A 57,671-nucleotide genomic window follows, 5' to 3' on the forward strand; every position below is an offset into this window, starting at 1 on the left:
GCCATAATCGATCTATATTCGGAAGGTCATCCAGGGATACAAGAATATCTTTCGAAAGACCGATGTCAACAAAAACACCAAGTTTCCTTTTCACATTGACAACTTCCGCCCAGCCATACTGATCAATCTGAATTTCGGGTATCTTCATTGTCGCTGTTAGCCTTGCTTGTTTGTCATGGTAGATGAACACAGTTACTTCATCGCCAATCTCAAGTTCCGTTCCTTCATTCATTTCATTATGATGAAGTAAGACATCTTCTGAACCATCCGTTAAAAACCATCCGAAATCAGCCTTACGTTCCACTTCTAACTCTACAGCCATGCCGGCCTGAATTTTTTGCATGAATAAAAATCCTCCTGTAACTTACCTTTACCTACAATTGTACCCAATTATTTATTTTTCCAACATATTTGAATTTATCATTTTTTTGATGTTCTGTATACCTATTACGGTTTTTTATTTTTTAACCCTTGTTTTCTCCATGAAATGCCTGCGGGATTAGTATCTGCCCTTGTTTACCGTTACTTAACAAGGTATACATGATCACTTTGGATAATTGGCTCGGTTTATAAGGTTTAACTAAATAATCCTTAGCTCCCAAGGAAATCCCCTTCTCCCTTTCCAAGTGCAGTCGAAACAAAAACGGGACTCATTCAAATCAGAGGATCCTTTTAATTCCCTTAGGATCGCCCAGCCGTCCATCTCCCCCTCTTCAAGAAGGATATCCAGCACAATGGCATCCGGAGGTGAAGATTTTAGCTTTTGAAAAGCATTTCTACATCAAGTCAATCAAATAGCTTTTCGGTGATGGCCATAAGTCCACATAATTGCAGCATTCCAGCCGACCCTTTGACTGAATGCAGAAATCGGAATATCTCTTGAGCCGGAATGGTCTGCCCTACATCCAGCTCCTGCCAATCAGAAAGTTTATTTTTTATATTCCCAAATAAGCTGTTTTTGTATTTTTCCACATTTACAAGATTCACTTCATATCACTTAACCCTCCCAACCCAAAGGTCCCTATGATTATCCTTTAACTACATAAATCTGTTTAATGCATTTTTAATTTGTCTAAAGTGTATACTTTCAGGAGTATTTTACTTCAAAAGGGCAGTCTATAAATAGTTATTGCCATCTTGCACAATTTATTTAGAATTTGTCATATAGTTTTGCTTTTATCCCTGACTAATCTTCTAAAACCCGCGATTTTAAACTCTAGTATTTCGGTGATATAATTTAATGATCAACTGAAAGGAAAAAGAAATCATTCATGACAAAAAAATTATATTACACGTCCACCAAGACCTCCCAATGGGATACCGAAATTCGGGAGACCATTGTAGAAAATGGCTTTTACTATATCACTCTTGAAGAAACCGCTTTTTATCCCGAAGGCGGCGGTCAGCCAGCAGATACTGGTAAAATAGAAGGAATCACCGTTCTTGACGTTATAAAAGACAATGATGGAAAGATTCTTCATAAGATGGAGAGACGGCCAGATTCAGAGATCGTCCACTGTGAACTTGATTGGCCCCGCCGCTTCGATCATATGCAACAGCATAGCGGCCAGCATCTACTCTCGGCTGTCTGCAGGGAACTGTTTGACTCTAATACGGTCAGCTTTCACCTTGGAAAGGAATATTTAACGATCGATATAATGGCAGGATTTCAATGGACTGAGGTACATACCGCTGCTGCTGAAAAGCTAGTTAATCAATATATCATCGAGAATCGCGAATTACTTATCTATTACGTGACAAACGAGAAACTACAGACACTTCCTGTCGTCAAAATGCCTAAAGTGTCTGAAAATATCCGTATTGTTGAGATAGAAGGAATTGAATATAACCCTTGCGGTGGAACTCATGTAGAGCGTACCGGTGAGATTGGGTTAATAAAAATTTTCAAAGCGGAGAAGCAGAAAGAGCTTACCCGTCTCTACTTTAAGTGCGGCTTTAGGGCATTGAATGATTATTCCGAAAGTCTAGGAATTCTTTCTGCATTATCGACTAAATTCAATACCGGACGTACAGAGATCCTGAATAGGGTGGAGAAACTTGAAAATGACTATAAGCAGCTGCTATCGGCAAATGAAAATTTAAAACTTGAAAATGCAAATTTTCTTGCTGACTCCCTGCTTGCAGAAAATGGAGGGGGATTCATCTCTCATATTTTCGAAGATAGCTCAATGAAAGAACTGCTTTACCTTGCAGGTACGATTGTAAAAAAAGAAAAGGTTACCGTATTATTAGCATCACGTAAGGAGCAAAAGGTCATCCTCTCGCACAGCGGGGACAATCCCTTTAATTGCGGACAATATTTCAAAGCGGAACTGGGCTCCTATAATGGAAAAGGCGGAGGGAACGGACGTACTGCACAAGCAGGCTTTGCATCACAAAATGACTTAATTGCATTTTATCAATACTCAGTTGAAAAATTAGGTCAAAATCCTCGTGCATAAAACCGATCCGTAATGGATGGCATTCGTGATGATCATGGAAATCATTACTTTCTCAAAATCAGAAAAGAGAGGACAGATTACGTCCTCTCTCTTTTTATTCTTCTATTTTCAATTTCCCTAACCCGTGTTCTTCAATATGAAGGTGATATTTTTCCTCGAGCTCCATGATACGTTTAAACGCTTCCTCCTGATTGTATTCATGGTTTTCCGACTCCAAGGCGAACTCTTTCCTAGCCAAATGGTAGGCAAGCTTATCCCTGAACACTCCATCTTCATACTCATTTATGACTGTATGAAGTTGATCCTCCAATTCCCTGCTCAGATCATACATTTCGTAATCCTTTATAAACTGTACTCCTTCCATGCCGAAATCTTTCGCAAAGGAATTGATATACTGTTCCATTTCACTGAATTCTTTATTATCTTCAGTATCGGAAGCAACCCAATATCCGTACTGAACCATTTTGAATAATGTTTCATACTGTTTCTTGGTAAAATTGATTTTCATTGACGATACTCCTTTTCCGGTTTCCTTACAACAAAAAGAATAAACCGCAATGGAATAAAAGTCCAATGCGGTTTATTCTCAATCCAATATTTCGGTTACAGAAAAATATGCTGCTTTTTCCGTATCTACGACATAATGGCAATCGCCTTTAACTAAATTATAATAACGGTGCTTTTGAATATTTGAAATCATTTGAGTTGAATCATCACCTTCAACCTCATGCTCTAGTTCTTTGCCGCCCGGAAAATAAAAACCAACTTTCAATTTCATCTTTCTCATCCTTCCCTTCATCTGGTTGATCACTCTTTTATTTCTTATCCTTTCAAAAGCAGTTATAAACATAAATAAAATGCTTATTCACTTTTTCCATGATATTCTAGGGGGAAATATGAAAATCTGAAGGTGTTTTTTATGAAGATAAGGAAAGCCATAGAAGAAGATGTAGATGGAATAGCAATTGTACATATAAACAGCTGGAAAACAACTTATAAAGGAATCCTTCCGGATCAATATTTGTCTTCCATGAATCTGGAAGCCAAAAAGAAAAACTGGCTAAGGAATTTAAAAATGCTGCATAATGCTACCTTTGTTGCGGAAAACGCCAATGGGGAAATCATCGGTTTCGCTGCCGGTGGACCAGAACAAACGAATGATCCGCATTTTCAAGGTGAAGTATATGCCATTTATTTTTTAAAAGAATATCAACAACAGGGACTTGGACGAAAAATGATAAAAGCGGTCATACATGAGCTTATGAAAATGGAACATAAGAATTTAATAATCTGGGCATTAAAGGATAACCCATCATGCGGTTTTTACAAAGCACTTGGAGGTCAAGTGATAGCTGAAAAAACCGTTAAAATGGCAGGCGTCGAGCTTATCGAAGTCGGTTTCGGATGGGAAGATATTCAGGATATCCTTTTGCATCTATGAGCATTTCACGAGGAGGTGGTGGCATTCCACCCTCCCCCTTTCATGTCTCAATAAGGAAAGCATTTTTCTCTTTACCTAAAAAATATAGCCTGTGCAATGGCCTTGTCATTGTTACGTACAGCAATTTGATATCAAGTTCGTTTTCGTGGCAATACGCTTCTTCGAGGGATATTGCAAATACGACATCGAATTCGAGACCTTTGGCTTGATAGGAAGGAACAATCAATGTTTTATCTTTAGGGATGTTTCCCGCTTCATCTATTAAATGAAAGCCTTGATGGAATTCACTTAGTTTCTCATTTGCCAGCTTGCAATCTTTCATCGTTTTGGCAATAACGGCAAACGTTTTAAAACCTTCTCCTTTAAGGGTTGCGATCAGCTCGATCAGTTCTTCTTCCCAACCTTCCTTTTCAATGTAAATGAATTCTGGATCCTTGCCATGCCGGACCACGGGTTCAACTTCCGGGAAATCGTATGTTAACAACTGAAGTATTTCATTAGCTTGTTTCATAATTTCAACAGTTGTTCTGTAGCTTTTTTGTAATTCAGTATACGTCGCCCGAGGGAAAATACGACTGTGAACCTCTTCCCATGTTTGAAGTCCGCGGTATGAATGGATGCCTTGTGCAAGGTCGCCTACAAGTGTGAACATATCGGTATCTACTGCCGTCTTTAGGGCCTGTAACTGCATGAAGCTATAATCCTGTGCCTCATCAATGACAACATTTTTTGCTTTGTTTTCTTTATCGACACCGAAAAGCCGCTCCTGAAGATATAATAGTGCTCCTAAGTCCTCTATCTCATAACTATTAGCAGAAAATAATTTATGATTGTACTCACATAAAACCCTGGCATCTTCAACAGTAAGCTTACCGTTGCTGTATGAGGCGAGGCGCTCTGGATCTTGGTATAATTCCTGATAGTACTCCAGGAGATCTTTACTTTTGAATTGCTTAAAATACGCTTTTACAGAAGAACGGATCGCCTTTTGGATCTGTCCTATCCTTTCCTCTTTTTTATCGAGGCATTTTGTAACAAATTCCTTGCGTATGACTGGATCGATATTCTTATAGAGCGCCTTCTCGATTTTGGCATCATAAAGATCAACAACACGTTCAAGCATTGTTTTCTTTTTTAATTTCACTTCATTTTGTAAAATGGCCTTCAGTTTGTCCAGCCTGCTGTATAACGGTAAATACCAATAATCCTCTTCCAATAATCTAATGAACTTCTTAGCGGAATAGAGGCGATATTTATCACAATAAAAATCAGCATCCGGATGAAACCCACTGAAAATATCCTTTATATATTCGTCCAATATATATTTAAAGGCAGGGGATCCTTTCAGACCTGATATCCAGACGGCTGAATTAATTTCTTCATCATCTTTTTCCAGCAATCGCGTTAATTTATCATCATTTATAAGCTTCACTTGCTTTCCTATCGCTGCCTGAACATATTCGGAAAACGTGAATTGTTTTACCTTTTCGACACCCAATTCAGGTAAAGCTTCAGATATGTAATCAATGAATACCCGGCTCGGAGCAAGAATCATTAATTGTCGCGGATCGAACAAGTCTTTATAGTGGTAAATGAAATAAGAGATCCTATGTAAAGCGATTGTGGTTTTACCGCTGCCCGCTGCGCCCTGGACAATGATAGGTTTATTCAAATCTGCCCGAATGATTTTATTCTGTTCTTCCTGGATCGTGGTGATGATATCCGTCAATCGATTGCTGGAACTCTTGGAAAGGGATTCCTGCAACAATTCATCCGTTGTTGTCAAATCAATGTCCCTTATCTCCTCCAAGACACCTTCTTCTATCATTAGCTGTCTTTTTAAAGTGATGTTCCCGCTGAATGTCTCCCCTTCCGCTTCATATTCTATTTCACCAATCCGTCCCTCATAATACAGATTTGCAATCGGTGAACGCCAATCGACGATGATCTGTTCCTGGCTTTCCCTCTGATAAAGAGATGCTTTTCCGAAATAAAGGACTTCGCCTCTCTCCCCATCATTCCTTTCAAAATCCACTCTTGCAAAGTAAGGTTTTTTACTTGCTTTGCGTAAACTTTCAAGTTCGGTTTTGGACATCTCAAAAAAGTTGGCCGTCGTCAGCAGCTGTGAATATAACGCTGATTCAGACCAATCGGCATCGCCAAAGGCTTCTTGCATATTCCGCTGAAATTGATCTTTGCTTGTTTCAGATGTTTTGATGACTACATCGATATAACGTTTTGTAAAATCCAGCCGCTGTCGTTCCTGTTCAAAATCAGGGTGATTACCCAATGAAATCACTCCCCTTCCTTGTATATTGATCAAACTTATTAAAATGCCGATGCTAAGACGAAATGGACATTTATACTATCAGAAAAGCCAATCGTTGACAAATCTGGAGACAGAATTATATAGTTGTAATGTACCTTCCCTGATATTTCATATAATTCGAAGAATACACGATATATTCCAGATTGGATTTAGCTTTGGTATGTTGACTTATGCTGAGACCTTCATGGATATGCCTTTCTTCTGTAATTGTCATCAACTCTTAACATAAATAATGCAACTTTAATGTTTTATCGGAAACTGACATTATATACTTAAATGACATTACATAACTTTTTTAAGAAAGCGGGTCCTGTCATGGAAATAAATCAAAAACAACCAATGCTATCCCCTAAATTAATCCATGAACTTGAAATCTTATCATCCAAAACACAAATGCCTATTTCTGAATTACTGGAAATATCCGTAATTTCACTGCTGGAAAAAGTGAATGATACAAAAGAACTTAATGTTGGACTTAATAATAAAGAAATGATTTTAAGAAATAAAATCATCATCAATCAAAATAAAGAGGTTTTGAATAACAAAAGCACTTGACCATTAAGGTTAAGTGCTCAGAATGTAGACAAACTCAATGAAAATTGAGTTTGTCTACATTTTTTTCTTGTACAAATTCGGACGTGATTTCCACTTCAGGCACTCGCTTTCCGCGGGCGGTCCGGGAGCCTCCTCGGCATGGCCTGCGGGGTCTCCCTTGGCCACGTTTTTCCCGCAGGAGTCTCGTACCTTACGTTCCAATCAACTGGAACGTTTTTTAAAATAAAAACTGCAGACTGGTCTATTCCGAATCAAGTTTATTTTATCCTTTGAATTTTTCTCCTGTGCTCCTTATTGGATGGAAGAAATTTGCGACACTCCTGCCGAATAACTAGCTAGCCGAGACCCCACAGACGCTTGCGTCGAGGAGGCTTGGCAGGCAGTCGGCGGAAAGGGAGCGGGATTCTGAGATCAACTCGAACGTTTTTGAGGGTTAGTAAATCTGATCGTTGATTTCCACTCCAGGCACTCGCTCCAATCAACTAGGTTTAAAAACTTGGATAGAACAGATTTTCTATCGAATAACAGCCGCTGATAGAAAGTTAATAAGTGCTGAACACGTATTCGTCGGTTCCACACATGGGAAAGCCAATGCGAATAAGCGCAAATTTGAAAAGAAAATTGTACGCAAAGAAACATGAGCATATCAAGGACGTCTTCAAAATGAAATAAATCAAGATCGTAAGCACTTGACCATTAAGGTTAAGTGCTCTTTAGCTTCCTAACTGCCACTGTATTACTGCTATAGATATTCTATCGTGGTTTCCAATGTAATATTTATACCTAAATACCGTACAATAAAGTATTCGGCTAAATTTCCTCCATATTTAAAAAATCATATCGGTTTGAATCTGTATTTTCGCAAAAGAAAAAGCAGCTATTAAACTGCTTATCCGTTATTCATGGTTCATTTGATGTCACGTATGTACCTGCTATGAAATCATGTATCGATCTATGGTCTTTCCTTATGCCAACCATGAATGCACTGACAATAAACCCTATCCCTAATGTAATGGCATATACCAAAGCAGCAACTAAATACCTCAATAGCATAGTGCCTATGCCTAATTTTTTGCCGTCCATCCTTACTATGCGTATTCCCATAATCCTTTTACCAACTGTATAGCCATACCATAGTATCGGGACAATCACCATGTAAAGAAAGTTAAAAAGAGTTGAAAAATTTTCGTTTTCCCAATCACCGGTAATCACCCCGAAAATTATCGCTAATGGTGCTGATACTATTATGCCGTCCAAAACACCTGCAAAAAGACGTTTCCAAAAACCTACTGAATCACTCATATATGTTCCTCCCATTGTATTAGTTACAGTTACCTATATTACCAATTATAAAGTTGTTGTGTAATGAGACTTTATACCCATAATCATATTCAATAAAAAAATAGTACTTACATTTATAGGTTGCAATTTATAAACAAAATTAAATCCTTGTGTAATTTTTGCTTATAAACGTTTGTTTTTACTAATCTGCCTTTAATTTTCCTAAGAAATAAGATACAATTTAAATGATGCACAGTTTAAAACATACAAGATTGTAAACTGCTGTTTGTATGAATCAGCGTAAAACTAATGAAACAAAGTGTTGAACACGTTGAAACAAAAGTATTTTGGAGGAATGTAAATAAATGATTACAGTAAATAATGTTGGTTTACGTTATGGCGATCGTAAACTGTTTGAAGATGTTAATATAAAATTCACTCCTGGTAACTGCTATGGCCTGATTGGTGCGAATGGTGCCGGTAAATCCACTTTCTTAAAAATCCTTTCAGGTGAAATTGAAGCACAATCCGGTGATGTCCATATGGGGCCAGGCGAACGCCTTGCCGTTCTAAAACAGGATCACTTCGCTTATGAAGAGGAAGAAGTCCTTAAAGTCGTCATTATGGGACATGAAAGATTATATGAAGTCATGCAAGAAAAAGATGCCATCTATATGAAGGAAAACTTCACCGACGAAGACGGAATGAAAGCGGCCGAGCTTGAAGGGGAATTTGCCGAATTAAACGGATGGGAAGCTGAACCCGAAGCTTCAATCCTCTTAAAAGGCCTTGGGATTACAGAAGACCTGCATACGAAGAAAATGGCTGAATTGAACGGTGGCGACAAAGTTAAAGTATTGCTTGCCCAGGCACTATTCGGTAAACCGGATGTTCTATTACTGGATGAGCCTACCAACCACTTGGACTTAAAAGCGATCAAATGGCTGGAAGAATTCCTAATCAACTTTGAAAACACTGTTATCGTAGTTTCCCATGACCGTTACTTCCTTAACAAGGTTTGTACACATATCGCGGATCTTGATTTCGGTAAAATCAAAGTTTATATCGGTAACTATGACTTCTGGTATGAATCAAGCCAGCTTGCCCTTAAACTGACTCAAGATGCCAATAAGAAAAAAGAAGAAAAAATCAAAGAGCTTCAAAATTTCATCGCGCGTTTCAGTGCCAATGCATCCAAATCGAGCCAGGCTACATCCCGTAAGAAATTATTGGATAAAATCAGCTTGGATGACATCGAGCCTTCTTCACGCCGCTATCCATATGTCGGCTTTACTCCTGAACGTGAAATCGGGAACGACCTGCTTCGTGTAGATGGAATCTCGAAAACGATCGATGGCGTAAAAATATTGGATAATGTCAGCTTCACGATGAATAAAGGCGATAAAATTGCATTTGTCGGTAAAGATGAGATTGCTAAAACAACAATGTTCAAAATCTTGGCAGGTGAAATCGAACCGGATGGCGGCTCATTCAAATGGGGCGTTACAACCTCTCAGGCTTACTTCCCTAAAGATAATGCTGAATTCTTTGAAGGTGTCGATTTAAATCTTGTCGATTGGCTCCGTCAATATTCTCCTAATGACCAGAGCGAAAGCTTCCTGCGCGGTTTCTTGGGCAGGATGTTATTCTCTGGCGATGAAGTCACGAAAAAGGCAAGTGTACTTTCAGGGGGCGAAAAAGTCCGCTGTATGCTTTCCAAAATGATGTTAAGCGGTTCGAACGTCCTGATGCTTGATGAACCTACCAACCATCTGGACTTAGAGTCGATTACAGCATTAAACAACGGTTTAATCAGCTTTAAAGGATCTATGATCTTCTCTTCTCATGATCATCAGTTCATCCAAACTATTGCTAACCGGATCATTGAACTTACTCCAAAAGGTACAGTCGATAAGCAAATGAGTTATGATGAGTACCTTGAAAATGGCGAATTGCAAAAACAAGTCGCTGAAATGTACAAATAATACTTTTATGAAAGCACATCCTTATTGGATGTGCTTTTTTCGTTCGCTTTTCCTTCTGCCTGCATTTATTCCATACCTTTAATGTATTGAAGGCATAAAAAACACGCTGCAATAAATATAATAATATTCCCTGAAAGATGAGCCCTGAATAATTTCATGGATAAAAAGGTATATTGGTAAGGAAGGAGTGAGTTAGAATTGGATGGTCATACAGTGAAAAATATTTTTGATGATACAGGATATCTTTTTTTATATGATAAATTCAGTTATCATTTTTATATATCCGGATTGTTCGATGTAGTGGAACAAGAAAAAGTAATCTCGGATTTTTTAAATTCTTATAGCTTCGATGATAAAAACCCTCTCTTTTTTGACGACTTTTCCTACTACTTTAATTGCTTTCATTATTCACACCAGAAACAAAGGATGATGAATTACTTGAAAACCGAGTATGACGAACATATTTGTTAAGTAGTATAAAAGGCCAGATAAACTGTCAAAACTATTCAAAAAAAGGTAAGAGTATAATCGTCCCTTACCTGAGACTATAGGCAAACTTGATTAAAATTGAGTTTGCCTACAGTTTTTTTATGGTTGTACGATTTAGATGTTGATTTCCGCTCCAGGCACTCGCTTTCCGCGGGCGGTCCGGGAAGCCTCCTCGGCGCCTTTGCGCCTGCGGGGTCTCCCCTGGACGCGTTTTCCCCGCAGGAGTCTCGCACCTTTCTCTCCAATCAACTTTGGTTTAACTTTTAGATAATAGTAGTCTACAAACCGTAGCTCCCTTGTCTATATGATTGGACCAACAGTTTTTTGCCTATACAATTGGGGTGTTGATTTCCGAACCCACTTTGTCTACATACTGGGGTAAGTGCCCCTTAAATTCCCCCCTGTTATTCTTCCTTTCTTGCTGCCATATTCATGTTCGCTTCGGCTCGCTTGATTCGCGATTTTTTCTCTGCATCGACGAGCTATATCACCCTCCCTCACCTGCGTAATCCTTGGCTTTCCAAGCGACTCATGATATCCATTTTTATCCCAAACGTCTTTATTGGTGGACGTTACGATAATGAGTCCCACTTTAGCTAAGTCGTTCGAGGCTGCCCACTGTAACTCCTAGGGAAACTTTTCACTGTTTTTATAAATTTCCTCGACTGTCTTATGTGAGAATTAAAGAATATATATGGTATATGATTATCCATTAATCCCAAGTGCTTCTGGGAGAAATTAAACCTAAAATTGTATCTTTTCCGTAAGGTGTTTTTGGTGTTAAGAACTAAGGTTCTGTTCAGAAAACCTAAGTTTCTTAACACATTTTAGCTGAAGGATTTATGAGGATTTTCCTCATCTGTTTATGTTCAATAACTCATACATTTATATATGATCAGTTAATATAACAAAGATAAGTTTCAGTACATATAAGACAGTCTTAGCTTATAGAAATCGGGCTTTTTTATGTCGAAATTGCTAAATGTTGGTGGGGCCCCTTTTAGTAAATTTTCATATTTGAAGAGTTATTTCTTATAAAAGAATATATGTGTACTCATATGAAAGGTATCTGCCAAGATGAGATTCAATTAATCGGATCAAAATGTGTAACCTTCATATTCTTAAAGATCGCTTTGCCGCCCTCAGAGAAGAGAGTAATTCCCTTATCTTCGGCATGAGGGAATATTAAGTTTGAATAAGCAACCTTTCCATCATCCACAAAAACTTCAATACTCGTTTTATCGACGAGAATCTTTAAATGTACCTTCTTCTTACTGACATCAAATGGTGCAGTACTTTCAACCAACAGATTCGTTTCGTCAGGTTGATCTGTGAATACCCGATTGACATAAGAGTAATTTCCTTCTGCAGAGATGCCTACGTCAACGTGGCGTTTTTGATCATCTGACTCCCTGAGCCTAAATCCTGCATTCTTAAAATCCGACCATGTGAGATCCGCCTCTATTTGATAGGCATCTCCTTTAAAATCAAGTGTTTCCGAGCCATCCACTTCGATTTTATTAAAAGAATTCGTTGAGCTTGTCAATTCTTTTAATGCTTCTGAAGGCTGTGAAGAAAGATAATACTTATTCTCCCCTTCACGCTTTAGTTCAATTTGACGGACGATCGAATCCATTCCGTTAAACCCTTCTTTTAATGTCGGAGTATTGTTGGCGTAGGCCCAGTTATTCATCCAAGCGAGGGCATAGCGTTTGTCTAATTTGTCACTTGCCTTGCCATCTTCAAACGTTACTCCGCCATACCAATCGAAACCGTAGTCTAGCCATTGCGGTTCATTGTTATCTGGAAGAAATTCCGTTCCATTAAACGTTCCTGTCCAGTATGCATAGGTGTTGGGTTTCCCTGCTTCTTTTCCGTTTGCACTGACGCCCAGCACCCACTTTACTGTCCCGTCTTCAGCGCGGATCTGGTAAAGGTCAGGGCACTCTAAAACTCCAATGTTCTTAGTGGAAAAACTGCTCGTATAGCGCCAATCTTTCAGGTTATAAGACTCATAAAAACCTATTTTCGATCCTTCGGCCATGGTCATGACCCATTTTTGATTCGTGTTATCCCAGATGATTTTTGGATCTCTAAAATCCTTCGTTCCTGGATTTTTCATAATAGGCTCGTCACTGTAAGAGGTAAACGTATTTCCTTTGTCCGTACTGTACCATAGAAATTGTTCTTGTTTCTGGCCATCCTTAGATGGTTGTGTTACGATCGCCACAAAAGCCCCTTTTCCAAACCCAGCTGTATTTTCCTTGTCAAACACGACAGACCCTGTCCATGGATCCCCATTTTGATTCGTATATTTTGGAATGGCAATTCCTTCATCCTTCCAGTGAATCAAATCTTTAGAGGTGGCATGTCGCCATTCTGTACCATTGCCATCCGGGTAATCTCCATTATAAAGGTAAAAATAATGATAATTTCCTTCATAGTAAAGGAGCTTCTGTGGATCGTTTTTCCAATGATCAGGAGAAGTAAAATGATAGGCAGCCCGGTATGAGTGCTTTTCTACCTTATTTGGCGGATTAGCTTCTTTTGTTTTATAAAATGAATGAATTAAAATTCCTGTGCAAATAACCATCCATAATCCAAGAAAGAATAATCCAACCATCATATATTTCTTTTTGTTCACTTAAACTCACCACTTTTCTCTTTTAAAATAGAAAAAAGAAAATGCCAAGTTTTCCTGACATTTTCTTTTTCTTTTCATTGGGTAACTACTTAACCGTAATCTGGCCTTGTTCAAGAATACTGTCTTTTACTACCGATGTTTGTTTCCCTTTAATGTTAAGCTGGAAGCTTGGGGCAAAGGTAGATTTATTGTCTTCAAAATAACCTCTGTTTGTCATGTAGCTTGTCACTACAACATTATCACTGCCAGCCTGCGGGATCGCATAGTGTGCATAGTTCCAAGTGATGTCATATGGATCTAGATCCTGATGCAGGACGATGCCCGTTTTATTTAATGGTTTATATGGGCCAGTTAAGGAATTTGACGTGTAGCCTAACATGTAAATATCTTGATTATCGATTCCATCAATGGTCATTTTTGATCCTCTTGAACTTGTGAATAAATACCACTTGCCGTCCTTTTTAAAGATGTTTGGACGTTCGATTTCATCTGTGACCGTATTTGAAACAATCAATGGCTTCATTTCTTTTTTCAATGTATAATCGTCGTTTACTTCAATAATTCCAATTGCACCGTTTGCAAGTTCAGCTAACTCTTTTTTAGGGCTTTGCAAAAGTTTGTTTTTCTCACCCTGGAAGAATTTATTGCTGTTGCCATAATAAGCTCTATTGTATAGCGATTCTTCGCCTTGGTAGCCATATTCTGTACCCGTATTTGCTTCAAACACAAGGTATTTGCGGCCGTTGTCTTCTACATAGTGAGGGTCTCTGAAGGTATGATTATCAGAGGAATTTCCGTCCTCTACAAATTTATCTACAGTTTGGTAGTACTTGCTGTCTTTGCCTTCATAGATGGATTTGTAATCCTCAACACCATCCACTTTTAATGTTTCAGAATCTGACTCTGAAAGGTTTACTTGAGCGGTTGTCAAGGTTTGTTTCCCATAATTCCCTGACTCAGGTTTATACGGTTCACGGTTTGTATAGAATAAGCGAACTTCCCCGTCCTCAGTGAAGGTTGCAGAACCTGACCACTCTTCGGCTTGCTCTTTTAGGTAAGGATCATTTGGAACGTTTTTATCATTGTCATCAAAAACTCTTCCAGCATTCTTCCAAGCATCAAGGGAGTTGTCGCCCACTTTTTTGTAGAATATGTAGATGAACGTATCACTCGCGTTTTTAGGATCGCCTGCTAATCCAAAAACGATATGATATCCTTTGTACTCTGCAACAGTTCCATCAGCGTTTTGCAATGGCCATGTATCCCATACATCTAAATCAATGGTTTCGCCTGATTCCGTTACTTTTTTGGCAGAAGGGATGTTTTTAATTGTGGATTCGTCAAACCTAGGAACGGCATATCTAGTATCACCGTGCTGATTAATCATATCTTTCATAGCTGATCGAGTGATTTGTGAAGTATCGTACGTTTCTTTGTAATCCGCCGGATCCTTTGGAGCTGCAAATGATTGGGTGACAGTACCGCTTAATAGAATGCCAGTACTGAGTATTCCTGCTGTTGCCTGTTTGGCAAGCCTGCTAAAGTTCATAAATCTTCCTCCTCGTTTTATGTGTTTGCTAGTACAATAGAATTATAGGCGATTCCTGAAAAGAGAGGTATGCCACATATTGATTGGAATTTAGTCGTATATTGATATCGCAGTTGTAAAAGGCAAAAAAAGCCCCGGCAAGAGGCTATTCCTTCGAAAACCTCTCCCAGGACTTCTGATATTCATTGAGCAGCTGATTGCGGTTCAGCTGTTTCCCGACATAGAGCTGAGTCGCGGCTCCGAATTCTTCCCTAATTTCAACAGGGAAGTGAAACCAGTTAGATGGGACGGTGTTCCCATCTTTGTAATTTCGAAGTGTTTCTTCTGCGAGCGGCCCTATATCATCAGTTTTAATGTTCTTAAACGCAGGAATGAATTTGAATTCTTCCGTCATGAACCGTTTTCCTTGTTCTGACAACACCATCCAATTTAAAAATTTCTTGGCTTCTTTTTTCTTTTCAGGAATGGACTGTTTATTTACGGCCCAATAATTTGGAACGCTGACGACAAGGGCTTCCTTTAAAGGTCGGTCATTAATCGGAATCGGCATAAAACCGATGTTCATGTCAGGCGAAGCTTGATCGATCATCGGCTGAATCCAGTTGCCTTGCTGAATGATGGCTGCTTTTCCGGAGGTAAACAGATTCACTTCCATTGTATAGTCCGTAGACAGTGGATTATCGTTTCCGTACTTTATGGTGAGATCCAGCAGGGCAAGGAGATCCTTAAATGTTTGATTGGTACTGATTTTTTCCGTTCCGTTATTTAAATTTCTTATAAAAGCATCAGTATCCTTTTGCTGGGCAAAAGCAACATTCATTAGATGGTCTCCCAATTTCCAGTCTTCATAATAGCCTGTTGCAAAGGGAGTAATGCCTGCATTCTGCAGCTTTTCGGCAGCTGCTGTCAATTCAGAAAGAGTGGCGGGCTGGTCAGTAATGCCGGCTTGTTTAAATAGATCCTTATTATAGATAAAGCCATACCCTTCAAGGTTAACCGGCATTCCGTAAATTTTCCCGTCCAATGTGACTGGCGTCAGGGATTCTTTGTATGCTTGATTAATCCAGGGCTCCCCTGAAAGATCCTCCAGATAGTTCCGCCACAGCTTGGCATTTTCATAGCCGCTGTTTGTAAAGATATCCGGACCAGTGCCGGTCGCCATTTCGGCTTTTAGGTCGGCGAGGTCATCCATTGCCCCTCCAACAGTATGTACCCTGATATTGACGTGAGGATTTTCCCGTTCATAAGCACGCGTCATTTCTTCAAATTGAGTGGAGATTTCCACTTTCGGATTCCTTAAATCCAGCGTGATTTTCCGCTCTGTCTTTTTTGTTTTTTCTGGAGGGGCTTCATCCTGACATGCAGAAAGAGGCAGGCTGACGGCTCCGATTAACAAAAGGGATAAAAACCTGTTTTTCATCATGTCACCCCTTTAGATTCATGTTGATCGTTCCTGTTCCTGAACTCAAAAGGCGTCATGCCGACGACCTTTTTAAATAGCTTTGAAAAGTAGATTTCATCTTGATAGCCAAGCATGGTAGAGATGGAATAAATGCTTTTGTCTTTTTGTTTCAGCCACGACTTTGCTTGGCTGATTCTAAGCTCCGTGATGTATTTGGACAGGGTCATTCCGGTTTCTTGCTTATACTTTCTTGAGATATGCTCGCGGCTTAAAAAGAAAACATTCGACAGCTTTTCCAGACTCAAATCCTCCATATAATACATGTCAACATAGGAAACCATGTCTTCCATGCGGCGAGCGGCATCTATTTCATCCAGACGGTGGATGGATCGGAAGTTTTGTTCCTCGAGCTTTTTCTGCAGAGCCTGAAACGAGGTCCTGATATCCGATAAAGTTTCGACCTGCTCTTCAGTTACAAGCCTTACCGGGATATCGAACTCCTGGCTGATCCATTCCTCAACGGAGAGCCATTGATCGCGAATGGTGATAACAAGGCAGAGGTTAAGATCCGTCTGCAGGGAAAACGCATTTCCAAATTTGCGGTCCGTAAGCTCATCTGAAAGCTTTTGGATATAGAGATCCGGATTGTGCATCTGGTAAAAGGAGAGCAGCGTCAGCATATAGCCCTCCGATTCAGGAAGAAACTCGGCCAGGCTGCTTGAATCCGAACGGTCCCCCAGACATATCGCAGTGGCTAACTGGTTTCTCCGCAGTTTTTTCACATCTTCCAGCACTTCAGCATGTTCAAAGTCATCCTTCCAGGCTTGTACCGATTTTTCCAGTGTATGATTGAACGCCTCATACTCAATCGGCTTCAGCAGGTAATCAAAGCTGCTGTGCTGAATGGCTTTGCGCATATAGGAATAATCGTTATAACCAGTAATGAAAATAACTTTCCCAGGATAGGAAATGGAATCCAGCCACTCAATCAGTTCGATTCCGCCCATACCAGGCATTTTCACGTCTGTAAAGATAATCTCCGGGCGTTCTTTTTCAATCAGTGCTTTTGCCTCATGGCCATTTTTGGCTTCCAATAGCTTGGTGATGCCATGAGTTTCCCACTGGCCTAAATGGCGTATGACGTCCCGCACATTGAATTCATCATCGACAATCAGTGCTTTCACCGTGTTCATCTCCTTTCCTGAAGTAAGTCTTTATCATTCCCAAGGGGCTCTTTATCGGGATCCTCATGCTGACGGAAAACCCCAGCCCGTCATTCGAATCTACTTTCATTTCTGCACTTGGTCCATACCCTAGAAGCAGCCTGTCACGAATATTCTTCAGGCCTATATGTTCATGCGAATAAGTCCCTTCGTAAGGGGGTGTATAGATATGTTCCCGTAGTGTCTGAAGCTCTTCTTCCCTCAGACCCGGACCATCATTCTCAACAGTAAAGCACAGATCGTTTCCTTGTTTTTCCCCGTTAATGGACAAATGAGCGTTGCTGTACCCTTCCTCATACGTGTGTTTAAAGAAATTCTCTGCCAGGGGCTGCAGAATCATACTTGGAATAGTCATGTCCAAAATGGACTCATCGATATTGACCGAATAACTTACATTTTCACCAAAACGCTCTGTTTGAAGGGAGAGGTACGCTTTTGTATACTCAGCTTCATCCCGAACCCGTACCCATTGATCTGCCTGCATTGAGTAGCGCATCATTTTGGACAGCGAAGTCAGCAATTGATAGACCTTTGGTGCATTCGACCTGAGGGCAACAGCGCCGATGGATTGTAAAGCGTTAAACAAAAAATGAGGATTAACCTGTGATTTTAACGCCCTGAACTGGTTCTTCCTGTTTTCAATTTCAAGCTTATATTCACGGTCAATGTGGGAATTGATCCGGTTCATCATGTCCTTCATGTGGGACTCCAAATGGCCAATTTCATCGCTTCTGGTATCATCAAAAGGGACATTCATATTTCCGCCTTCAATGGAGCGGACTTTGCTGCTCAGCCTCGTAATGGGACGGGTAATCCTATTTGAGATAATGCCTATCATCAGCAAACCCAGTATTCCTACGCCGATGCCGACAAGGATATTGGTATAGGCAGTTTTCCTGACATCTTCATATAAAGCCTGACTCGACATGACCTTAATCAATTTCCAGCCGTTCAGTGACCCTGATAACTCTTTTGATAAGAGAATATCGTCATCATGCCGGCTCCTATTCCCGTCAAGACGTTGCTTTTCTTCGGCAGGAAGAGGTTTTCCAATCAGGGCACGATCATTTGCATACATGACACGATCTTTTGAATCAATAAGCAAAACTGAAGATGCGTCTCCCTGGACAAGGTTATTGCAAATGCGGGCGTATTCGCCCAAATCAATGTCGATTGTAATCATCCCAAGAAACTTTTTAGAAAGAACGTCTATAATTTTGTGGTGAAAAGTCATCACCATCGTTTTGTCCGATTTTGGAACAATGGCTGCATTATTGTAATTCTCAAGAGGGTGGGGCGGCTCAATCAAATATTGTGAGTCAGATGTATACAGCTGTTTGATCGGGTCCCGGTTCAGAAAATCCGGCTGATACCTGTGTGTGCTGACCATTGCATTATAGACAGTAAATGACTCATTGTTTTTAGCAATATAGAAACGGATTTGCCGGAATTCGTTTCTCATTAGATAAAAGGTTTCAAGACTCTTTTCCATGGTCATAGGGTTGAAATATATGGAGTCTTCGAAGCCGTTTTTAAAAATCCGAAACAGATCAGGGTTGCGGTACAGAATATATGGAAAATCAATCATGTCGTCAAAATACTGCTCCAGTTCATCCGCATTCTTCTGAAGCTGCTCCCGGCTGTTTTCAAGTTCATACTGCTCCACACTGTTTTTTGTGTAAGTGTAGATGAAAAAAACGGACAGGAAATAGGGCAGAACGATGAAAATCAGCAGCATGATCAATAAACGGCTTTGTATGCTTTTCAAAGGAGGCACCCCCTTTCGCAGAAGGCTATTTTTTTAGTCTGATCTTATCTTCTCACTTTAGCATCCTAAAACTATATCAAATCAAAAAACCAAGTCAATCATGCTTAAGTAGGATTCGTGTAAGTGCATGTATCGTTATATTTCGCAGTTCGGGCTTATATTATGTTCCAATTTGCGCTGCGCCAGAGATTTGAAGATGATAAGGCAAACACAAAAAAAGCTGAAGACATCTTCAGCTTTTACAAAAATTATGCTTTTTCTCCTACTCTTCATTAACAAAAACATTAAATAAGGAGCCCCTATTAAAGCGATCATAATCCCCGCAGGTATGTCTTTGGGTTCAAGTATGTTTCTTCCGATAGTATCTGCCACAAGCAGCATCCAGGCGCTGATCATAATCGCTAACGGCAGGAAGAGCTGATTTCGAGGTCCGACCAGAGCTTTTGCAAAGTGCGGACCCTGAGCCCGACAAAGGCGCTGCCTCCTGTGACAAAGACAGCTGCTGCTGCTGCAAGCGAAACCGATGTCAGCAACAGGATCGCCCTTTTTTTCAACTGATACCCCTAAGCCTATTGCCTATTGGCATAGGTTCACTCAACCCAAAAAGATTCAGCCGAGTCGCTTTGTACAATGTAAAGGGGATGAGAATAGCAGGTCTGCACCCCATATGTTCCCTGACAGCCAATTTGTAATAAAATCCACCTTTTGTCAATCATCAGATGAAATAAGGACAAGCATCAGACCTGAGAGGACCACAGAAAATCCCACCCCGGTTAATACAAGTTTGACTGGCTGCATTCCCGCAGTCCGTCTTCGTAATTGTCACAAGAGGTGGTAATTCGATGGCTTCAGAAGGTTTCAAACAGCAACTACATCATGTAACTTGTCGTAACTTTATGTAAAGCATTCGAAGCTTCAATAAAGTAATCATTGTCTAAAGTAATCATTGTCTAATTTGAACCAATAAAGTTCCGATTTAGATTTATAGTATCCTGCCCTGTTCATCCTGAACCCATAAAACAATCCAATACTGTTTCCCCTTCATTGGTTATAGTTACGAGAATAAATTAATTAACTCAGTAACTATATTAGGCAAAATTTATCTTCCATTTACATTAACTTTAGAAGATATTCGTCAAAATATGATGAATTATGAAAAGGATATGTCTGGACTATATTAGTATGGGGAACGGCTGTAGGGTTTTATACAAAGTATAAATTTCCTACAAGTATGCATTTGAATATCGAAGATTCTATTAACTCTTATAGGAGTAGCTGCTAGTTTAAATAAAATAATTAAATAAACATCCACATAAATATAACTTTAAAACAATCGAATAATTCAAAGTAGAGATAGAATTGATAAACAGTTGATAGAGAGACTGAAAGAAGAAAAAGTCATTCACTCTTTCAGTTAAAGACGGTTTCGATGCAAGGACGGAAATGGGAAATAAATATAAAGTAAGCCTTTACCACTTTGGGCAAAGGCTCCTTTTTTGACGAGTTTCTTCTATTAACTAGGAAGGTATTAGACTGCCTTTTTCCTTTAGAAATACATTTATAACAATTAAGGTCAAGTACATCTCGGGGTGCCCTAGATCTGCTAATAGCTATAATACTGTATATATCACAGCTAACTTTTTTATTGCAGAACCCCAAAAATGCAATTGCAGTTAACAAAAAGGGTATTGAAAAGTGTAGAATTATCCAATCAATCCCTGATATCAATGTAATAATAATTGCTACGAGTGATTTATACTAAAAGTAAGCAACACTCTACTTCTGCTTCATATTAAGAGTTTTCCTACAACCTTATAAAAAGAAAGACTGCTCCTCCTTCTCATTTGAAATAGGATTGTCATTACTTTATTAATCTTTTAAAAATGTTAGTAACGCTTCATTAAATTCTTTTGGATGAGTTGCGTTTAATCCATGCGGACCACCCTTTATTAGAGCGAGCTTACTACCAGGAATGGAATCATATGTACGTTTTCCACTTAACTCAAAAGGTACAGTTGCATCAGAGTCACCGTGAATAATAAGAGTAGGTATATTGAACTTTTCCAAGTCCTTTCTAAAATCTGTCTTACTAAAGGCCGTTATACAATCGAGCGTACCCTTAGGTGAGGCACTGGCTGCAATATCCCGATTATATAAACGGAATGGCTCACTAACTAAATCTGTTTGATTACCCGCCGCGAAAAATCCCTTCGTAAATTTGTCAAGAAATGCAAGGCGGTCATTAATCACGCCACTTTTGAATTCTTCAATTGTTGCATCATCTAATGCTCCTTCAGGATTATCCTCTGATTTGTATAAATAAGGAGGAACTGCTCCAGCAAAAACAGCCTTTTCAATACGATCTGTTCCATACGTACTAATGTATCGAGCTACCTCACCTCCACCCATAGAAAAACCAACAAGTGTGACATTTTGAAGATCTAAATGTTCTAACAGTTTATGTAAATCGGAAGCAAATGTTTCATATTCATATCCTTCCCATGGCTGGGATGACTTTCCGAATCCTCGACGATCATATGTTATGACTCTGTAACCCGCTTCAATAAGAGCTGGCACCTGATATTCCCAAGAGCGTCCACTTAAAGGCCAACCATGTATTAAGACAACCGGTTTCCCTGAACCCTGGTCCTCATAATAAAGTTCAATTGGAGCATGATTTTCATTACCTACAGTAAATTTTGCCATATAAATTTCCTCCCATGAATTAAACCTATATTCTTGCTTCTCTAAAAAAAACTCTTCACTCCAAAACATTTAACATATTTTTTGCAAAATGTTTATAGGATTATTATATTCCCTACTATCGAAATTGTAAAATTATTCAAAAAATATCAAATCAACTAATATTATTAGATTCAATTTATTTAAACCAAGGTGTGTAAATTATTAAAAAATATTGAAAAAACTAAACTGAAAAATCGAATTAAAGATTTCTAAGCAACTCCAATTGGGGTATCTCCAATTAAGTTGGAATTAGGAATCACAGCCCTTCCTAAAACATCAAGGCTTATTTATCCGATTTCACTCTGCGAATTTTAAGTTATTTACAAAAAAATTAATTTGTATTTCTAAAGTTTAAAAGACCCTACGATACCAGTGAGCCGCAGCTTCAACTTCATCAACAGTCAATTGATGCCCCCTATTTTCCCAATGAATTTCAACTTTTGCATTAGCCTTTTCAAATAAGGATTGAAGTTCAGTAGATTCCATCGGCGAACATATAGGATCATTTTTACCAGCAGCAATAAAAACTGATTTTCCTGACAAATCAGGAAGAACAATTCCTTTTCTCGGTACCATCGGGTGATGGAGACTGGCTCCCTTTAATGCATTTTGATAGTGAAATAATAAACTAGCAGCTATATTAGCTCCATTTGAGTATCCAAAGGCAATCATGTTTTCTCGATCAAAATTATACTTTGCAGCAGAATCATCAAGAAACTCATATAATTCTTTTGTACGGAAAATCAGATCTTCCTCATCGAATACACCTTCAGCTAATCTCCGAAAGAATCGAGGCATTCCATTTTCCAATACATTTCCGCGGACACTTAGCACTGAAGCCTCGTCATCAATTCTTCCCGCTATAGGTAATAAATCTAATTCATTTCCGCCAGTACCATGTAGTAATAATAACGTTGGTTTCGTTGAATCTTTACCCTTATTAAATATATGTTTCATGATTGATCTCCCTCCAGAACGCGAACTTCCACATTAGGTAAGGCTTCTTCTAATTCTTCTCGGTTTGGCTCCAGCCAGGATGGCAACATCAGTTTACTTCCAAGCTCAGCGACAGCTTCATCAACGGAAAAGCCTGGCGGATCTGTCGCTATTTCAAAAAGGATACCGCCTTGTTCATGGAAATACACAGCTTTGAAGTAGTTTCGATCACGAATCTCAGTCGGATAATACTCCTTATCTTGAAGAAGTGTTCTCCATCTCAATAGATCTTGGTCATCCTTTGCCCTCCATGCGATATGGTGAACAGTTCCAGCCCCTTTTAACCCGCGAACCGAAGGAGTTAGCTTAATATCAATTGTATTTCCAAACTGACCATCCGATTTAAACCTAAGGAAGCTCGCTTCTTGCCCAAGACATTCGAGCCCTAATACGTTTTCAAGCACATTTGCAGTTTTATTAGGCTGAGTTGAAATTAATATAGCTCCACCAAACCCTTTAATTGCAACCTCTGAATCGACTTCCCCAAAACTCCAAGTATTTTTTGGCCCTTCATTTCGTTCCACTAATTCAATTTCGAGACCATCTGGATCTTGAAATTGTAAATATTTTTCTCCAAAACGTACTGATTGAATAAACCTGATTCTAAATTTCCCTAAACGATTTTCCCAAAATTTAATCGATTGATTCGGGATTATAAAACTGGTTACTCCAACCTGTCCTGTTCCAATTCGGCCTTTTAACTGCTTTGACCACGGAAAAAAAGTTATAACAGATCCAGGTTGACCAGTTTCATTTCCAAAATAAAGATGATAGACTTCTGGACGATCAAAGTTTATCGTCTTTTTTACAAGTCTTAACCCCAGTATGCCAGCATAAAAATCAATACTTCTTTGGGCATCGTTCACCATTGCTGTTATATGATGGATCCCTGTTGTTTTTTGCAACCTCACCATTCCCATTCTCTTCATTAATTTGATCAAGAAATTAATTAGGTCTCTCTATGGAAAAATCTCACCTAACTTTGCTTAATTTGTACCAGCTAACCAGCTCACAACTCTAATTCTCTTACCTCAAATGGTAATAAACTTTGTTTAATCTTCCCTCTAGACTGTTCATACTGCTCTGGCAACATTAATTTTTCTCCCATCGTCGCTTCAGGTTCATCGTGAGCAAATCCTGGAGGATCTGTTGCAATCTCAAAGAGAATTTCCCCGTGTTCTTTAAAGTAAATCGCATTAAAATAGTTTCGATCTCGTACAGGAGTTACCCCATATCCGTTTTCCTCAACATATTTTTGCCATTCCAATTGGTCTTGATCATCCTTTGCCCGCCATGCAATGTGGTGTACGGTTCCAGCACCCATTGTCCCGCGTCCTATTGTCGTTAATTTTAAGTCAATAACATTGCCAATTTCTGCTGAAGAACGGTAACGTGCAAAGTCGCCATCCTTGCCGATTAATTCTAGTCCCAATATGTTTTCTAACAATAAAGCCGTTTTGTCAGGATGGGTCGATAATAAAGTAGCACCGCCAAAGCCTTTAATAGCTACCTCAGGTGTTACCCCGCCAAAGGTCCATGCATTTACTTCCCCTTCTTCCCTTTCAACAATTTCCAAGTGTAGCCCATGAGGGTCATCAAATTCCAAGTATTCCTCGCTAAAGCGCTCCCTTACGGTAAAAGGAATATTGAAGGATTCCAGTCTTTTTTTCCAGAACTTCATAGCTCCTTTTGGAACAACATACGATGTAACGCCTACTTGACCATCACCAATTTTCCCTTGACTAGCTCCTGCCCATGGAAAAAATGTCATGATTGTTCCTGGTTTTCCACCCTCATTACCAAAATAAAGATGGTAGGTACCTGGGTCATCAAAATTGACAGTTTTTTTCACTAAACGTAAACCTAATACACCTGCATAGAAATCAACATTCTCTTGAGGATGACCAACAATTGCAGTAATGTGGTGAATACCCATCGTTTTTTTACTCATTTTATTTTCACTCCTCTTTTTATTTCTGGTTAGACACTAACCTTAAAAAAGCATCGCCAATTTGTCGATAATTGTATATGCGACTTTATGGGTGTTTTTTCCTTTGTCCAAAGTTTTTATTGTCTATAAATATTGGATCTTTAATTTTATTAAAATAAGAAGCATGGAAAAATTATTCACAATACCCATTTTTTATTTCAATCAACTTATGGATAAACTGATTCAATATCATATGGAAGTAATACCAATATATACAAATAAACCAGCACTATAGATTGATACTGGTTTAATTGATGCTTTTATTTATGTAGTTGTTAATTTAGCATAGATGATGAAAAACAGGGTTAATTGTCCTATTATCATAATATTTGGTACTACTACAATCAAATTAATAACAAAAAAGACTGGTAAATCCCTAAAAACAAGCAAAAATGATAAATTTTCAAACGGTGTTGTTCAAACCTATATTGATGAAAAACAAGTGGGCTGTATTAGTCGGAACCTTTTCTAAACACTTTCTTCCAAGCAGTGGGATAATAATATCGATAAGAATTACGAAATACAACACAGCATACCGAATCCAAGAATCAAAAAAGACGGATAATATTGAAATAACGATTCCAATCCAAAAATATCTTCCTAGAAAGAGTGCTCCTTGCTTACGAACTCCTGCTTCTATCCGCTGGAAAAAAAAATTGGATCGCAGTCACGGCCCTTAACCCAATATAACCTATTAAAAAAGAAAGATAATAAGGATCAAAATCTGCTGACAAGCTTGATGTCATTATTAGGACAAAAACATTTGCAGGATCAAAAAGATTCGTTAATAAAATAAATCTTTTCCGAAACGGTTAACAAAGATGGTTTGCCTCTCCCTAACCCACCAGATCGGAATAAAAATTAAGACAAATTTCACTAAATACTCTATATGGATATGACCATCTTCAACATGAAGTAAAACATGAGTTGCAACCGCAACCATCGCCACAAACAACAAATCATAAAATAGTTCTAACCACGCAACTTTCTTTTCTTCCATTTCTGCACTCCCTCCAATTTTTTTATAGTTAATAAATTCGGAAATATATGGTTATTTAAAGAGGACATTAGTCTATTTGCCATAGCTTGCAAACACAAGCCAATAATAAGAAAACTAATGAGAAACCCTTACATCCTAGATTATTTGTACTAAACACCTCATTAAATTAAACAGTTTGATGATTAGGCATAAAGCCACTTTTTTTACGTTGGTATATCATGGTATGATGAGGTGATTTTAACAAGGGAGGAAATATATGACAAAAACTATAGGCCTTATTTGTGGTAGTTTACGAAAAAACTCTTATAATCGAATCATTGCTCAATCATTAACAGAGATGGATGATTCCCATCAATTTCGTTGGATCGAGATAAATAATCTACCTTTGTTTAATGAAGACTTAGAAATAAGTGTTCCAGAAACAGTGACATCATTTAAATCTGCTATCCAGGACGTTGACGGTATCATTATTGTAAGTCCAGAGTACAATTCTGGAATTCCAGGCGTATTAAAGAATGCATTGGACTGGGCATCAAGACCCCGGGAATCCGCAGTTCTTAGCAGAAAACCGGTTGGCCTAATCGGAGCAACTCCTGGGGGGTTAGGTACTGTTTATGCTCAGATGCAAATCAGAGAAATACTAGAAACTATGCAAGTTCATGTTCTTCCATTTCAAAAAGTACTGATTTCTCAAGTACATCAAAAGATTGATTCCGATAAGAAAGTGCTTACTGACGAACAAACAAAACGTTATCTTCAGCGTTATTTACAACAATTTATAAATTGGATAGATAAAACTCTTGTTTTAGATAAAGAAGTAGAGTAAGCATTTTTAAAAATAAATCTGACGTTTTTTCTGATTTTTAAGAAAATTATTGGCATAAATATAAGTTTAGTTATAAAGTGATTGCGGAAAATGAAGAAATTTATGGTAAATAATCCAATGTTTAAACTTTCTTCATTACTTTAATTTAGGAGGAATACATAATGTCTGATCTCTATTCTCGTATTAATAAAGATGAAGCTGTCGTTCTTTTAGTGGATCATCAAACTGGCCTTATGGCTGGACTTGTTCGTGACTATGGTGTTGATGAATTTAAGAACAATGTTTTGGCTCTTGCTCGTACTGCTAAGTTTTTTGATTTACCAGTTATTTTAACAACAAGCTTTGAAAACGGACCTAATGGACCACTTATGCAGGAATTGGTTGATCTTTTTCCTAACGCTCCAAAAATAGCTCGTCCTGGACAAATTAACGCATGGGATAATGACGATTTTGTAAAAGCAATCGAAAAAACTGGAAAAAAACAACTTATTATCGCGGGCGTAGTTACAGATGTATGCGTTGCCTTCCCTGCACTTTCCGCTATAAAAGCTGGGTATGAAGTTTTTGCTGTTACTGATGCTTCAGGAACTTTCAGTAAACAAGTTGCAGAAGCTGCCAATACGCGTATGGCACATAGTGGCGTGCAACTTATGAACTGGTTTAGCGTAGCTTGCGAACTACAACGCGATTGGCGCAACGATGTCGAAGGTTTTGGCAATTTGCTTGCTAGTAATCTTCCAGGTTATCAAAATGTAATTGGAAGCTATATGGGAGCTCAGCGAGATCTTAGTAAACAAAATGCATAAATTTATTCTTAAGAACTAGCTATAAATCAATCACTTTTTTAAAAGTGGATAGTATAAATTTAGCGCTGATTTAATCAGCGCTCCTTTTTAAATTAAGAAGTATAGCAAGGCTTTTATTTTTTCGATTACAGCTGAAACTAATAATTGCCTTTTAGATGAAACAATTTAAAAAAAGGAGTGTTTTATTATGAGTAATTTAGAATTGTTAACTCCGGAGAACAGTGCATTAATTTTGATCGATTTTCAGCCTCAAATGACTTTTGGAGTTGCAAGCATTGACAGACAAACATTAATGAATAACGTTATGCTGCTTGCTAAATCAGCAAAAGCTTTTAACGTACCCACTATTCTTACTACAGTTGAAACACAAAGCTTTTCTGGTTATTTTTGGCCACAAATCCTTGACATATTCCCAAACCATGAAATTATAGAACGTAGTTCAATGAACTCTTGGGAAGATTCAAAATTTGTTGAGGCAGTTAAAGCAACAGGTAGAAAGAAATTGATATTTGCAGCACTTTGGACTGAAGTTTGTCTTGCATTCCCTGTGCTTGAAGCAATTAAAGCTGGCTATGAAGTTTATGCAGTTGATGATGCTTCAGGTGGCACAAGTTTGACAGCACATAACGCTGCTATGCGTCGTGTAGAACAAGCTGGAGCAATTCCAGTGACAGCAATTCAAGTTTTACTTGAATACCAACGTGACTGGGCACGCAAAGACACTTATGATGCTGTTATGGAAATTGTAAAAGAACACACTGGCGCTTATGGTCAAGGCGTGGAATACGCATATACTATGGTACATGGCGCGCCTCCAAGCAGGAAAATATGAATCAAGAAAAAGTAACTGTCGGAGAAACTCAAACAGGGAACTCTATGGATGCCGGTGGTCCAGTTACAACGATTGTTACATGGGAAATTCAAGAAGGTAGAGAAAAACAGTTTGAAATATGGAGACATGAAATTGAAGCTGCCGCTACTAAATTTCCAGGGCATTTAGGCGTAAATCTAATAGTCCCCAATAACGGATCCAGAGAGTATACTGTTGTTTTTCGCTTTAATACGTATGATCATCTTCGTGCTTGGCAAGAATCAGATATTCGTCGAGATTTGTTAAAAAAGGCAGAACCATTTCAAGCTACTAATCCAACGTACAAAACTGAAAGCAGTTTGGCATATTGGTTTGTTACTCCGAAAACGCCAGTTCCGCCGCCAAAATGGAAAATGTCCATTGTTACCGTTCTTGGTGTATGGCCTCTTAGCATGTTGGTTCCTATAGTGGTAGGACCTATAATAAAAAATATGAATCATATTTTGTCAACTTTTTTTGTTTCGGTATGTATAGTGTCTTTGCTATCATGGGTAGTAATGCCCGTTCTCGGTAAAATATTTCATCCATGGTTACAGAATAATAGGAAGTAAACGAGGTGTGAACATGAATTTACCGGATATGATCTTATATAACGGAAAAATCACTACCCTTGCCCCATCTCAACCTGAGGTATCGGCTATCGCCATAACTGATGGTTTAATCACTGCAGTAGGTGGAGATGAGCTTCTTGATAGTGCCACAGAAAAAACCAAAAAAATAGACCTTAAAAGAAAGAGAGCTATTCCGGGCTTGAATGACTCTCATATACACGTTATTCGTGGCGGTCTTCATTATAATATGGAATTGCGCTGGGAAGGTGTGCCATCACTTGCTATTGCTCTGGAAATGCTTAGAGAGCAGGCAAGGCGTACACCTGCTCCTCAGTGGGTAAGAGTAGTTGGAGGTTGGTCTGAATTTCAGTTTAAAGAAAGACGGATGCCAACTTTGGAAGAGATTAATGCTGTTTCTGAAGACACGCCTGTCTTTGTGCTACATCTTTATGATAGAGCACTTGTAAATCGAGCAGGGCTGCGTGCACTGGGATACACAAAAGATACCCCAGACCCTCCGGGCTGTTTAATTCAGCGGGATAAACGAGGTAATCCAACGGGTCTTTTAATTGCCAATCCTAACGCTTCTATTCTATATTCAAGTTTAGGCAGAGCTCCAGTACTTAATATTGACGACCAGATTAACTCAACTCGCCATTTTATGCGCGAATTAAATAGATTAGGTATCACAAGTGCCATTGACGCAGGTGGTGGATTCCAAAATTATCCTGATGATTACAAAGTTGTTGAACATTTAGCCGAGAAGGATCAATTAACTTTGCGTATTGCTTATAATCTATTTACGCAAAATCCAGATCATGAATATGAAGACTTTGCATCATGGGCAAAAATTGTTTCTCCTGGTCAAGGAAATGATAAGTATAAAATGAATGGTGCCGGAGAAATGTTAGTATTCTCGGCAGCCGATTTTGAAAAATTTCAAATGCCCCGGCCCGACCTAGCTACGGTGATGGAAGCTGACTTAAAGAAAGTAATTTCTCTATTGGTGGAAAACCGTTGGCCATTCCGTTTACATGCAACTTATGATGAGTCAATAACACGTTTCTTAAATGTGTTTGAGGAAGTCAACAGAGAAATTCCATTTAATGGTTTGCGCTGGTGGTTTGACCATGCAGAAACAATCTCAGATCGTAGTATGGAACGTGTTAAGGCTTTAAATGGCGGTATTGCCATCCAAGACCGCATGGCTTTCCAAGGTGAATACTTTGTTGATTTATACGGAAAGGAAGCTGCAAAGCATACTCCCCCGATTTATCGTATGCTAGACCTGGGTATACCTGTTGGCGCCGGTAGTGATGCAACGAGGGTTTCTAGCTATAACCCTTGGGTTGCTCTTTACTGGATGGTTGCAGGAAAAACCATTGGTGGTCTTTCGATATACGATGAAAAGAATAAACTTGACAGAAAAGTAGCTCTGGAACTATATTCCAAAGGAAGTGCGTGGTTCTCCGGTGATGAAGATAAAAAGGGTACCCTTACAGTAGGTCAGTTTGCTGATATTGCTGTATTGTCTGCTGACTACTTTACTGTGTCAGAAGAAGAAATCAAAGACCTTGAATCAATACTCACCATTATGGGTGGGCAGGTTGTTTATGGAAATGATGAATTTAAAAATTTATCACCTGAATTGCCGCCAGCATCACCTGATTGGTCACCGACGGGAGTTTATGGTTATGGTGGTGCTAACCTAGCCGACAATATACTTTCTCACGATGCCCATGATCACAAACATAGTTGCAGTAACCCTCTCCATCAACATACTCATACCGTAATAGGAAATGATGGAACTAAGTGGGGTATCGGTTGTACTTGCTTTGCTTTCTAATGAGGGTTTGGGACCGATGACGGATCCAAACATAAAATGAAAAAAGCCTAACTTTCTCTTTAAAGAGAAAGTTAGGCTTTTTATATTATTTAAATAAAGTTTACATTTTCTAATTCCGTATGTGATTATCTCATGAATTTTAAAATAATTAGGGATTTGTTTGATGAAATAAAATTGAAAGAACATGCCTTGTCTTTAAATACTCTAGAAATGTAGAGATAATAGATTGATATTTCCTCCTGGCCATAGGTTCTGTAACTGAGGTTTGTTAATCAATGGGAAGCGTGTGTTGAATTAAGACTTTTTATGAGGTAAATAAGGAAAGGCTTAAGGATTCGACTTCACCTTAAGCCTTATCTTGCCCTATTTTAAAAATCCATCGATATATATTTTTCTTCTAAATATTCTTCAAGGCCTTGATGGCCGCCTTCTTTCATGCCGCCAAATGGCGCTTGTGCAACGGTGGGAATGGCGTCGTTGTAGCCGATGATAGATTCTATGATAAATCATACGATAACACCTTTATCGAACATAATTGGCTGCATTAGATATTTTTTGTAAAGTAAACACCTCTTAAACTTGTACACCTATTCATTCTTACTCTTAAAAGATAAAATACCTTATGTACACGATTAATATATCGTGTACATAAGGTATATAAAAATCCCAAACATCTTTAATGGTGAAAGCTACGATAATGAGTCCAACTTTAGGCTTAGTCCTTCGAGGCTACCCTCTGTACATCCTGGGAAAACTTTTCATGGTTTTTATAAACTTCCTCGACTGTCTTATGTGAGAATTAAAGAAATTATATGTGGTATATAGAGTATCCATTATACCAAAGTGTTTCCGGTAGCAATAAAAGCTAAAATTGTGACTTAAAAATATTTTATGTATCAATACCGATTCTACCATCCATAGCACTTGTTAGTATCCTAACCTATTGTTAGAACTAGAAAAGCCAGTCTCTTCAAAAAAGAACTGGCAACTTTCTCTATTACATTCTTTTTGCTCCTACATATCTTTTCTTCCAATAACTATTATCCATGGAGGAAATGCTTACACCGTTTGATGAGGAGCTGTGTATGAATTGATTGCCCCCTATATAAATACCAGCATGTGAGGCACCAGGTTTATAGGTTTCATAAAAGACCACATCTCCAACTTGTGGTTTGGACACCTTTGTCCCCTTTTTATAAATTTCCGATACCGTTCTTGGTAATGTGACATTTGCGCCTTTATCAAAAGCGTATTTTAGGAATCCGCTGCAATCAAAACCTTTTGGTGTAGTTCCACCCCATACATACCGTACATTCAAATGTTTCTTTGCTTCCTTCACTATCGCCGAAGATTTATTGCTTGTTTTATTTACATTAGCTACGTTGGAGGTCTTCTTTTTTACTCCCAAAGCTTTATATGTATTCGGACCGACAATACCATCAGCTTTTAAACCTTTACTTTTTTGGAACTTTACGACTGCACTTTTAGTAACGGTCCCAAAATATTTAGTTGTATTATTACTCTTAAAATATTGTTTTTTCTTTAGAACCTCTTGTAATTGTTTTACTTCTGTATGAGTCATTCCACTTTTTAATGTACGATCGCCCAATGCAGCATTACCAACCAACGGATTTGATAGTAACAATCCAGAAACAACAAAAGATGCTATGATTTTTTTCATTTTCTCCCCCGATTAAATCTCTTTTTTATCATTTTATCACCTTTAAGTGACACACATATTTACCTAATTTTACATTATTATTACAAATGCATACATAAAGTGAGTATAAAATACAAAATAACCAAAATATTGCTCATGTTTTCGAAGGGTAGTAATTAAGAGTAAATTCCTTGCTTTTTAATATAGTAACCATCCGGTTTGGATAGCCTTCTCGTACTGTGATATATTTTCCGCTCCTTACATTTTATTATTTTCACTAGTTACAAAACCTTGAGCTTATTAAATACATCGAAGTTCAGACATTAATTTGGGATATTTGATTTAATCCTCTCAACCTTAAATTAGGTGGTGTCTAATAAAGGCATATCGCTCACGACAATAACTGCCTGAATATTTTTTTGTGATGCCATTCCATTCTTGTACAATTCTGCCTTGTTTCGTACAAAACAATCGAGTGAATGATTTGTACGGGACAATCGTTTATTTTTGTTAAGGCATAGGAAAAGCACCTCCTTTGATACAAGGATAGTATCAGGGGGTGCTACGAATAGAATATGTGCTGTTTAAATGAGTGCTTATCTTTAACCTTAGTTTTACAGCCCACTATCTAACTGTTTACGCTTAAAGATATAAGTTATCCTCTATCCTCGAAAACTCAGTTCGAGTGAATGGCTAACTCTTATTCGGCGGGAATCCTACCTGTTACATGCCACGAGCTATGCTCGATCGTTCTTACAGTCACGGATGTTGATTCCAACTAGCAGCCGAATCTATGTAAAATTATTGAAATGAAATCAGCCAATTCTACTCTTTAACACTAACTGGAACCTTCAGCTGAGTGGGTACTGACCTCAATTTTGTATTTTGTTTGGGAAGTATAATTTTGGCCTGCTAAAAGAAGAATATCCCCAAAATCTTCAAACTCAATCGCTCCTGGAGCAGCTTGGGTTTCAAACGTTATTCCGCCGTGTTGAATTAATTTTTCTCCGTGCATAAGTGGCACATCTTTCACAAAGTTTGCCGTGTAAATGACAACCGCAGGCTCTTCTGTGTATACCTCGACTGTTATTTTCTGGTCAGGACTAATTAATTTTGCTGCAGTTTGATGAAGTCCTGAGCACGTTAGGAAGAATGGATGATCGATTCCTTGAACCTTTTTAACTTCTGCGTCAATGGCTTCAAAGGTTGATTTTAATTTCTTTGGGGTTCGAAAATCATAAGGCGTTCCAATTGCGCTTCGCTTTTCCCCAGTTACCGTGGTATCGTCATTTACTGGTGCAAATTCTTGAGAAGAGATTTGTAAGAAATGATCATCGATTGGATGGCTGGGATGCCCTGTTAAGTTAAAATAGACGTGATTGGTCGGATTAAAAACGGTGTCTTTATCACTTTTTGCTTGATAGCTCACTGACCAAATATTTAAGTTGTCCAATGTGTAAGTCACACTTACTTTCAAATTCCCCGGAAAACCATTCTCGCCATCAGGTGAGTCGGTTGAAAAGATGATCGAAGCACTTTCATCCGTCTCCTTCACTTCATAACCCCAGATTTTTTCATCGAATCCAGGGCTGCCACCGTGTAATGTATTCCCTAATTGATTTACAGACGTTTGATAACGTGATTCACCAATTGAAAATTCACCATTTTTTATTCTTCCAGCGACTCTTCCTATTGTTGCTCCATAATACGTTTCTTTTTTGTAATCCTCAATCGAGTCAAATCCCAATACGATATTATTACGACCCGATTCCGTTAGGACGAACAGATTGACGATTCTTGCACCAAAGTTCGTAACTTCCATTCTTACTCCATGATCATTTTCTATCGTAAACAGCAAGACATCATTTCCAAACGAGCTTTGTGCTACTTTCATTTTTATCGGCTCCTTCCCTATTAAATTCCTTCATATAAATAAAAGCTAAAACACCATAAATTGCATAATAAGTTCAGCTAACATTTTTAATAATTGTAAAGCCCGAAGTAGCAACCTCGGGCCTAAGAAAAGGAATCATATGAGTAAATCAACATATTCTTGATGAAGTATTTTCCTTATTGCCCCCTGATTTAACATCTCTTCTATTCTGGTATAGCTTCTTTTAATTCCGCTCCAAACTTTAATAGGTCTAATTTAAGCACTTTTCCCCTTAGCTTGTCTACTTTCCCCAATTTTTTCAATTTCCTCCAAAGTATGACCTCGAGTTTCAGGAACGCATGTCCGGATAAATAAAACACCAAGTAAACAAATAGCACCGAAGATTGAAAAAACAGCTTCTTGAGACATCGAAGCAGTCATGATCGGAAATAGCAAGCCAACCAAGAAAGAACCAATCCAGTTAAATGATGAAGCCACTCCTGACGCCCGCCCGCGAATTACCAGCGGGAAAATTTCTCCAACTATGACCCAAGTTAATGGAGCCCAAGTGAATGAATAAAGAGCTACATAGATACTTAAGAAAACAACCATCATCATCGGATTCGCATTAGGAATTAATACATTCAATATTGCCGGCAAAATAAAGGATAGCCCCATAATCGTTCCGCCGATTGTTAATAAAGTACGGCGATTAAATTTATCAGCAATCATTAGGAATATTAATGAACCTAGTACGAGAATAACCCCTTGAATAATTGGCCACAGCAATACTGAGCTGGCTTCATGCCCTGTTGCTTTTTCCACAATCATAGGAATGTAATAAAAAATTGCGTTTGCTCCCTGGAACTGTTGAAACGCAGCAACACCCACACCAGCCATTACTAAATAACGGTATTTATTACTTAAAAGGGTACCCCATGATGCTTTTTGATTTACCTTTTCTTCCTCTTTAACAGTTTCTTGTATTTGTGTTATTTCAGAATCAATTTGTTCTTTGTTAGGGCGAATATAGCCCAACACCCTACGAGCTTCATCCATTTTATTGTTCTTAATTAAAAAACGTGGTGATTCGGGTAACCTGGACACTCCAATAAATAAGATCAAAGCAGGTACGGCAGCCAAACTAAGCATCAACCGCCATGCCATTGTCCCTGGTAAGTCTTTCAATAAATAAGCGACAATGTATGAAAGCAACATTCCAGAGACAATCATTGTTTGGTTAATTCCTGACAGACGTCCACGTAAACGTGCAGGCGCCATTTCCGACATATAGGCTGGGACCAACGCAGAAGCAGCTCCAACAGCCAAGCCTAATAAAATCCTGGCAACAATCATAAAAAGGATTCCGTTATGAGGGGATATTCCTGCTAAAATGGATCCAACAGCAAAAATGATAGAAGATATTAAAATCATTTTGCGCCGTCCTAAACGATCAGAAAGTTGTCCGGCCATGGCACCTCCAAAAATAGCTCCAAACATCAACGAAGAGGTAATCCAGCCAATGGCACCTGGGTTGTTTTGAAGGTTCCAATCATGTTGCAGAAAAGGCAAAGCACCAGTCATAACGCCGATATCATAACCGAAGAGAATGCCTCCAAAAGCCCCAAAAAAATAAATGAATCCACTTGAGATTTTCTTTTCATTAACCATTTAAGTTCCCCCTAAAGGTTTTAAAATTATATTTAATCCCACTACTAAAATATTGATTGCTTTTTGAGAAATAATAATAGTGTTTTCAACCACAAATACATCCCAGTTTCCGTCGTAAAAGTTATTTATTAGGATGAATTCCGTGTCGTCATTGTCTATTAAAACGCTTTCATCTTTTCCCTAAAAACCACGAAAACGCTTACGAAAATAAAGGAATCATACTAATGGTCACTATTTCCGTTCTTCAACTTCTGGATTACCTATTTTTTCCCTCCAAGGAAGCGGAGCCTCCTTGGAGGGAGAGACATTACTTAATAACTACGTATTCCAAGCCAACAAGTTTGGCATAGGTTATGATTTGGTCTGTTGTTAAATTCAATGAAACAACTGTATGGTGACCGCCACCATTCTCAAGCCAAGCTTTCACTCCATCTTGGAAGTTTGGCTTCACTTCCCAAAGTACACGGGCAACTGGCAGGTTTGGTGCTGGAACTGTTGGCTCGAATGCAGAAACTTCATTAATCAAAAGTTTATAGTTTGTACCAAAGTCTGCCATGGAAACAACGACACCGTCTCCTGCTTTGCCGTCGAATACTAAACGTGCTGGATCTTCACGATCACCTATACCTAATGGAGATACGACAATTTTTGGTTTGTTACTTGCTAAAGATGGGTCGACTTCGAGCATATGTGATTGAAGGATTGATTCTTGTCCAGCAGCTAATTCATATGTGTAATCTTCCATAAATCCAGTTGATTGGTTATGGCTCATCACTTTCAGTAAGCGATCAAGTGCTGCCGTCTTCCAATCCCCTTCACCCGCAAAGCCATATCCTTGTGCCATCAAACGTTGGACGGCAAGACCAGGAAGTTGTTTCATCCCATATAAATCTTCGAAATTCGTTGTGAAGGCCGTGTAACCACCATCATCAAGGAACCGTTTAATCGCAATTTCATAGCTTGCCTGTACCTTTACGCTTTTCTCCCAATTTTCCCTACTGTAGGTACCATAATCAAATTCATAATGGCCTTCGTATACTGCAAATAAAGCATCAATTTCTTCATCAGTAACCGCATTTACATATTGAACAAGGTCTCCGATTCCAAAATAGTCAACTGTCCACCCAAATTGGATTTGCGCTTCAACCTTATCCCCTTCGGTTACTCCAACGTTACGCATGTTGTCACCAAAGCGAGCGACCTTAATGTTGAAGCTTTCGTTATAAGCAACCGCTACGTCCATCCATTGTGCAATTTGCTGCCGCACTTCAGGACGCTCCCAATAACCTACAACAACTTTATTTTGTTTTTTCAATCGGGCATTGATATAACCATATTCACGGTCACCATGAGCGGATTGGTTCAGGTTCATAAAGTCCATATCAATCGTTGCCCAAGGAATACTTTCATTGAATTGTGTTGCTAAATGAAGCAATGGTTTTTGTAATAATTTTGTTCCACGAATCCACATTTTTGCAGGTGAGAAAGTATGCATCCAAGTGATGACACCGGCAACTTCGTCACGATAGTTGACTTCTTTCATGATGCTTGTGATTTTATCTGCACTAACAGCTAAATCTTGCAATACAAGTGGATAGGGTAAAATACCGCTTTCATTTAAAGCATCGGCTATCGTTTGTGCATTCGCCTTGACCTCTGCTAACGCTTCTTCCCCATAAAGATGTTGTGATCCTACGACAAACCAAAATTCCTTTTTTTCTGTTGTTAACATAATAAGCCTCTTTTCTTTATCTAATAGGTTGATAATTTGATAGAGTTGATCTTACTTTTGACCGTAATAAGCATATTTTCCATGTTTTCGTAAATAGTGTTTATCCAAAATATTTTGTGGTAATTCTTTTGCAAAATGATTTAATTCCCGTGTAAATAAATTCATTTTCGAAACTTCATCCAACACCACACTATTCATTACGGCGGATTTTGCATCTTTTCCCCAAGTAAAGGGACCATGACCATGAAGTAAGATACCAGGAACGGCTAAAATGTCTATCCTGCGCTCTTCAAATGTTTCGATGATTAACTTCCCAGTCTCCACTTCGTACCCACGATCAATCTCCTCTTGTGTTAGGTAGCGGGCACATGGGATGGATCCATAAAATGTGTCTGCATGAGTGGTGCCCATCGCTGGAACATCAAGGCCTGCTTGAGCCCAGATTGTCGCCCAAGTTGAATGAGTATGCACAATGCCCCCGATTTCTTGGTAATATTTATAAAGTACAGCGTGAGTCGCTGTATCTGATGAAGGCCTCAACTCTCCTTCAACAACATTGCCATCTAAATCAACAACAACCATATCGCTGGCTTTCATCGTTTCGTAATCAACGCCACTAGGCTTGATAACAAATAAACCGCTTTCACGATCAATGGCACTCGCATTTCCCCATGTATATTTCACGAGTCCATATTTAGGCAAGTCCAAATTTGCTTGATATACCTCTTCTTTCAGTTGTTCTAACACGTCAATCCCTCCAGTTTTCCACTCATAACATCAAATTGTCTACAGCGGCCTGCTCAATCACTAAACCCTTCCTGTATCTTTCAATAAATGCTTCAAATCCTTTAACATCTACTTGATCAGGATAAATTTCTTGCCCATCAACCTCTTCGAATACTTTTTTGTCGAGGAAGTCTTCTAAACTTTCTTTTTGTTCTTTATTCATCATGTAAGATGCAAGAATCGCCATTCCCCACGCGCCGCCTTCTCCTGCTGTTGACATAACTGATACTGGAGCATTCATTGCAGCCGCAACAATTTTTTGTCCAACAAGAGGGGTTTTAAATAAACCACCGTGAGCCAAAATACGATCAATTGCAACATTTTCTTCTTTTGTCAAAATACCCATTCCGATTTTCAATGCACCGAAAGCAGTAAAAAGGTGAGTCCGCATGAAGTTTGCTAAATTGAATTGACTCTCAGGCGAGCGGACAAATAATGGTCGCCCTTTTTCCAATCCTGTGATATTTTCACCTGAGAAATAACCGTAGCTAAGCAAACCGCCACCATCTGGATCCGCTTCCAAAGCTTTATTCAACATTACTTCAAATAATTTATTTATATCAACCTTTTGTCCCATTGCCTCAGAAAATTCACGGAACAATCCCAGCCAAGCATTGAGATCACTTGAACAGTTATTCGCGTGAACCATTCCAACGGGACTTCCATTTGGTGTAGTTACCAGATCAATTTCTGGATATACTTTTGAAAGTTCTTTCTCTAGTACAATCATCGCAAAAACGGAAGTTCCTACTGAGATGTTTCCGGTACGTTTCCTCACACTATTCGTAGCAACCATTCCAGTCCCAGCATCGCCTTCCGGTGGACAAATTGGAGTGCCTGGTTGTAAATTTCTTGATCTATCGAGGATTTTCGCTCCAATTTCGGTTAATTCACCCGCTTGCTCGCCTGAAATGTAGACTTTAGGAAGAATCTCTTTTAGCTTCCAAGGATAACCTTTCGTCGCAATTAATTCGTCAAACTGCTTGACCATTGATTCATTGTAATCTTGCGTTGATTCATCAATGGGGAACATGCCTGAAGCATCTCCAATGCCAATTGCTTTATTTCCAGTCAATAACCAGTGAATGTATCCAGCCAAAGTCGTAATACAATCAATGCGAGGCAAATGTTTCTCTTCATTTAATATCGCTTGATAAAGGTGAGCAATACTCCATCGTTCAGGGATATTAAATTGAAATTGATCAGTTAGTTCTTTTGCGGCAACTCCTGTTGTTGAGTTACGCCAAGTTCGAAACGGAACAAGTAGCTCCCCTGTACTGTCAAAAGCCATGTACCCGTGCATCATTGCGGAAAATCCAATAGAACCTATTTTCCGAATGGTAATTCCATAATTCCGTTCAACTTCTTGCTTCATTTCACTATAAGCTGTTTGCAGACCAGTGATAATATCCACTAAGTTGTACGTCCAAATTCCATCTTCCAAGAAATTTTCCCACTCATAACTTCCAGATGCGATAGTTTCATGATGATTATCAATCAACACCGCTTTAATACGTGTGGATCCAAATTCGATTCCAAGTGAAGTTTCTCCCCTGGTAATCGCTTGTTTAATTTTTAATATATTCGTTTTCAAGTTAATCCCCCTTCTGTCAGCGCTTTCAATAAAAGGAGGCGCTTAAATTTATTAACAACCATATTATATTTTTTGTACGTACATTTGTCAACGTTTTATATTATTTATACTTACAACTTTCAGACGAAATACTCTATCCTCACCTTAAAGCCATGAATTTGTATTAAGGGAAGTTATACTACATGAAACCTAAAGGTAAATAGGGTGAATTTATAACTTTATACAAAAAATAAGATGATTTGTTTTAATTTATTCAAAAATTATGGTAAAATATGTCCGCACAAATATTTTAAGCGCATAAATTAGAATGCAAACAACTATGGAAGAAGTGAGGTTTAATGAAACCAAAGTATCAGGTAATCATTGATGATTTAAAAAATAAAATCCTTACAGGTGAATATAGTGTAGGGGAACAAATTCCTACTGAATCCGTCATGCAAGAAATGTACAACGTTAGCAGACACACTGTACGAAAGTCCATTTTAGAATTATCAAACGAGGGATTCTTGAGAAGTGAAAAAGGATCTGGCACATATGTTAGTAACCAATATCAATCAAAATCTGGTGGCAATTCCAAAAATAAAACGATTGGTGTAATCACGACCTACATTTCTGATTACATTTTCCCTTCTATTATCCGCGGAATTGAAAGAAGATTGAATGAAGATAATTATTCGTTACTATTAGCCAGTACAAATAATGATGTCGAACAAGAAAAAAAAGCCTTGGAAATGATGTTGTCATTTGGCGTGGATGGTATGATCATTGAACCTACAAAAAGCAATCTATACAATCCCAACATCGGTTACTACCTATCATTTAAGGAACAAGAGGTTCCATTCATCATGATCAACGCTTATTATGAAGAATTAGAGGTTCCTTTCTTTTGCCTGGATGATGTGCAGTCAAGCTACCTCGCAACAAAAGAATTGATTTCGAAAGGACACACCCAAATCGGACTCATTGCTAAAATGGATGACTTACAAGGAAAGTATCGAATGAAAGGGTATATAAAAGCACTTGGAGAAGCCAAATTACGCTTTCAACCAGAACAATTGCTTTCGTATACTACAGAAACGAAGCTAGACCTATACACGAACTTGAAAGAGTTCCTAAATGAAAATAGAGACGTGTTGACTGCCATTGTTTGTTATAACGACGAGGTAGGGTTGGAAGTAGTAAATGTATGCAGACAACTCGATATTTCTATTCCCGAACAATTATCAATTATTGGCCAGGACAATTCCTATATTGCGAAAAATGCCAATATCAAACTAACGACATTAACACACCCACAAGAACAAATGGGACATGATGCAGCTGATTGGGTCATTAAGAAATTACAAGGAAAGAAGGATTTACCAAACGAAACCTATTATCAGCCAGTGTTAATTGAAGGCGAAACTGTCAAAGAGTTAGACATACAATAACCTTAGTGTGTGATGACTATAGGCTCCACTCCCACAATGGCTGCCTCCATCCATTTTATTAAAACAACAAATCCATCTTCATTATTTTCAAATGCAAATGGGTCTACGATTACAATTCCACGGGAATTCACTGCTCTAGCACATGTAATTGTTGGGCAATATCCACTCCAATGGAAATTCCATCGTTTAGTTGATTTTGTTTATCTTGCATTTTAAACTTCATATTAGGGTTCCTCATAGGGTTTTGAGTTAGTGTGGTGTCTTACCCATATCTCACTGAGGAGCCCTATTTTTTTAAAAGCTGAACCCGTTTTGTTCCATAAGAAAAAGGCTGCCACAGCAACCTCCCTTTTTAAAGCAAGACCCATTAGTTCAGTAATTTTTAATAAAACATCATTTCTAAGGAAATTGGAACAAATAGTAAAACTGTTGCAAACCAAATGGGGTAGCTAAACGAGCAGAAGAAATTGCTTAATCAACAATTATGGCTAACGTAACCTGCAACCAGGAAAGTACTACATTGAGCACGTAGATGAACAAAATGGAACAGGTACAATCCATTCACTTGTTAACCTAGTAAAAAACAAAGTGTATGTACCCAGCTTATAAGAACAGTAATTTGTCCATATTTCTTCGATACATTAATTAACTTCCATCTTCAGGTATAGTTTCATGTTAGATTAAGTTCATGGACCATCTTCGTTAACAATCTATCCCCTTGTTTAAGTCTACACCATATCTCTTTGCCACCTCTTTGCTGACGGATTCCCGCTTTTACCCACATCCCTCGCGATTAAGGGAATAATAAGAAAGCAGACCCTGCTACTACGGTAACTAACGCAAACAAATTCCAACACCAACATCAGCAAGCGCATAATCATCTAACGTTTTACTTTCCCCTTCGATCTACGATATTAAAAAAGACTATTCCCACTGCTACTGTCCCAGTCGAACATCCCCATACTTGAAACGATTCATGATGATTGGGAATACAGTATCTTCTTTTTTAAAAAAATATATTTATTAAATTGTGGCAGTCAACGGATTATGTTGCTTAATTTCTTGTATTGATAGATTTAACGAATAGTTCCCATAATCGAGAATTTTATTAAGAAAAAGATTCAATAGTTCTTGAGAGTTAACTTTTATTTTTAAATGGTAACAACCTTCTCCCGATACTCGGTGAGCTTCAACTATCTCATTTCTATCATTAATAAAACGTATAAACGAATCATGGTTTGCTGTTTCCATATAGATAATGACAAATGCTGTATAAGAAAGTCCTAATTTCATTTCATCGACTATTAGTGAGTAGGCTTTAATTACTCCATTTTCCTCAAGTTTTTTAATCCGATTTCCTACTGCTTGTCCCGTCATATAAAATTTGTTCACCTAAGTCTTTCCACTGAATACGTGAATTTTCGGATAATAACCGAAGGATTTGAAAATCAATGTTATCAAGTTCCATAATAAATTCCTTTCACCATGAAATGCTTTGATATAAAAGTGTTTCATCAAAGTATCGATAGAAATCAATATATCATTTATCATTATATTGTACTAAAATTTTTTAAAGAGGTGGAAAAAATGAGCACAGCTTTAATCATTGTCGATATTCAAAATGACTATTTTCCAAATGGAAAGATGGAATTAAGCAACCCTGAAAAAGCAGCCGCTAATGCTGCTAAAGTTCTTGAATGGTTTAGGCAGAATAACAAAGATAATATTTTTCATGTCCAGCATATCGCTAGTGATCCTGGGTTAGGCTTTTTTCTTCCGAATACGGATGGAGTTAAACTGAATGAAGCTGTTCTACCATTAGAACACGAAATCATTATCATAAAACATTTCCCCAACAGCTTTTTACAGACTGAATTAGAAAGCAAATTAAAAGAAAAAGGAGTAACAAAGCTAGTGATTGTAGGTATGATGACGCATATGTGCATTGATGCCACAGTCAGGGCTGCAGTGGATTTAGGCTTTGAAACTACTCTTATTGAAGATGCATGTGCGACAAGGGACTTATCTTATCAAGATAAGGTCGTTCCAGCTGAACAGGTCCATTATGCCTTTGTCAGCGCACTTAACGGTATGTATGCCAGTGTAATTTCGACCGAGGATTTCCTGGAATAAATAAATAAATAATACAACCTTGTAGAACCAATAATTTATTGTAAGTGGGAGCTTGTTTTTAAACAAGCTCCCTTTTTTACTGATCTTAAACTGTTATCCAAGCTGTATCTTGCAGTTTCCTGCAAATGTGAAACTACCCGTTGCACAAAAAAAAGAGAAATGATGTTAAAGGTTTACCGTCACATGCCCATCAATCTAGGGCATGTGACAGTACCTCAATACTAAAATACCTGTATCAAATTAACACTTAGCTCACGGCCAAAATAAGATTGCACAATCAACTTTTAAAAGCTTAACATTCGAAGCTTATTATCTAATTCGAAACCAATAATGTTCCCTTTTAGGTTAATTGCAGCCTGTCCTGTTGATCCTGAACCCATAAAACAAAGATAAGAGTATAATAGTGCCCTTACCTCAGACTGTAGGCAAACTCGATGAAAATTGAGTATGCCTATGGTTTTTTATGGGTGTACTATTTAGACGTTGATTTACGTTCCAGGCACTCGCTTTCCGCGGGCGGTCCGGGAAGCCTCCTCGGCGCCTTTGCGCCTGCGGGGTCTCCCCTGCACGCGTTTTTCCCGCAGGAGTCTCGCACCTTTCTCTCCAATCAACTTTGGTTTAGCTTTTAGATGGTAGTCTACAAACTGTGGCTCCCATGTCTATATGATTGGATCTACAGTTTTTGCCTTGCCTGTACCATTTGGATGTTGATTTCCGCTCCAGGCACTTGCTTTCAGCGGACGGTCGCGGGGAAGCCTCCTCTGCACCTTTGCGCCTGGGGGTCTCCCCTTGACACGTTTTTCCCGCAGGAGTCTCGCACCTTTCTCTCCAATCAACTTTGGTTTAGCTTTTAGATGGTAGTCTGCAAACTGTGGCTCCCATGTCTATATGATTGGATCTACAGTTTTTGCCTTGCCTGTACCATTTGGATGTTGATTTACGCTCCAGGCACTTGCTTTCAGCGGACGGTCGCGGGGAAAGCCTCCTCTGCACCTTTGCGCCTAGGGGGTCTCCCCTTGACACGTTTTTCCCGCAGGAGTCTCGCACTTCCACTCCAAACCTTTAGATAGAAACCTTTTGCCTAGAGTCTTTATTGATTTTAACCGAATTATTTAAAAAACTTGTGTGATGAGAATGCATTCTAAACATGATTCTATTTAGGGAGATCAACTGGTGCCTGCGATCTAGGTGGTTCGTAAAATTGAGGCTGCCATTGACTTTAAAGCATGCAATTGTATGGGAATAACAACCAAAAATCATCATCAATGATAAACCTAGGCATAAAATATCTTTCCATTTCGTTTTACTTATATCTTAGTAGAATCGATTTTCATCAAATATTCTTATGTTTTGGAGGGGCTAGCAAAGACGGAGAATACCCCTAGAACAATATATAAATAACCAGTTATCCGATTCTGCAACCTAGAATTCAATTCAGTACCCAGAATCCGCTTTCTAATACTTGCTGCAAGTACTGCATACAGACCATCACTAATAAAAGCTAGGATAATAAATATAATTCCTAAAAGTAAAAATTGTATGGTGACTGATACGGCCGAAGGTGATATGAATTGCGGAAAGAAGGCTAAAAAAAAGAGTGCTGTCTTAGGATTCATTACTTCCACGAGCGCAGATTCGTAAAATATCTTTACTAACTTTTTGCTAGGGGCTTTTGGAATTTCTGAAGTCGTTCGATCAGATGTAGAAAATAAAGTCCTGCACCCCAGATAGATAAGATAAGCAGCACCCAAGTATTTAACGATATTAAAGGCTGTTGCTGATGTCATAAGGATCGCTGAAACTCCAATCGCTCCAGCTAAAACGTGAACAGAACCGCCAAGTGATACACCAAGAACTGATACTATGCCCGCTTTCTTCCCTTGGTCAATACTTCTTGCCATAATATACAACACAGCCGGTCCAGGTATTATTAACAATGTAGCAGCAGCAATTACAAATAGCCAAATATTAGAAAACTCCATAATAAGCAACTCCTTATTGTATTTTGGCACAAGATTTATTGGGCTCCTCCTTTATGGTGAAAGTTACACTTTTTTAAGGTTCGTTTTCATCAAGGAGGCGATTTGTTGCTCATTTAGAAAAGGAATATGTTCCAACTGTTTTATAATGAGCTCTTGTCTGTAAGGAATGGTTTTGACTTACCTAAATGATAAACACCATTTTTGCTTTTAGGGGTGCCATAGCAAACCCTAGTAATATGCCAATCATTCAATTGACCCTTTCCTTTGCTCTCGCATCCATTGCGCAACCTGAATTTCCCCTTGTTCATTTGATTTTTCAAGCTCTGTAATAATCGATCTGTAATCGGTGTCATTGCGATTTTGACTCATTTTGGCTGCAGCTTGAATAGATGTGATTTCAATTTCAAAGCCCACTATTCCTTTCATTTCACTCTTAAGCAACTCTGGATCAAACGTTTCCCAGGTCCGGCCATTTTCTCGGTGACCCTCATAATGATTAAGCATAGTATCCAAGGAGGAAATCAGCTCGTCTTCAGGGATTAAACGCGCTGATCCATACGCATGTACAGCTAGATAGTCCCATGTTGGAACCTCTTCGCACTGATACCAACTTGATGAAATGTAAGCGTGCTGCCCTTGAAAAATCAGTAACACATCACTATTATTGTCTAAAGTCTTTTTCTGCATGTTTCCGTATGCAATATGCCCAGTCGCATAGATTTTCCCTTCATCTTCGCGAATTTCCAAAGGAATATGAGTAGCCAAGGGACGATGTTCTTTAACGGTAATCAATAAGGCAAACGGGTTAGACTTCATAATTTGAACTGCTTCTTCATTTTTCATACGATATTGCTTAGGAATGTACACAATAATCTTCCTTTCATCTTATATTTGAATTTTCAAAATAAATATCCGATAAAAAAATATTATTATACAAGTTGACATAAAAAAAGGTACAATATTAAACAAATATACATGTCAGAGGGAATGCAAATGAATAATACCATTTTTACGTTCAATGATAACGCCCCAAAATACAAACAAATCTATGAGAAATTCAAATCATATATTGAACAAGGAGACATTTTGGCAAATGAGCAATTACCCTCCATTCGTCAACTTGCAGATTCATTACATGTAAGCCGCAATACAACTTTACTGGCATATGAACAACTTGTTGCTGAAGGGTATATTCGTGGAGAGGGCAGAAAAGGTTATTTTGCAAACGAGTTAGAACCCCGTATATTTCAGGAACCCTTAATCTCTTATGATAAAAAGCAGACTGGGTCCAAGAGACCTCCGGTAGTTAATTTCAGGGCAGATGCCGTTGATCAAACACATTTCCCACTGAAAATTTGGAGGAGAATGGCTAATCAAGTATTAACATTACAGGATAGCTTTCGATACGGGGAACCATTTGGGGAAGAATGCCTGCGCGAACAAATCTCCACATATTTATTCCAATCACGCGGAGTGAAAACAAATGCAAATGCAATAATTATTGGAAGCAGTACCCAACAAATGCTTGTATACTTGGGACATATACTGAAGGATGAATTCCAGAGTATTATAGTTGAAGACCCTGGTTACGACGGTGCCAGGGAAGCTTTTCAATTCCATCGTTTTATGTTTGAAACTTTGCCGCTTTATGAAACAGGTGCTGAACTTTCAAAATTAGAACAAATGAAATCACGATTAATCTATGTAACCCCTTCCCATCAAAGTCCAATTGGAGTAAGCATGTCTATCCAACAACGGCAAATGATTATTCATTGGGTTAATAAGATGCGTGGATATATTATCGAAGACGATTATGATAGTGAATTTCGCTATACACAAAAACCATTTCCTGCTCTTGCCTCCATTGATTCGGCAAGAGTCATTTATTTAGGGAATTTCTCGAAGTCCTTTCTTCCAGGAATTCGTTTAAGTTATATGGTCTTGCCACAGCCACTTTTAAATCGTTATAAAAATCAGTTTCTTCATTTTGAAGCTACTACCTCCCTGCTTAGCCAGCTTACAATGGCTAAATTTATGGAAGAGGGAGAATGGAGTAGACATATAAAACGTATGCGCCTTGTTTATAAAAGAAAAATGCAGCACTTAGTATCCGCTTTAAAAGAGCAATTCGGTCAAAATATATCCATTATTGGTGAACAATCTGGTTTGTACGTATTAGTCAAAGTACATCTGAAGCATACAGAAGAATGGTTAATTCAACAAGCTTCCTCACATGGAGTTACTGTGTATCCTACGTCCCTCTACTTCATTAAAAATAACACCGACGGACCAATGGTTAAACTAGGTTTCAGTAATCTTTCTTCCAATGAAATCGATGTGGGTGTGAAACTCTTAAAGAAGGCATGGTTCAAAGAATAACTCCAACATTCTACGAATGAATTGTAGCTATTGTATTTGAATGTTTGATGCTGCACCGATAAATAATCTTCATAGGTCCCTTAATTTTTAATTGCGATGAAATTAAATGGCAGCTAGATCAAAAACTAAGCCTAATTTCCATCTGAAATTAGGCTTAATTTTTTAACAAATCTACCACATCAGTTGAACAAGACAATGTCGAATAACTTTTATTTTTGTAGATTCTTCTTCATAAGAGACGCTACTTGTATATTTTCTTGTTGAGAAGTGTTTTCTAGATTCTTAATAATCAATTCTTGCCGTTCCACAGGGTGATTTTGACTTAATTTAGCTTTCGCTTCAATTTTTGTGATTTTTATTTTAAATGCTACAATCCCTTTACTCATTCCTTCGATAAATCTGGAATCCACATCAATTAAATTGTATGGGCTATCTGGACTTTCATATTTTTTTACCATATCATTCAGGGAATCGAAAATGACTTTTTGATCTTCGACAATCTCCATCTTTCCATATAAATGGATAGAGACATAATTCCAAGTAGGAACTGCCATCGTTGTTTCATACCAAGAAGGAGATATATAAGAGTGAGGACCTTGGAAAACCGCAAGAACTTTTTGGTATTCTATATCCTTCCATTGTTCGTTTGGACGGGCAAAATGACCATATAATGCACTTTCACCTTTATTTAATGTGAGTGGAAGATGGGTAGCGTATGGTTCTCCATTGTGTTGAGAAAATAAAGTGGCAAAGCTGTACTTTTCGATAAAATCATAAATTATTTCTTCATCCTTGAGTTCAAAATGTTTAGGTATATACATGATTTAGCTCCTCCTTATAAAGTCTTTTCAATTTTCGACTATCTCAAATTTTAAGTATTATAGGAAATATTCTATTATGTAAACTGACATCTAAAAAGGTACAATTATTATTAATTGTACATGTCAATATTGATTACAATTTTCATATAATGATGACCTTTTATTTTGAGAATATAAACTTTCATTTAGTGAATTAATTACGACTTCAATTTTAATCAGTAATTAGACATGATTTCTGTTTCACCAGGCCCGTTATCCAAATCATAGTGAGGTATTTATGAACGAAAATAACAAATAGCCTAATGGTGTTTTTTAATTTTATCCAGCAATCGGGCCAAATTATGGAATAATCCCTTCAAATAAAGTAACTTAATAACTAGATTATTTTATTGGAAGCATACAGATTTAATTATTTTCATTAGAAAGGATTGAAATAGTATCGAAATAAGACATTTAGAATATTTCTTAATGGTCAGTAAAGAACTGCATTTTACAAAAGCAGCTGAAAAATTAGGAATTTCGCAACCAACTTTAAGCCATCAAATTAAAATGCTTGAACAAGATGTGGGCTATGCACTATTCAACCGTATTGGTAAGAAGATTGAACTTACTAAGGTGGGGGAAATCGTACAACAAGAAGCATTGAATATTCAAAATTCCTTACAAAGTATTTCTTCTCAAATTAGAGCACTTACAAAAGTAGAAATCGGGGAATTGAAAATTGCCGTGTTACCAGGAGAAATAACTGATTTGGTATCCACTTTGTGCATTAAATTCAACCAATTATATCCAAACATAAAAGTGTTTGTTCAAAGTACTGATCAAGTGGAAAAGGCAGTTTTAGAGAATCAAGCAGATTTTGGTATTGGTTTTGAATTCAATCGTGATGATATGTTGATGGTGACGAAGTTGTATGATGAAGAATTTTACCTGATTAGTAATCAAAGTACTGGAGAGCAGAAGGCTTCATTTTCCGATGTTTTAGACAGTCCGCTTATTTTATTTCCAAATATCCATCAATGCAGAAAAATACTTGATAAAACGAGTCATGAGGTTGGCAGGCAGTTAGAACCCATCGTCGAAACGTCTAGCATTGAATCTATCTTGAAGCTCGTTCGAAATGGGGTTGGCCGCAGTTTTGTTTCGCGTACATTATATGAATTTTATGATACAGAGGATTTATTTTTCCAACGTATTGAAAAACCAACTTTGACTAGATCTGTCTATCTCGTGATGAAAAAGAATCGTTTTATCAATTATGCGGCACGTAAGTATATCGAGTTATTATTATGTGAAATCGAAAGGCTGCGTTTTCATACAGAAAAAGATGAGATAGCTTCTTTAAAAAGTTCTATATTATAGTTTTTATCTATTATTATCATAGAAATGAATGGATAGATAAATGATAAATTCCTCTTTACAATGAAAACAAGTTCATAATCAAATTGTAAAGGGGATTTTCAATTATGTTTCAAGAAGTAGCAGGTATTAAAATTCCAGATTCTCAATTGGCTAAAGAAGCAGCAGATCTTTTACGCGAGCATGGGGACGACTTGTTGTGGAATCATTCAAATCGTGTATTTTTATTTGGTGCAGTCAACGGAAAAAAGACGAAGCAGAATCATGATTTAGAGTTGCTATATGTTAGTGCATTATTCCATGATTTAGGTTTAACAAAAAAGTTCAGCAGTCCAGATTTACGTTTTGAAGTAGACGGTGCAAATGCTGCGAGGAGCTTTTTACAGCAGTATCAAATTCCAGATGAGTCGATTCATCTTGTATGGGATGCTATTGCATTACATACGACACCTGGCATTGCAGAACATAAGGAAGCTGAAGTGGCTCTACTCTTTTCGGGTGTTGGTTTAGATGTGATGGGAGATGGCTTTGAACAGTTCCCTGACGACTTGCGTGAAGAAATTATAAAGGCCTTCCCACGTAACAATTTCAAAAAGGACATTATTCCAGCGTTTTATGAGGGCTTTAAGCATAAGCCAGAAACTACTTTTGGCAATATGAAGGAAGATATTATTGAATATTTTAGACCGGAATATAAAAATAAAAATTTCTGTGAATGTATTTTGCATTCACCTTGGACAGAATAGGGTACAAAAATGACAGAAAGTTTGTATAAAAGGTTATATCGGCCAAGGAAGCTACTAAAAAATAAAGGCTGTTTTCACATACTTTGTTGCTATTTACCAAGTAGTGCGGTGTGGTTGATTTCCCCTTCAGATGCTCGCTTTCCGCGGGGCGGGCGGTGCACCCGCAGGAGATTCGCACTTCCGCTCCAATCAACCTTAAATAGTTTCGTTTAAAAACAACAATCTTTACGAAAGGAGCCAAATAAAAAATAAACAACCAATTAGGTTTCTCCCTTGGTTGTTTATTTTTATTCATGACCCCTGTGTTTGAAACAGTAACATTCAACTATATAAACTTTATTCTATTCTGAAATAAAAATCGATTAAATACTTTCCAGCCCACTTTCTGTCCTGCCAAATGGATGACTTCCTGCCAGTCACCTTTCGGAAGCTTGCGGGAAACATCCACATACTTATATTCTTAAAGCCGTAAAGCAACCTCCCCCTACGGTTAAGATTAATCTTGAAATGCCTGATTCGGCTCTCTCCGTTTGCCCCATCCAAATCAACGGGTATAGTTCACGGGGTCATTAACACGCACATATATATTGAAGAAATGCCGCTCCCTCTTCATTCGATACAATATTGCACCAACTTTAAGCGCTTCTACAGGAAACAGCTCTGAAACTGGAAGTCCCCCCGCTAATGAAATGACTTCTGGTCTTTCTGTTACTTTTACTATCTCACGGGTCTCAGAAGATGAAACTAGACGAGCTCATTTTCCATTTGTAAACAATCCTTCCTTGAAACTTCGATATTTTTAACTTTCACCTCTATTTTATTTGAATATTCAGACACAAATCTGTTAAGCTAATCATTACTACTGCCTTCATGATTCGAGACTTGCCCCCTATACATTGCACCAATGCCGGACGCACTTAAATAGCCTTTGCTGCATTGAGCAAAGGCTTACCTTTTTGACGAGTTTCTTCTATAATAGTAAAAATAAAAATCCCGCCAAGCTATTTCTCCACTTTTTCCTTATTTCTTAACTTCTCCACTTTTTCGGGAGTGAGGGTGATGTCCCGGACAGGGGAAACTCTTCCCCATTCATCCTTGTGAACGATGTGTTTTCGTTCAAATTTGGTCGGAGTATCTATACCTGCGGCAGCTGCAAGGTTAAATAGCCCCTCGCGGAGGGAAATCACGTAATTAGCGACTCGGTATTGTTTTTCCTCAATAACCAGACCTTCCTGCAACTTTGAATCAGTTGTGGCTACTCCTGCAGGGCAATGATTTGTATGGCAGATTTCAGCCATGATGCAGCCAACGCTAATCATAAAACCGCGGGCTATATTGACTAAATCTGCCCCCATCGCTAAAGCGACCGCCACTTTATCTGGAGAAGTCAGCTTGCCTGATGCAATCAGCTTGACCCGGTTACGTACACCATATTTTTTTAACATCTCATCTACAAGTGGCAACGCTGACATAATTGGGAGTCCGACTGCATCTGCAAGCTCCTGATAGGTTGCCCCAGTTCCGCCTTCTCCGCCATCCACCGTGATAAAATCCGGCCCTTTACCTGTATCTCTCATGGTTTTCGTCATTTCCTCAAGTGCATCAAGATCCCCCACAACAATTTTGATACCGATAGGCTTTCCGCCTACATCTCTCATTCTTTCCACAAATTCGAACAATTCATTAAAATTCTTGAATTCATAGAACCGGTTAGGGCTATTGATGGTTTGGCCAGGTTCTACCAGGCGGATTTGGGCAATTTCTTCTGTCACCTTTTGTCCTTCAATATGCCCACCTCTGATTTTGGCACCTTGTGCCAGCTTAATTTCAAATGCCTTTACTTGCTCGATTTCACTTTTCTTCTTGAATTCTTCCCAGGAGAACTCCCCACCTGGTGTCCTTACTCCAAACAGTCCCGGACCGATTTGCATCATGATGTCGGGATTTCCGGAGAGATGGTATTTGGAAAGACCACCTTCACCAGTATTCATCCATGTTCCTCCTGCAAGCCCTAATCCTCTCGACAGTGCAGTTATGGCATTCTCACCGAGTGCCCCGTAGCTCATTGCAGACTGTCCTACGAGCCCCTTTAATTTAAAGGGATTCCGGCATGTATCCCCTCCGATTATGACAGCATCCTCGTCTCGTAAAAAGTACGGTTCTATTTGTCTATCTTCCCGCTTCTCCTTTCTGGTCAATAGACCTTCCTCATCTACTTCATATACCTTTGTATTGATTTTTTGGCTATTATCTATTCTCAATTCTTCCCGGAGATTGGGAAACATACTATTTCGAATATAGTATCCAGCCTCATTGAAGTCACGTTCCGATCCAAATCCGATTAAACGCTCCTTATATTTTCCTGCTTTTACAACATCCTCGAATTCCTTTCTTGAGAAAGGGGTGCCTTCATTATTATTTTCAAATAAATACTGCCTAAGTTCAGGTCCTATTTGCTCTGTCATGTATCTAATTCTGCCGATTAGGGGGAAATTCCTCAGGATTGAATGTTGTTTTTGTGTATCATCCTTTCGGTAAAAGTACGCTGCGGCCGCAACTGTCCCTAAAACCGCAGATCCTTTTAAAACTGTAGGAAGGTAATTTTTTAACTTGGACATTTTATCACCCTTTGCTTCTTATTTTTGTGCAAGTTACTCGAGTTATCTATAATCTTTGGAGTGCTTCATCAATCAGAATTTCGCCAGAAGTTACATGGAACGTTTTATTAAATACTTCTTCAGTATCCAGCGCTTTGACCAATACAGAAGCAATATCCTCTTTTGGTATCTCGCCTTTGTCATTCACAATTGATGGTCCAGCTTCAACTTTACCTATTCCCGGCTTATCCACAGGCATACTTGTCCGTATGACCGTATATGTAAGCTTTTCCTGTTTTAATAGCTCTTCTGAGTGGTACTTGACATCATTTGTACTAGAATTCTTGCTCTCCATTTCTTTTGCTCGCATGGTGTTCATCAGAACAAAGCGCTTCACCCCATGTTTCTTAGCAGCCTCAACTGAGTCTATTACTGACTGATGGTCAACCAGTATTGGTTTTCCCTCCCCAGTCCGGGGACTGGCGCTACTCAGGTAGATCACTGCTTCACAGCCCGAAAAAGCACTGGAAAAATCCCTTTTTTCCAAAGAAACTACATCTCGTGCTCCAAGTTTAACCATTTCCTCAACTTTATTTTCTGCTCCTACCAGTGCTACCGGGTTATGGTGCCTGTCTGCCAGCTGTTTTACAACGTGCTCTCCGGTCATGTCCTCTGTTCCTATTACCAGCACTCTCATTTTAATACCTCCCTGCTAGTTTGATACTATCTATTTACCACTTTAAAGTTTAATGAAACAATTAAGCGTCTTCGCCGTATCGTTAATTTTAACGATTCTTTGATAGTTAATTATTAGGGGAATTCCAATTTCTTCAGTGGAAGCAATTAGGCTTTTATTATTACTGAATCTGTAAGAACTAGATTAGTGATTGGAATTAAATAGTAACGAAACCCAACTACTCCGCTCTTGTGAAGTAAATTGCGTTTAATTTAGGTAATTATAGAAAACTTGACATTAAAGACAATTATTTCCTGGGGAAACAAACCCGAAAATTATCTCATATAAATATTAATTTTTTATATAATCACTCCATACATTCCATAGTAAATCGCCCCAGCCTTTCTTACGAACACCATTTTGAGGAATTCCACACGAAGGATACTGCCATCTATAAAGTATATTTATCAATCCGGAAATGAGGTGCCCCATTTTTTTCGAAACTGAAAAATTACTAACTACAGAAATGCTAAACTGACCAGCTTTCCATATATGAAAAAAGAACCTTTAGTAATATACTAAAGATTCGGGATTAATAAATATATTGTAATTTAAATATGTTAATTGAAAGCAATTAAATTAATAGATTTCCATAATACGAGATAAACGAATAGAGAAAATCTTTTGATTTTCATCCTTTAAGGAAAGGGTTTGTTCATTAAGGTTAAGTTTATGCAATTGACCCTTGCATGTTTTTAATACTCCTTCTTTATAATAAATGATGGTCGTTATGCCCTTTTTTTTCAACGATTTTAAGATCACCTGATTATCTCCTTTCTGTCTATTCAATTATTTATTTAAAATTGTATGATAATTGGTGCAAAACTATGAAATCAATTAGGATATATATATTATACAATGAAAATCGTAAGCGTTTTCATTATTGTTGTGAACAATTTGTGAAGGTTTGAACATTAGAATATTTTAGGAAATGGTAAAATCAATAATAAAAAATGAACATTAAGTAAATCGACTTTTTAGACTGAAAATTACTTAACGTATAATATCCCCGTTTTGCCGGCGGACTCCCTTATCGACAAAACGGGCTGATTTCTTACATGATTTATCCGAAGTCATTCCAAGATCGTTCATAGATTTTCTAGTCCAGAAAGAATTGGATTCCCTATCTTTTTTAAATTGTCATTTGGACTAAACGGTATTGCTTTTCAAAAGTTAGGTTAAAATGAGGTTGATAGATTTGAATGTTTGATCATTTTTTTACAATACAATATATTGATGGCTTCAATACATGATGCGATTCTTCATTAAGAAGGATCGCTTTTTCTTTGCGGCATAATCTTAAGGGAGAGCGGGTGTCAGAAACCGATTGATATTCGGAATTTAAAGACTAATGGCTCATTTACAAACTATTCAGTTAAATACATAATTAGGAAGATTATGAATAAGGAGGGATTATATGTATAGAAAATCACTAACAGTACTATTAGCTGCGGGTATGGTTCTATCAACCGGTACAGTATTTGCACAAACTAGCGGAGCAATAAATGCCCAGTCTGACACAGCTTTTGATAACAAAGTTATCAAAAAAATTAGTGCGGACAATATGTATAATACGATTGCCTATCTATCAGAGCAACCGAGAGCTGCTGGTACAGAAGGGGAGCTCCGTGCAGTCAAATACATAGAAAGTCAGTTTAAGAGTCTTGGTTTCGAAACAAAGGTTCAGCCTTTTCCCATCTATGATACGGTGCAAAATGTAAAAGTGAAAATTGGTGACAGTGATTTAGGAGGAACACCGCGTGCCCTTAGCGGCAGTATCAGCGGAAAGGTAACGGCCGAACTTGTTAATGTTGGAAAAGCAAAGCCAGAGGAAGTTGGAGAAAATGTATCTGGGAAAATTGCACTAGTTGAACGTGGGGACATTACCTTTGTTGAAAAGGTTCAGAATGTCCTAAATAAAGGAGCGGTTGGCGTTTTAATGTACAACAACTCACCATCAGGAAATAATTTCGGACAAGTATCAGCCGGGCAAAATATACCTGCTGTAGCCATTACCCAAGCCCAAGGGTTAGAGTTGGTCGAACAGCTTAAAACTAAACAAATCACGTCCACTCTGGAAGTGGGAAAAGCTGAAAGAATCGAAAAGACATCCTACAATGTCATCGCTTCCCTAAAACCAAAAGCCAATAAGGATAATGGTCAAATCGTGACTGTTGGAGCCCATCATGATTCTGTCCCGGGCGGCCCTGGTGCAAACGATGATGCTTCTGGTGTATCAGCTGTGCTGGAACTGGCAAGGATCCTGGCCAAAACCCCAATTGACACTGAAATTCGCTTCCTCACGTTCGGATCTGAGGAAAGAGGGCTCGTTGGATCATCCTTCTATGCTGATTCCCTTCCCAAAGAGGATGTAGACCGCATGGTGGCTCACTTCCAAATGGATATGATAGGCGGACGTGATGCTGGCGAGGATAATCCTGCAGGTGGTTTGATTATGTATACCATTGATGGAATGAAAAACCTTGTGACGGACCTGGGTTCCTCAGCAGGGGCCAGAACGATGGATGTTGCGATTCCTTATGGACAGCTGGGCAGGAGTGACCACCAACCATTCCATGAGCTTGGCATTCCATCCGCCTTGTTTATCCATTCCCCTGTAGAGCCTTGGTATCACCAGCCTACAGATACACTGGATAAGATATCGAAAGAAAAATTGCAGCAAGCAGCTGAAATTGTCGGTGCCAGTGTGTATCAAATTGCCCGTCCGGAAACTCCGGCATTAACAAATGCACATGTAGCTCCTGGTACGGTAGACTATGATTTTGATGACCGTCCGGTAGATTAAATACTTCATTGTACAGAATTACGAGATTAATAATGGATCTTGGAGAAAATCAGGAGGGCATCTGTGTAGTTTACAGATGCTCTCTTCTTTTTATCGGCCAGCGCCTTGTGCTTAATTTTTTCACCATTACTAAGCTCTAAGTCTAGTGAAAATCCTTTATGAAATATGTAATAAAACATACATGCTTATCCAACTCCAATACCATTCCCACTGTAAATACTCAATATTATCAGTGTACCTCTCCAATACTACTTCACAGAAATAATTTCAACAATCAATAAATAGAAATCCAAAAACAGCTCAAACTTTAAAGGGTGGGCTGTTTTTTGAAATTTTAGGTTACAAATTAAATTCATAACGCTTTCTAAGTCGCAGTAACATAGCCATGTTCTAACTATGTATGAACCAAAGATAAAAATGAGAAATACAAACATAATATAAGATGGATACCCCGATGTCTTCAGGAGGTATAAAGCAACAACCTATTTAGCTTACGGTATCAATATGCAAAGCTTTCTAAACTTTTTTAATAAGGTATTATCTAATTCGAAACCAATGAAGTTCGGATTTAGATTTTTAGCTGCTTGTCCTGTTGACCCTGAACCCA

45 protein-coding genes and 5 pseudogenes (2 of these 50 only partly in view) are annotated in these 57,671 nt (G+C 38.3%); 16 read left to right on the plus strand and 34 right to left on the minus strand.

The genetic code is table 11. The features are described 5' to 3' along the window. Together ACJ9PY_RS14245 and ACJ9PY_RS14250 are read right to left on the minus strand one after the other, a co-directional pair. Positions 1-343, minus strand: the start of a protein-coding gene (locus ACJ9PY_RS14245) for a S1 RNA-binding domain-containing protein (protein WP_048683447.1). The gene continues 530 nt to the left of window position 1, outside the view; 343 of the gene's 873 nt are visible here — the first part of the coding sequence; it begins with the start codon at positions 341-343; the stop codon falls past the left edge of the window. Positions 344-786: 443 nt separating this feature from the next. Then, complete coding sequence (locus ACJ9PY_RS14250) at positions 787-987, minus strand: hypothetical protein (RefSeq protein ID WP_411738397.1); 201 nt, start codon at positions 985-987, stop codon at positions 787-789. Between the two features lie 284 nt (positions 988-1,271). Between ACJ9PY_RS14250 and ACJ9PY_RS14255 the strand changes: the two genes are divergently transcribed. After that, a complete protein-coding gene (locus ACJ9PY_RS14255; protein ID WP_411738398.1) occupies positions 1,272-2,462 on the plus strand; it encodes an alanyl-tRNA editing protein in 1,191 nt (396 codons plus the stop codon). A 94-nt stretch (positions 2,463-2,556) separates the two neighbouring features. On the opposite strand, the gene ACJ9PY_RS14260 is transcribed toward ACJ9PY_RS14255, so the two are convergent. Both ACJ9PY_RS14260 and ACJ9PY_RS14265 read right to left on the minus strand, forming a co-directional pair. After that, a complete protein-coding gene (locus ACJ9PY_RS14260) occupies positions 2,557-2,970 on the minus strand; it encodes a hypothetical protein (protein WP_052137265.1) in 414 nt (137 codons plus the stop codon). A 78-nt stretch (positions 2,971-3,048) separates the two neighbouring features. Further along, complete coding sequence (locus ACJ9PY_RS14265; protein ID WP_034307314.1) at positions 3,049-3,240, minus strand: hypothetical protein; 192 nt, start codon at positions 3,238-3,240, stop codon at positions 3,049-3,051. A gap of 141 nt (positions 3,241-3,381) precedes the next feature. On the opposite strand from ACJ9PY_RS14265, the gene ACJ9PY_RS14270 reads away from it, so the two are divergent. Continuing rightward, on the plus strand, positions 3,382-3,903 hold the full coding sequence (locus tag ACJ9PY_RS14270; protein WP_063576011.1) for a GNAT family N-acetyltransferase: 522 nt from the start codon (positions 3,382-3,384) through the stop codon (positions 3,901-3,903). A 40-nt stretch (positions 3,904-3,943) separates the two neighbouring features. Here the strand turns inward: ACJ9PY_RS14270 and ACJ9PY_RS14275 are convergent, their stop codons facing one another. Continuing rightward, positions 3,944-6,202, minus strand: a complete 2,259-nt coding sequence (locus tag ACJ9PY_RS14275; protein WP_411738399.1) for a HelD family protein — start codon at positions 6,200-6,202, stop codon at positions 3,944-3,946. Positions 6,203-6,547: 345 nt separating this feature from the next. On the opposite strand from ACJ9PY_RS14275, the gene ACJ9PY_RS14280 reads away from it, so the two are divergent. Next, positions 6,548-6,787, plus strand: a complete 240-nt coding sequence (locus ACJ9PY_RS14280; protein WP_057277417.1) for a hypothetical protein — start codon at positions 6,548-6,550, stop codon at positions 6,785-6,787. Positions 6,788-7,687: 900 nt separating this feature from the next. On the opposite strand, the gene ACJ9PY_RS14285 is transcribed toward ACJ9PY_RS14280, so the two are convergent. Beyond that, complete coding sequence (locus ACJ9PY_RS14285) at positions 7,688-8,089, minus strand: RDD family protein (protein WP_063576010.1); 402 nt, start codon at positions 8,087-8,089, stop codon at positions 7,688-7,690. Between the two features lie 344 nt (positions 8,090-8,433). Here ACJ9PY_RS14285 and ACJ9PY_RS14290 point away from each other — a divergent pair, with 344 nt between their 5' ends. Both ACJ9PY_RS14290 and ACJ9PY_RS14295 read left to right on the plus strand, forming a co-directional pair. After that, positions 8,434-10,053: an ABC-F family ATP-binding cassette domain-containing protein gene (locus ACJ9PY_RS14290; protein WP_034307325.1), complete on the plus strand. Its 1,620-nt coding sequence runs from the start codon at positions 8,434-8,436 to the stop codon at positions 10,051-10,053. A 198-nt stretch (positions 10,054-10,251) separates the two neighbouring features. Further along, the gene (locus tag ACJ9PY_RS14295; RefSeq protein ID WP_057277415.1) at positions 10,252-10,524 is read left to right on the plus strand and encodes a hypothetical protein; all 273 of its coding nucleotides are present in this window, start codon (positions 10,252-10,254) and stop codon (positions 10,522-10,524) included. A gap of 425 nt (positions 10,525-10,949) precedes the next feature. On the opposite strand, the pseudogene ACJ9PY_RS14300 reads toward ACJ9PY_RS14295, so the two are convergent. The 12 genes and pseudogenes from ACJ9PY_RS14300 to ACJ9PY_RS14355 form a co-directional block, all read right to left on the minus strand. Further along, positions 10,950-11,211, minus strand: a pseudogene (locus ACJ9PY_RS14300) (flotillin family protein); the annotation flags it as partial. 415 nt (positions 11,212-11,626) lie between these two features. Further along, on the minus strand, positions 11,627-13,168 hold the full coding sequence (locus ACJ9PY_RS14305) for a glycoside hydrolase family 32 protein (protein ID WP_411740284.1): 1,542 nt from the start codon (positions 13,166-13,168) through the stop codon (positions 11,627-11,629). Positions 13,169-13,271: 103 nt separating this feature from the next. After that, positions 13,272-14,735: a glycoside hydrolase family 68 protein gene (locus tag ACJ9PY_RS14310; RefSeq protein WP_411738400.1), complete on the minus strand. Its 1,464-nt coding sequence runs from the start codon at positions 14,733-14,735 to the stop codon at positions 13,272-13,274. A gap of 145 nt (positions 14,736-14,880) precedes the next feature. After that, positions 14,881-16,158 carry an ABC transporter substrate-binding protein gene (locus tag ACJ9PY_RS14315; protein ID WP_411738401.1) on the minus strand — a complete coding sequence of 426 codons (1,278 nt, stop codon included), beginning with the start codon at positions 16,156-16,158 and terminating at the stop codon, positions 14,881-14,883. Next, positions 16,155-17,321: a response regulator gene (locus ACJ9PY_RS14320; protein ID WP_411738402.1), complete on the minus strand. Its 1,167-nt coding sequence runs from the start codon at positions 17,319-17,321 to the stop codon at positions 16,155-16,157. The genes ACJ9PY_RS14315 and ACJ9PY_RS14320 overlap by 4 nt, the downstream gene beginning before the upstream one ends. Then, positions 17,299-19,128 carry a sensor histidine kinase gene (locus ACJ9PY_RS14325; RefSeq protein ID WP_411738403.1) on the minus strand — a complete coding sequence of 610 codons (1,830 nt, stop codon included), beginning with the start codon at positions 19,126-19,128 and terminating at the stop codon, positions 17,299-17,301. Before ACJ9PY_RS14325 ends, ACJ9PY_RS14320 begins: the two co-directional genes overlap by 23 nt. A gap of 267 nt (positions 19,129-19,395) precedes the next feature. Next, positions 19,396-19,938 (minus strand): annotated as a pseudogene (locus ACJ9PY_RS14330) (FecCD family ABC transporter permease); the annotation flags it as partial. A 1,059-nt stretch (positions 19,939-20,997) separates the two neighbouring features. Next, positions 20,998-21,834, minus strand: a complete 837-nt coding sequence (locus tag ACJ9PY_RS14335) for an alpha/beta fold hydrolase (RefSeq protein ID WP_054395612.1) — start codon at positions 21,832-21,834, stop codon at positions 20,998-21,000. Positions 21,835-22,224: 390 nt separating this feature from the next. Continuing rightward, on the minus strand, positions 22,225-22,830 hold the full coding sequence (locus ACJ9PY_RS14340; protein WP_411738404.1) for an alpha/beta hydrolase: 606 nt from the start codon (positions 22,828-22,830) through the stop codon (positions 22,225-22,227). Next, positions 22,827-23,783: a ring-cleaving dioxygenase gene (locus ACJ9PY_RS14345; RefSeq protein WP_063576002.1), complete on the minus strand. Its 957-nt coding sequence runs from the start codon at positions 23,781-23,783 to the stop codon at positions 22,827-22,829. The genes ACJ9PY_RS14340 and ACJ9PY_RS14345 overlap by 4 nt, the downstream gene beginning before the upstream one ends. A 95-nt stretch (positions 23,784-23,878) precedes the next feature. After that, positions 23,879-24,820, minus strand: coding sequence for a ring-cleaving dioxygenase (locus tag ACJ9PY_RS14350; RefSeq protein ID WP_411738405.1), 942 nt, complete (start codon positions 24,818-24,820; stop codon positions 23,879-23,881). A gap of 303 nt (positions 24,821-25,123) precedes the next feature. Continuing rightward, positions 25,124-25,859: pseudogene (locus ACJ9PY_RS14355) on the minus strand (low temperature requirement protein A). A 256-nt stretch (positions 25,860-26,115) separates the two neighbouring features. Here ACJ9PY_RS14355 and ACJ9PY_RS14360 point away from each other — a divergent pair. The 5 genes from ACJ9PY_RS14360 to ACJ9PY_RS14380 all read left to right on the plus strand — a co-directional run bounded on the left by ACJ9PY_RS14360 (position 26,116) and on the right by ACJ9PY_RS14380 (position 30,759). Further along, entirely contained in the window at positions 26,116-26,685 is a 570-nt protein-coding gene (locus tag ACJ9PY_RS14360) for an NADPH-dependent FMN reductase (RefSeq protein ID WP_411738406.1), read from the plus strand. A 161-nt stretch (positions 26,686-26,846) separates the two neighbouring features. After that, the gene (gene ycaC, locus ACJ9PY_RS14365) at positions 26,847-27,491 is read left to right on the plus strand and encodes an isochorismate family cysteine hydrolase YcaC (protein ID WP_098186427.1); all 645 of its coding nucleotides are present in this window, start codon (positions 26,847-26,849) and stop codon (positions 27,489-27,491) included. Positions 27,492-27,678: 187 nt separating this feature from the next. Beyond that, positions 27,679-28,323 carry a hydrolase gene (locus ACJ9PY_RS14370; protein WP_053535280.1) on the plus strand — a complete coding sequence of 215 codons (645 nt, stop codon included), beginning with the start codon at positions 27,679-27,681 and terminating at the stop codon, positions 28,321-28,323. Beyond that, positions 28,320-28,913: an antibiotic biosynthesis monooxygenase gene (locus tag ACJ9PY_RS14375; protein ID WP_098864718.1), complete on the plus strand. Its 594-nt coding sequence runs from the start codon at positions 28,320-28,322 to the stop codon at positions 28,911-28,913. The genes ACJ9PY_RS14370 and ACJ9PY_RS14375 overlap by 4 nt, the downstream gene beginning before the upstream one ends. 13 nt (positions 28,914-28,926) lie before the next feature. Continuing rightward, on the plus strand, positions 28,927-30,759 hold the full coding sequence (locus ACJ9PY_RS14380; protein WP_411738407.1) for an amidohydrolase: 1,833 nt from the start codon (positions 28,927-28,929) through the stop codon (positions 30,757-30,759). Positions 30,760-31,422: 663 nt separating this feature from the next. Here the strand turns inward: ACJ9PY_RS14380 and ACJ9PY_RS14385 are convergent. The 7 genes and pseudogenes from ACJ9PY_RS14385 to ACJ9PY_RS14415 all read right to left on the minus strand — a co-directional run. Then, a pseudogene (locus ACJ9PY_RS14385) lies at positions 31,423-31,546 on the minus strand (hypothetical protein); the annotation flags it as partial. A gap of 210 nt (positions 31,547-31,756) precedes the next feature. Then, on the minus strand, positions 31,757-32,440 hold the full coding sequence (locus ACJ9PY_RS14390; protein ID WP_239858298.1) for a C40 family peptidase: 684 nt from the start codon (positions 32,438-32,440) through the stop codon (positions 31,757-31,759). 817 nt (positions 32,441-33,257) lie between these two features. Continuing rightward, positions 33,258-34,313 (minus strand): aldose epimerase family protein, encoded by a 1,056-nt coding sequence (locus tag ACJ9PY_RS14395; protein WP_098864720.1) that lies wholly within the window; start codon positions 34,311-34,313, stop codon positions 33,258-33,260. A 255-nt stretch (positions 34,314-34,568) separates the two neighbouring features. Next, the gene (locus ACJ9PY_RS14400) at positions 34,569-35,963 is read right to left on the minus strand and encodes a sugar porter family MFS transporter (protein ID WP_278090005.1); all 1,395 of its coding nucleotides are present in this window, start codon (positions 35,961-35,963) and stop codon (positions 34,569-34,571) included. Between the two features lie 307 nt (positions 35,964-36,270). After that, positions 36,271-37,695 (minus strand): L-arabinose isomerase, encoded by a 1,425-nt coding sequence (gene araA / locus ACJ9PY_RS14405; protein WP_411738408.1) that lies wholly within the window; start codon positions 37,693-37,695, stop codon positions 36,271-36,273. Between the two features lie 51 nt (positions 37,696-37,746). Beyond that, a complete protein-coding gene (locus ACJ9PY_RS14410) occupies positions 37,747-38,442 on the minus strand; it encodes an L-ribulose-5-phosphate 4-epimerase (RefSeq protein WP_063575993.1) in 696 nt (231 codons plus the stop codon). Between the two features lie 22 nt (positions 38,443-38,464). Continuing rightward, complete coding sequence (locus ACJ9PY_RS14415; RefSeq protein WP_411738409.1) at positions 38,465-40,075, minus strand: xylulokinase; 1,611 nt, start codon at positions 40,073-40,075, stop codon at positions 38,465-38,467. Positions 40,076-40,413: 338 nt separating this feature from the next. On the opposite strand from ACJ9PY_RS14415, the gene ACJ9PY_RS14420 reads away from it, so the two are divergent. Continuing rightward, positions 40,414-41,505: a GntR family transcriptional regulator gene (locus tag ACJ9PY_RS14420; protein WP_034307361.1), complete on the plus strand. Its 1,092-nt coding sequence runs from the start codon at positions 40,414-40,416 to the stop codon at positions 41,503-41,505. Between the two features lie 2 nt (positions 41,506-41,507). Here the strand turns inward: ACJ9PY_RS14420 and ACJ9PY_RS14425 are convergent, their stop codons facing one another. Further along, the gene (locus tag ACJ9PY_RS14425) at positions 41,508-41,636 is read right to left on the minus strand and encodes a hypothetical protein (protein ID WP_400449460.1); all 129 of its coding nucleotides are present in this window, start codon (positions 41,634-41,636) and stop codon (positions 41,508-41,510) included. An 892-nt stretch (positions 41,637-42,528) separates the two neighbouring features. After that, positions 42,529-42,973, minus strand: a pseudogene (locus ACJ9PY_RS14430) (Lrp/AsnC family transcriptional regulator). Between the two features lie 119 nt (positions 42,974-43,092). Here ACJ9PY_RS14430 and ACJ9PY_RS14435 point away from each other — a divergent pair. Further along, positions 43,093-43,638, plus strand: a complete 546-nt coding sequence (locus ACJ9PY_RS14435; protein WP_063575990.1) for a cysteine hydrolase family protein — start codon at positions 43,093-43,095, stop codon at positions 43,636-43,638. A 1,343-nt stretch (positions 43,639-44,981) separates the two neighbouring features. Here ACJ9PY_RS14435 and ACJ9PY_RS14440 read toward each other — a convergent pair. Together ACJ9PY_RS14440 and ACJ9PY_RS14445 are read right to left on the minus strand one after the other, a co-directional pair. Beyond that, positions 44,982-45,620: a LysE family translocator gene (locus ACJ9PY_RS14440; protein WP_328135072.1), complete on the minus strand. Its 639-nt coding sequence runs from the start codon at positions 45,618-45,620 to the stop codon at positions 44,982-44,984. A 243-nt stretch (positions 45,621-45,863) separates the two neighbouring features. Next, on the minus strand, positions 45,864-46,487 hold the full coding sequence (locus tag ACJ9PY_RS14445; protein ID WP_411738410.1) for an FMN-binding negative transcriptional regulator: 624 nt from the start codon (positions 46,485-46,487) through the stop codon (positions 45,864-45,866). A 126-nt stretch (positions 46,488-46,613) separates the two neighbouring features. On the opposite strand from ACJ9PY_RS14445, the gene ACJ9PY_RS14450 reads away from it, so the two are divergent. Continuing rightward, on the plus strand, positions 46,614-47,999 hold the full coding sequence (locus tag ACJ9PY_RS14450; protein WP_400449462.1) for a PLP-dependent aminotransferase family protein: 1,386 nt from the start codon (positions 46,614-46,616) through the stop codon (positions 47,997-47,999). Between the two features lie 209 nt (positions 48,000-48,208). On the opposite strand, the gene ACJ9PY_RS14455 is transcribed toward ACJ9PY_RS14450, so the two are convergent. Next, positions 48,209-48,820 carry an FMN-binding negative transcriptional regulator gene (locus tag ACJ9PY_RS14455; RefSeq protein WP_411738411.1) on the minus strand — a complete coding sequence of 204 codons (612 nt, stop codon included), beginning with the start codon at positions 48,818-48,820 and terminating at the stop codon, positions 48,209-48,211. A gap of 444 nt (positions 48,821-49,264) precedes the next feature. Between ACJ9PY_RS14455 and ACJ9PY_RS14460 the strand changes: the two genes are divergently transcribed. Then, positions 49,265-50,182 (plus strand): LysR family transcriptional regulator, encoded by a 918-nt coding sequence (locus ACJ9PY_RS14460; RefSeq protein ID WP_255294622.1) that lies wholly within the window; start codon positions 49,265-49,267, stop codon positions 50,180-50,182. A gap of 104 nt (positions 50,183-50,286) precedes the next feature. Continuing rightward, positions 50,287-50,925, plus strand: a complete 639-nt coding sequence (locus ACJ9PY_RS14465) for an HD domain-containing protein (protein ID WP_411738412.1) — start codon at positions 50,287-50,289, stop codon at positions 50,923-50,925. Positions 50,926-51,926: 1,001 nt separating this feature from the next. Here the strand turns inward: ACJ9PY_RS14465 and ACJ9PY_RS14470 are convergent. The 3 genes from ACJ9PY_RS14470 to ACJ9PY_RS14480 all read right to left on the minus strand — a co-directional run bounded on the left by ACJ9PY_RS14470 (position 51,927) and on the right by ACJ9PY_RS14480 (position 55,020). Beyond that, positions 51,927-53,543, minus strand: a complete 1,617-nt coding sequence (locus tag ACJ9PY_RS14470) for an FMN-binding glutamate synthase family protein (protein WP_252266819.1) — start codon at positions 53,541-53,543, stop codon at positions 51,927-51,929. A 46-nt stretch (positions 53,544-53,589) separates the two neighbouring features. Continuing rightward, positions 53,590-54,219 carry an NAD(P)H-binding protein gene (locus ACJ9PY_RS14475; protein WP_057277389.1) on the minus strand — a complete coding sequence of 210 codons (630 nt, stop codon included), beginning with the start codon at positions 54,217-54,219 and terminating at the stop codon, positions 53,590-53,592. 618 nt (positions 54,220-54,837) lie between these two features. Further along, positions 54,838-55,020 (minus strand): YolD-like family protein, encoded by a 183-nt coding sequence (locus tag ACJ9PY_RS14480; protein WP_034307388.1) that lies wholly within the window; start codon positions 55,018-55,020, stop codon positions 54,838-54,840. Positions 55,021-55,675: 655 nt separating this feature from the next. Between ACJ9PY_RS14480 and ACJ9PY_RS14485 the strand changes: the two genes are divergently transcribed. Beyond that, positions 55,676-57,064: a M28 family peptidase gene (locus ACJ9PY_RS14485; RefSeq protein WP_411738413.1), complete on the plus strand. Its 1,389-nt coding sequence runs from the start codon at positions 55,676-55,678 to the stop codon at positions 57,062-57,064. A gap of 491 nt (positions 57,065-57,555) precedes the next feature. Here the strand turns inward: ACJ9PY_RS14485 and ACJ9PY_RS14490 are convergent, their stop codons facing one another. After that, on the minus strand, positions 57,556-57,671 hold the 3' portion of the coding sequence (locus tag ACJ9PY_RS14490) for a DNA methyltransferase (RefSeq protein WP_411738414.1). 43 nt of this gene lie beyond the right edge of the window; the window shows 116 of its 159 coding nt (coding positions 44-159); its start codon lies off the right edge, out of view; its stop codon occupies positions 57,556-57,558.

This window comes from Peribacillus sp. S4 (assembly GCF_046715815.1).
Taxonomy (GTDB): Bacteria; Bacillota; Bacilli; order Bacillales; family DSM-1321; genus Peribacillus; species Peribacillus frigoritolerans.

Excerpts from the sequence above, each read along its gene's own strand:
- ACJ9PY_RS14360 (WP_411738406.1), top strand. The coding sequence starts at position 26,116 with ATGACAAAAACTATAGGCCTTATTTGTGGTAGTTTACGAAAAAACTCT.
- ACJ9PY_RS14345 (WP_063576002.1), bottom strand. The coding sequence starts at position 23,783 with ATGGTGAGGTTGCAAAAAACAACAGGGATCCATCATATAACAGCAATG.
- ACJ9PY_RS14305 (WP_411740284.1), bottom strand. The coding sequence starts at position 13,168 with ATGATGGTTGGATTATTCTTTCTTGGATTATGGATGGTTATTTGCACA.
- araA (WP_411738408.1), bottom strand. The coding sequence starts at position 37,695 with ATGTTAACAACAGAAAAAAAGGAATTTTGGTTTGTCGTAGGATCACAA.
- ycaC (WP_098186427.1), top strand. The coding sequence starts at position 26,847 with ATGTCTGATCTCTATTCTCGTATTAATAAAGATGAAGCTGTCGTTCTT.
- ACJ9PY_RS14435 (WP_063575990.1), top strand. The coding sequence starts at position 43,093 with ATGAGCACAGCTTTAATCATTGTCGATATTCAAAATGACTATTTTCCA.
- ACJ9PY_RS14380 (WP_411738407.1), top strand. The coding sequence starts at position 28,927 with ATGAATTTACCGGATATGATCTTATATAACGGAAAAATCACTACCCTT.
- ACJ9PY_RS14310 (WP_411738400.1), bottom strand. The coding sequence starts at position 14,735 with ATGAACTTTAGCAGGCTTGCCAAACAGGCAACAGCAGGAATACTCAGT.
- ACJ9PY_RS14285 (WP_063576010.1), bottom strand. The coding sequence starts at position 8,089 with ATGAGTGATTCAGTAGGTTTTTGGAAACGTCTTTTTGCAGGTGTTTTG.
- ACJ9PY_RS14375 (WP_098864718.1), top strand. The coding sequence starts at position 28,320 with ATGAATCAAGAAAAAGTAACTGTCGGAGAAACTCAAACAGGGAACTCT.
- ACJ9PY_RS14280 (WP_057277417.1), top strand. The coding sequence starts at position 6,548 with ATGGAAATAAATCAAAAACAACCAATGCTATCCCCTAAATTAATCCAT.
- ACJ9PY_RS14470 (WP_252266819.1), bottom strand. The coding sequence starts at position 53,543 with ATGTCCAAGTTAAAAAATTACCTTCCTACAGTTTTAAAAGGATCTGCG.
- ACJ9PY_RS14400 (WP_278090005.1), bottom strand. The coding sequence starts at position 35,963 with ATGGTTAATGAAAAGAAAATCTCAAGTGGATTCATTTATTTTTTTGGG.
- ACJ9PY_RS14390 (WP_239858298.1), bottom strand. The coding sequence starts at position 32,440 with ATGAAAAAAATCATAGCATCTTTTGTTGTTTCTGGATTGTTACTATCA.
- ACJ9PY_RS14340 (WP_411738404.1), bottom strand. The coding sequence starts at position 22,830 with ATGAAACATATATTTAATAAGGGTAAAGATTCAACGAAACCAACGTTA.
- ACJ9PY_RS14260 (WP_052137265.1), bottom strand. The coding sequence starts at position 2,970 with ATGAAAATCAATTTTACCAAGAAACAGTATGAAACATTATTCAAAATG.
- ACJ9PY_RS14290 (WP_034307325.1), top strand. The coding sequence starts at position 8,434 with ATGATTACAGTAAATAATGTTGGTTTACGTTATGGCGATCGTAAACTG.
- ACJ9PY_RS14255 (WP_411738398.1), top strand. The coding sequence starts at position 1,272 with ATGACAAAAAAATTATATTACACGTCCACCAAGACCTCCCAATGGGAT.
- ACJ9PY_RS14395 (WP_098864720.1), bottom strand. The coding sequence starts at position 34,313 with ATGAAAGTAGCACAAAGCTCGTTTGGAAATGATGTCTTGCTGTTTACG.
- ACJ9PY_RS14420 (WP_034307361.1), top strand. The coding sequence starts at position 40,414 with ATGAAACCAAAGTATCAGGTAATCATTGATGATTTAAAAAATAAAATC.
- ACJ9PY_RS14335 (WP_054395612.1), bottom strand. The coding sequence starts at position 21,834 with ATGGCAAAATTTACTGTAGGTAATGAAAATCATGCTCCAATTGAACTT.
- ACJ9PY_RS14485 (WP_411738413.1), top strand. The coding sequence starts at position 55,676 with ATGTATAGAAAATCACTAACAGTACTATTAGCTGCGGGTATGGTTCTA.
- ACJ9PY_RS14350 (WP_411738405.1), bottom strand. The coding sequence starts at position 24,820 with ATGAGTAAAAAAACGATGGGTATTCACCACATTACTGCAATTGTTGGT.
- ACJ9PY_RS14440 (WP_328135072.1), bottom strand. The coding sequence starts at position 45,620 with ATGGAGTTTTCTAATATTTGGCTATTTGTAATTGCTGCTGCTACATTG.
- ACJ9PY_RS14465 (WP_411738412.1), top strand. The coding sequence starts at position 50,287 with ATGTTTCAAGAAGTAGCAGGTATTAAAATTCCAGATTCTCAATTGGCT.
- ACJ9PY_RS14315 (WP_411738401.1), bottom strand. The coding sequence starts at position 16,158 with ATGATGAAAAACAGGTTTTTATCCCTTTTGTTAATCGGAGCCGTCAGC.
- ACJ9PY_RS14265 (WP_034307314.1), bottom strand. The coding sequence starts at position 3,240 with ATGAAATTGAAAGTTGGTTTTTATTTTCCGGGCGGCAAAGAACTAGAG.
- ACJ9PY_RS14270 (WP_063576011.1), top strand. The coding sequence starts at position 3,382 with ATGAAGATAAGGAAAGCCATAGAAGAAGATGTAGATGGAATAGCAATT.
- ACJ9PY_RS14455 (WP_411738411.1), bottom strand. The coding sequence starts at position 48,820 with ATGTATATACCTAAACATTTTGAACTCAAGGATGAAGAAATAATTTAT.
- ACJ9PY_RS14450 (WP_400449462.1), top strand. The coding sequence starts at position 46,614 with ATGAATAATACCATTTTTACGTTCAATGATAACGCCCCAAAATACAAA.
- ACJ9PY_RS14475 (WP_057277389.1), bottom strand. The coding sequence starts at position 54,219 with ATGAGAGTGCTGGTAATAGGAACAGAGGACATGACCGGAGAGCACGTT.
- ACJ9PY_RS14370 (WP_053535280.1), top strand. The coding sequence starts at position 27,679 with ATGAGTAATTTAGAATTGTTAACTCCGGAGAACAGTGCATTAATTTTG.